Origin of the sequence: Alkalibacillus flavidus (assembly GCF_040545925.1) — a bacterium.
Taxonomy (GTDB): Bacteria; Bacillota; Bacilli; order Bacillales; family Alkalibacillaceae; genus Alkalibacillus; species Alkalibacillus flavidus.
On the sequence record NZ_JBEPMX010000006.1, the window covers coordinates 57,672 to 114,508 of the forward strand.

General features: G+C 42.3%; 69 protein-coding genes, 1 riboswitch and 1 other annotated feature (2 of these 71 cut by a window edge). Of the genes, 30 read left to right on the forward strand and 39 right to left on the reverse strand.

Annotation, left to right across the window (positions count from 1 at the left end; translation table 11 throughout):
- Positions 1–752 carry the 5' portion of a cytochrome ubiquinol oxidase subunit I gene (locus ABID56_RS07015; RefSeq protein WP_354219913.1) on the reverse strand. The gene continues 589 nt to the left of window position 1, outside the view, so 752 of the gene's 1,341 nt are visible here — the first part of the coding sequence; the start codon lies at positions 750–752; its stop codon lies off the left edge, out of view.
- Positions 753–1,061: 309 nt separating this feature from the next.
- On the opposite strand from ABID56_RS07015, the gene ABID56_RS07020 reads away from it, so the two are divergent.
- Both ABID56_RS07020 and ABID56_RS07025 read left to right on the forward strand, forming a co-directional pair.
- The gene (locus ABID56_RS07020; protein ID WP_354219914.1) at positions 1,062–1,943 is read left to right on the forward strand and encodes an SH3 domain-containing protein; all 882 of its coding nucleotides are present in this window, start codon (positions 1,062–1,064) and stop codon (positions 1,941–1,943) included.
- Positions 1,944–2,000: 57 nt separating this feature from the next.
- Entirely contained in the window at positions 2,001–2,384 is a 384-nt protein-coding gene (locus ABID56_RS07025) for a carbonic anhydrase (RefSeq protein ID WP_354219915.1), read from the forward strand.
- 200 nt (positions 2,385–2,584) lie between these two features.
- On the opposite strand, the gene ABID56_RS07030 is transcribed toward ABID56_RS07025, so the two are convergent.
- The 8 genes from ABID56_RS07030 to ABID56_RS07065 all read right to left on the reverse strand — a co-directional run bounded on the left by ABID56_RS07030 (position 2,585) and on the right by ABID56_RS07065 (position 9,670).
- Positions 2,585–2,830 carry a phage holin family protein gene (locus ABID56_RS07030; RefSeq protein ID WP_354219916.1) on the reverse strand — a complete coding sequence of 82 codons (246 nt, stop codon included), beginning with the start codon at positions 2,828–2,830 and terminating at the stop codon, positions 2,585–2,587.
- A 100-nt stretch (positions 2,831–2,930) separates the two neighbouring features.
- Complete coding sequence (locus ABID56_RS07035) at positions 2,931–4,061, reverse strand: glycerate kinase (RefSeq protein ID WP_354219917.1); 1,131 nt, start codon at positions 4,059–4,061, stop codon at positions 2,931–2,933.
- Positions 4,062–4,222: 161 nt separating this feature from the next.
- Positions 4,223–4,657, reverse strand: a complete 435-nt coding sequence (locus ABID56_RS07040) for a DUF3221 domain-containing protein (protein WP_354219918.1) — start codon at positions 4,655–4,657, stop codon at positions 4,223–4,225.
- Between the two features lie 92 nt (positions 4,658–4,749).
- The gene (locus ABID56_RS07045; RefSeq protein WP_354219919.1) at positions 4,750–5,745 is read right to left on the reverse strand and encodes a zinc-binding dehydrogenase; all 996 of its coding nucleotides are present in this window, start codon (positions 5,743–5,745) and stop codon (positions 4,750–4,752) included.
- Positions 5,726–7,363 carry a zinc ribbon domain-containing protein gene (locus tag ABID56_RS07050; RefSeq protein ID WP_354219920.1) on the reverse strand — a complete coding sequence of 546 codons (1,638 nt, stop codon included), beginning with the start codon at positions 7,361–7,363 and terminating at the stop codon, positions 5,726–5,728. Before ABID56_RS07050 ends, ABID56_RS07045 begins: the two co-directional genes overlap by 20 nt.
- Positions 7,360–7,737, reverse strand: a complete 378-nt coding sequence (locus tag ABID56_RS07055) for a double zinc ribbon domain-containing protein (RefSeq protein ID WP_354219921.1) — start codon at positions 7,735–7,737, stop codon at positions 7,360–7,362. Before ABID56_RS07055 ends, ABID56_RS07050 begins: the two co-directional genes overlap by 4 nt.
- Before the next feature lie 69 nt (positions 7,738–7,806).
- The gene (locus tag ABID56_RS07060) at positions 7,807–7,956 is read right to left on the reverse strand and encodes a hypothetical protein (RefSeq protein WP_354219922.1); all 150 of its coding nucleotides are present in this window, start codon (positions 7,954–7,956) and stop codon (positions 7,807–7,809) included.
- A gap of 121 nt (positions 7,957–8,077) precedes the next feature.
- The gene (locus tag ABID56_RS07065) at positions 8,078–9,670 is read right to left on the reverse strand and encodes an acyl-CoA synthetase (RefSeq protein ID WP_354220017.1); all 1,593 of its coding nucleotides are present in this window, start codon (positions 9,668–9,670) and stop codon (positions 8,078–8,080) included.
- 304 nt (positions 9,671–9,974) lie between these two features.
- A riboswitch (TPP riboswitch) is annotated at positions 9,975–10,084 on the forward strand.
- 98 nt (positions 10,085–10,182) lie between these two features.
- Here ABID56_RS07065 and ABID56_RS07070 point away from each other — a divergent pair.
- The 4 genes from ABID56_RS07070 to ABID56_RS07085 are packed head-to-tail and all read left to right on the forward strand — an operon-like array spanning position 10,183 to position 12,977.
- Positions 10,183–11,175, forward strand: a complete 993-nt coding sequence (locus ABID56_RS07070; protein ID WP_354219923.1) for an ABC transporter substrate-binding protein — start codon at positions 10,183–10,185, stop codon at positions 11,173–11,175.
- Between the two features lie 3 nt (positions 11,176–11,178).
- Positions 11,179–11,478 (forward strand): thiamine-binding protein, encoded by a 300-nt coding sequence (locus ABID56_RS07075; RefSeq protein WP_354219924.1) that lies wholly within the window; start codon positions 11,179–11,181, stop codon positions 11,476–11,478.
- Positions 11,471–12,250: an ABC transporter permease gene (locus tag ABID56_RS07080; RefSeq protein ID WP_354219925.1), complete on the forward strand. Its 780-nt coding sequence runs from the start codon at positions 11,471–11,473 to the stop codon at positions 12,248–12,250. Before ABID56_RS07075 ends, ABID56_RS07080 begins: the two co-directional genes overlap by 8 nt.
- The gene (locus ABID56_RS07085) at positions 12,237–12,977 is read left to right on the forward strand and encodes an ABC transporter ATP-binding protein (RefSeq protein ID WP_354219926.1); all 741 of its coding nucleotides are present in this window, start codon (positions 12,237–12,239) and stop codon (positions 12,975–12,977) included. Before ABID56_RS07080 ends, ABID56_RS07085 begins: the two co-directional genes overlap by 14 nt.
- Before the next feature lie 207 nt (positions 12,978–13,184).
- On the opposite strand, the gene ABID56_RS07090 is transcribed toward ABID56_RS07085, so the two are convergent.
- From ABID56_RS07090 to ABID56_RS07100, 3 genes are read right to left on the reverse strand one after another with little or no spacing between them, the layout of a single operon-like run.
- Entirely contained in the window at positions 13,185–14,366 is a 1,182-nt protein-coding gene (locus ABID56_RS07090; protein ID WP_354219927.1) for an acetyl-CoA C-acetyltransferase, read from the reverse strand.
- A gap of 18 nt (positions 14,367–14,384) precedes the next feature.
- Positions 14,385–15,212: an aldo/keto reductase gene (locus ABID56_RS07095; RefSeq protein ID WP_354219928.1), complete on the reverse strand. Its 828-nt coding sequence runs from the start codon at positions 15,210–15,212 to the stop codon at positions 14,385–14,387.
- Positions 15,213–15,224: 12 nt separating this feature from the next.
- Positions 15,225–15,785 carry a phosphatidylglycerophosphatase A family protein gene (locus ABID56_RS07100; RefSeq protein ID WP_354219929.1) on the reverse strand — a complete coding sequence of 187 codons (561 nt, stop codon included), beginning with the start codon at positions 15,783–15,785 and terminating at the stop codon, positions 15,225–15,227.
- A 146-nt stretch (positions 15,786–15,931) separates the two neighbouring features.
- Here ABID56_RS07100 and ABID56_RS07105 point away from each other — a divergent pair, with 146 nt between their 5' ends.
- The 4 genes from ABID56_RS07105 to ABID56_RS07120 all read left to right on the forward strand — a co-directional run bounded on the left by ABID56_RS07105 (position 15,932) and on the right by ABID56_RS07120 (position 18,701).
- The gene (locus tag ABID56_RS07105) at positions 15,932–16,657 is read left to right on the forward strand and encodes an alpha/beta hydrolase (RefSeq protein WP_354219930.1); all 726 of its coding nucleotides are present in this window, start codon (positions 15,932–15,934) and stop codon (positions 16,655–16,657) included.
- Positions 16,658–16,769: 112 nt separating this feature from the next.
- The gene (locus ABID56_RS07110) at positions 16,770–17,291 is read left to right on the forward strand and encodes a 2'-5' RNA ligase family protein (protein ID WP_354219931.1); all 522 of its coding nucleotides are present in this window, start codon (positions 16,770–16,772) and stop codon (positions 17,289–17,291) included.
- 8 nt (positions 17,292–17,299) lie between these two features.
- Positions 17,300–17,728 (forward strand): GNAT family N-acetyltransferase, encoded by a 429-nt coding sequence (locus tag ABID56_RS07115; protein ID WP_354219932.1) that lies wholly within the window; start codon positions 17,300–17,302, stop codon positions 17,726–17,728.
- Between the two features lie 301 nt (positions 17,729–18,029).
- Entirely contained in the window at positions 18,030–18,701 is a 672-nt protein-coding gene (locus tag ABID56_RS07120; RefSeq protein ID WP_354219933.1) for a DUF421 domain-containing protein, read from the forward strand.
- 13 nt (positions 18,702–18,714) lie between these two features.
- Here ABID56_RS07120 and ABID56_RS07125 read toward each other — a convergent pair whose 3' ends face one another.
- From ABID56_RS07125 to ABID56_RS07135, 3 genes are all read right to left on the reverse strand, one after another.
- Complete coding sequence (locus ABID56_RS07125) at positions 18,715–19,611, reverse strand: MBL fold metallo-hydrolase (RefSeq protein ID WP_354219934.1); 897 nt, start codon at positions 19,609–19,611, stop codon at positions 18,715–18,717.
- A 33-nt stretch (positions 19,612–19,644) separates the two neighbouring features.
- Entirely contained in the window at positions 19,645–19,974 is a 330-nt protein-coding gene (locus ABID56_RS07130; RefSeq protein ID WP_354219935.1) for a hypothetical protein, read from the reverse strand.
- A 322-nt stretch (positions 19,975–20,296) separates the two neighbouring features.
- Positions 20,297–20,503 (reverse strand): hypothetical protein, encoded by a 207-nt coding sequence (locus tag ABID56_RS07135; RefSeq protein ID WP_354219936.1) that lies wholly within the window; start codon positions 20,501–20,503, stop codon positions 20,297–20,299.
- A gap of 195 nt (positions 20,504–20,698) precedes the next feature.
- Between ABID56_RS07135 and ABID56_RS07140 the strand changes: the two genes are divergently transcribed.
- Positions 20,699–21,166 (forward strand): CotY/CotZ family spore coat protein, encoded by a 468-nt coding sequence (locus ABID56_RS07140; RefSeq protein ID WP_354219937.1) that lies wholly within the window; start codon positions 20,699–20,701, stop codon positions 21,164–21,166.
- 522 nt (positions 21,167–21,688) lie between these two features.
- On the opposite strand, the gene ABID56_RS07145 is transcribed toward ABID56_RS07140, so the two are convergent.
- From ABID56_RS07145 to fabI, 3 genes are all read right to left on the reverse strand, one after another.
- Complete coding sequence (locus tag ABID56_RS07145) at positions 21,689–22,294, reverse strand: hypothetical protein (RefSeq protein WP_354219938.1); 606 nt, start codon at positions 22,292–22,294, stop codon at positions 21,689–21,691.
- Between the two features lie 224 nt (positions 22,295–22,518).
- The gene (locus tag ABID56_RS07150) at positions 22,519–22,896 is read right to left on the reverse strand and encodes a CotO family spore coat protein (protein WP_354219939.1); all 378 of its coding nucleotides are present in this window, start codon (positions 22,894–22,896) and stop codon (positions 22,519–22,521) included.
- A 314-nt stretch (positions 22,897–23,210) separates the two neighbouring features.
- On the reverse strand, positions 23,211–23,987 hold the full coding sequence (fabI, locus tag ABID56_RS07155; protein WP_167263908.1) for an enoyl-ACP reductase FabI: 777 nt from the start codon (positions 23,985–23,987) through the stop codon (positions 23,211–23,213).
- 197 nt (positions 23,988–24,184) lie between these two features.
- Here fabI and ABID56_RS07160 point away from each other — a divergent pair, with 197 nt between their 5' ends.
- On the forward strand, positions 24,185–25,351 hold the full coding sequence (locus ABID56_RS07160; RefSeq protein WP_354219940.1) for an FtsW/RodA/SpoVE family cell cycle protein: 1,167 nt from the start codon (positions 24,185–24,187) through the stop codon (positions 25,349–25,351).
- A gap of 118 nt (positions 25,352–25,469) precedes the next feature.
- Positions 25,470–26,039, forward strand: a complete 570-nt coding sequence (locus tag ABID56_RS07165) for a hypothetical protein (protein WP_354219941.1) — start codon at positions 25,470–25,472, stop codon at positions 26,037–26,039.
- 69 nt (positions 26,040–26,108) lie between these two features.
- Here the strand turns inward: ABID56_RS07165 and ABID56_RS07170 are convergent, their stop codons facing one another.
- Genes ABID56_RS07170 through yjbM form a run of 3 tightly spaced genes read right to left on the reverse strand, consistent with a single transcriptional unit; the run spans position 26,109 to position 28,440 of the window.
- Positions 26,109–26,978, reverse strand: coding sequence for an RluA family pseudouridine synthase (locus tag ABID56_RS07170; protein ID WP_354219942.1), 870 nt, complete (start codon positions 26,976–26,978; stop codon positions 26,109–26,111).
- Positions 26,979–26,981: 3 nt separating this feature from the next.
- Positions 26,982–27,791 carry an NAD kinase gene (locus ABID56_RS07175; protein WP_354219943.1) on the reverse strand — a complete coding sequence of 270 codons (810 nt, stop codon included), beginning with the start codon at positions 27,789–27,791 and terminating at the stop codon, positions 26,982–26,984.
- 34 nt (positions 27,792–27,825) lie between these two features.
- On the reverse strand, positions 27,826–28,440 hold the full coding sequence (gene yjbM, locus ABID56_RS07180) for a GTP diphosphokinase (protein WP_354219944.1): 615 nt from the start codon (positions 28,438–28,440) through the stop codon (positions 27,826–27,828).
- Positions 28,441–28,570: 130 nt separating this feature from the next.
- Here yjbM and ABID56_RS07185 point away from each other — a divergent pair, with 130 nt between their 5' ends.
- The 4 genes from ABID56_RS07185 (at position 28,571) to ABID56_RS13010 (ending at position 30,733) form a co-directional block, all read left to right on the forward strand.
- Positions 28,571–29,137 carry a CYTH domain-containing protein gene (locus tag ABID56_RS07185; RefSeq protein WP_354219945.1) on the forward strand — a complete coding sequence of 189 codons (567 nt, stop codon included), beginning with the start codon at positions 28,571–28,573 and terminating at the stop codon, positions 29,135–29,137.
- 62 nt (positions 29,138–29,199) lie between these two features.
- Positions 29,200–29,583 carry a globin domain-containing protein gene (locus ABID56_RS07190; protein WP_354219946.1) on the forward strand — a complete coding sequence of 128 codons (384 nt, stop codon included), beginning with the start codon at positions 29,200–29,202 and terminating at the stop codon, positions 29,581–29,583.
- A 25-nt stretch (positions 29,584–29,608) separates the two neighbouring features.
- Entirely contained in the window at positions 29,609–30,511 is a 903-nt protein-coding gene (locus ABID56_RS07195) for a ClpXP adapter SpxH family protein (RefSeq protein ID WP_354219947.1), read from the forward strand.
- 48 nt (positions 30,512–30,559) lie between these two features.
- Positions 30,560–30,733: a hypothetical protein gene (locus ABID56_RS13010; RefSeq protein ID WP_494337576.1), complete on the forward strand. Its 174-nt coding sequence runs from the start codon at positions 30,560–30,562 to the stop codon at positions 30,731–30,733.
- A gap of 131 nt (positions 30,734–30,864) precedes the next feature.
- On the opposite strand, the gene pepF is transcribed toward ABID56_RS13010, so the two are convergent.
- From pepF to mecA, 4 genes are all read right to left on the reverse strand, one after another.
- Positions 30,865–32,664 (reverse strand): oligoendopeptidase F, encoded by a 1,800-nt coding sequence (gene pepF / locus ABID56_RS07200; RefSeq protein ID WP_354219948.1) that lies wholly within the window; start codon positions 32,662–32,664, stop codon positions 30,865–30,867.
- A gap of 77 nt (positions 32,665–32,741) precedes the next feature.
- Positions 32,742–33,926, reverse strand: coding sequence for a competence protein CoiA (locus ABID56_RS07205; protein WP_354219949.1), 1,185 nt, complete (start codon positions 33,924–33,926; stop codon positions 32,742–32,744).
- A 47-nt stretch (positions 33,927–33,973) separates the two neighbouring features.
- Positions 33,974–35,488: a cardiolipin synthase gene (cls, locus tag ABID56_RS07210; protein WP_354219950.1), complete on the reverse strand. Its 1,515-nt coding sequence runs from the start codon at positions 35,486–35,488 to the stop codon at positions 33,974–33,976.
- 358 nt (positions 35,489–35,846) lie between these two features.
- Positions 35,847–36,539: an adaptor protein MecA gene (mecA, locus tag ABID56_RS07215; RefSeq protein ID WP_354219951.1), complete on the reverse strand. Its 693-nt coding sequence runs from the start codon at positions 36,537–36,539 to the stop codon at positions 35,847–35,849.
- A 300-nt stretch (positions 36,540–36,839) separates the two neighbouring features.
- Here mecA and ABID56_RS07220 point away from each other — a divergent pair, with 300 nt between their 5' ends.
- The gene (locus ABID56_RS07220; RefSeq protein ID WP_354219952.1) at positions 36,840–37,517 is read left to right on the forward strand and encodes a TerC family protein; all 678 of its coding nucleotides are present in this window, start codon (positions 36,840–36,842) and stop codon (positions 37,515–37,517) included.
- A 62-nt stretch (positions 37,518–37,579) separates the two neighbouring features.
- On the opposite strand, the gene spxA is transcribed toward ABID56_RS07220, so the two are convergent.
- From spxA to ABID56_RS07235, 3 genes are all read right to left on the reverse strand, one after another.
- Positions 37,580–37,975, reverse strand: coding sequence for a transcriptional regulator SpxA (gene spxA, locus ABID56_RS07225; protein WP_354219953.1), 396 nt, complete (start codon positions 37,973–37,975; stop codon positions 37,580–37,582).
- A gap of 450 nt (positions 37,976–38,425) precedes the next feature.
- A complete protein-coding gene (locus ABID56_RS07230; protein WP_354219954.1) occupies positions 38,426–39,016 on the reverse strand; it encodes a GNAT family N-acetyltransferase in 591 nt (196 codons plus the stop codon).
- A gap of 429 nt (positions 39,017–39,445) precedes the next feature.
- Positions 39,446–40,669 (reverse strand): putative glycoside hydrolase, encoded by a 1,224-nt coding sequence (locus ABID56_RS07235; RefSeq protein WP_354219955.1) that lies wholly within the window; start codon positions 40,667–40,669, stop codon positions 39,446–39,448.
- Between the two features lie 168 nt (positions 40,670–40,837).
- Positions 40,838–41,034, forward strand: a binding site (T-box leader).
- Positions 41,035–41,085: 51 nt separating this feature from the next.
- Here ABID56_RS07235 and trpS point away from each other — a divergent pair.
- Entirely contained in the window at positions 41,086–42,081 is a 996-nt protein-coding gene (gene trpS / locus ABID56_RS07240; RefSeq protein ID WP_354219956.1) for a tryptophan--tRNA ligase, read from the forward strand.
- 160 nt (positions 42,082–42,241) lie between these two features.
- On the opposite strand, the gene ABID56_RS07245 is transcribed toward trpS, so the two are convergent.
- From ABID56_RS07245 to ABID56_RS07260, 5 genes are all read right to left on the reverse strand, one after another.
- The gene (locus ABID56_RS07245; protein ID WP_354219957.1) at positions 42,242–42,997 is read right to left on the reverse strand and encodes a DUF3603 family protein; all 756 of its coding nucleotides are present in this window, start codon (positions 42,995–42,997) and stop codon (positions 42,242–42,244) included.
- Between the two features lie 71 nt (positions 42,998–43,068).
- Entirely contained in the window at positions 43,069–43,275 is a 207-nt protein-coding gene (locus ABID56_RS13015) for a YuzI family membrane protein (RefSeq protein ID WP_494337577.1), read from the reverse strand.
- A 328-nt stretch (positions 43,276–43,603) separates the two neighbouring features.
- Positions 43,604–44,845: a beta-ketoacyl-ACP synthase II gene (gene fabF / locus ABID56_RS07250; RefSeq protein ID WP_354219958.1), complete on the reverse strand. Its 1,242-nt coding sequence runs from the start codon at positions 44,843–44,845 to the stop codon at positions 43,604–43,606.
- 38 nt (positions 44,846–44,883) lie between these two features.
- Positions 44,884–45,822 (reverse strand): beta-ketoacyl-ACP synthase III, encoded by a 939-nt coding sequence (locus ABID56_RS07255; protein WP_354219959.1) that lies wholly within the window; start codon positions 45,820–45,822, stop codon positions 44,884–44,886.
- 120 nt (positions 45,823–45,942) lie between these two features.
- The gene (locus tag ABID56_RS07260) at positions 45,943–46,215 is read right to left on the reverse strand and encodes a hypothetical protein (RefSeq protein ID WP_354219960.1); all 273 of its coding nucleotides are present in this window, start codon (positions 46,213–46,215) and stop codon (positions 45,943–45,945) included.
- A 102-nt stretch (positions 46,216–46,317) separates the two neighbouring features.
- Between ABID56_RS07260 and ABID56_RS07265 the strand changes: the two genes are divergently transcribed.
- Positions 46,318–46,491: a DUF2929 family protein gene (locus tag ABID56_RS07265; protein WP_354219961.1), complete on the forward strand. Its 174-nt coding sequence runs from the start codon at positions 46,318–46,320 to the stop codon at positions 46,489–46,491.
- A gap of 87 nt (positions 46,492–46,578) precedes the next feature.
- Here ABID56_RS07265 and ABID56_RS07270 read toward each other — a convergent pair whose 3' ends face one another.
- Positions 46,579–46,887: a hypothetical protein gene (locus ABID56_RS07270; protein WP_354219962.1), complete on the reverse strand. Its 309-nt coding sequence runs from the start codon at positions 46,885–46,887 to the stop codon at positions 46,579–46,581.
- An 83-nt stretch (positions 46,888–46,970) separates the two neighbouring features.
- On the opposite strand from ABID56_RS07270, the gene ABID56_RS07275 reads away from it, so the two are divergent.
- Positions 46,971–47,783, forward strand: coding sequence for an undecaprenyl-diphosphate phosphatase (locus tag ABID56_RS07275; protein ID WP_377946569.1), 813 nt, complete (start codon positions 46,971–46,973; stop codon positions 47,781–47,783).
- A 61-nt stretch (positions 47,784–47,844) separates the two neighbouring features.
- On the opposite strand, the gene ABID56_RS07280 is transcribed toward ABID56_RS07275, so the two are convergent.
- From ABID56_RS07280 to ABID56_RS07290, 3 genes are all read right to left on the reverse strand, one after another.
- Positions 47,845–48,090 (reverse strand): hypothetical protein, encoded by a 246-nt coding sequence (locus ABID56_RS07280; RefSeq protein WP_354219963.1) that lies wholly within the window; start codon positions 48,088–48,090, stop codon positions 47,845–47,847.
- 63 nt (positions 48,091–48,153) lie between these two features.
- Positions 48,154–48,465 carry a metal-sulfur cluster assembly factor gene (locus tag ABID56_RS07285; protein ID WP_354219964.1) on the reverse strand — a complete coding sequence of 104 codons (312 nt, stop codon included), beginning with the start codon at positions 48,463–48,465 and terminating at the stop codon, positions 48,154–48,156.
- Positions 48,466–48,540: 75 nt separating this feature from the next.
- Positions 48,541–49,302 carry an alpha/beta fold hydrolase gene (locus tag ABID56_RS07290; RefSeq protein WP_354219965.1) on the reverse strand — a complete coding sequence of 254 codons (762 nt, stop codon included), beginning with the start codon at positions 49,300–49,302 and terminating at the stop codon, positions 48,541–48,543.
- 158 nt (positions 49,303–49,460) lie between these two features.
- Here ABID56_RS07290 and ABID56_RS07295 point away from each other — a divergent pair, with 158 nt between their 5' ends.
- From ABID56_RS07295 to dat, 8 genes are all read left to right on the forward strand, one after another.
- Positions 49,461–50,294 carry a Cof-type HAD-IIB family hydrolase gene (locus ABID56_RS07295; RefSeq protein WP_354219966.1) on the forward strand — a complete coding sequence of 278 codons (834 nt, stop codon included), beginning with the start codon at positions 49,461–49,463 and terminating at the stop codon, positions 50,292–50,294.
- 173 nt (positions 50,295–50,467) lie between these two features.
- Entirely contained in the window at positions 50,468–50,593 is a 126-nt protein-coding gene (locus ABID56_RS07300) for a hypothetical protein (RefSeq protein ID WP_354219967.1), read from the forward strand.
- On the forward strand, positions 50,593–50,790 hold the full coding sequence (locus tag ABID56_RS07305; RefSeq protein ID WP_354219968.1) for a DUF3813 family protein: 198 nt from the start codon (positions 50,593–50,595) through the stop codon (positions 50,788–50,790). Before ABID56_RS07300 ends, ABID56_RS07305 begins: the two co-directional genes overlap by 1 nt.
- A 350-nt stretch (positions 50,791–51,140) precedes the next feature.
- The gene (locus ABID56_RS07310) at positions 51,141–52,037 is read left to right on the forward strand and encodes a phosphate/phosphite/phosphonate ABC transporter substrate-binding protein (RefSeq protein WP_354219969.1); all 897 of its coding nucleotides are present in this window, start codon (positions 51,141–51,143) and stop codon (positions 52,035–52,037) included.
- A gap of 106 nt (positions 52,038–52,143) precedes the next feature.
- Positions 52,144–52,932, forward strand: coding sequence for a phosphonate ABC transporter ATP-binding protein (gene phnC, locus ABID56_RS07315; protein WP_354219970.1), 789 nt, complete (start codon positions 52,144–52,146; stop codon positions 52,930–52,932).
- A complete protein-coding gene (phnE, locus tag ABID56_RS07320) occupies positions 52,913–53,734 on the forward strand; it encodes a phosphonate ABC transporter, permease protein PhnE (protein WP_354219971.1) in 822 nt (273 codons plus the stop codon). Before phnC ends, phnE (ABID56_RS07320) begins: the two co-directional genes overlap by 20 nt.
- Positions 53,734–54,531, forward strand: a complete 798-nt coding sequence (gene phnE, locus ABID56_RS07325; protein ID WP_354219972.1) for a phosphonate ABC transporter, permease protein PhnE — start codon at positions 53,734–53,736, stop codon at positions 54,529–54,531. Before phnE (ABID56_RS07320) ends, phnE (ABID56_RS07325) begins: the two co-directional genes overlap by 1 nt.
- Before the next feature lie 325 nt (positions 54,532–54,856).
- Positions 54,857–55,714 carry a D-amino-acid transaminase gene (dat, locus tag ABID56_RS07330; RefSeq protein ID WP_354219973.1) on the forward strand — a complete coding sequence of 286 codons (858 nt, stop codon included), beginning with the start codon at positions 54,857–54,859 and terminating at the stop codon, positions 55,712–55,714.
- Here dat and ABID56_RS07335 read toward each other — a convergent pair.
- Entirely contained in the window at positions 55,711–56,175 is a 465-nt protein-coding gene (locus ABID56_RS07335; protein ID WP_354219974.1) for a hypothetical protein, read from the reverse strand. The genes dat and ABID56_RS07335 overlap by 4 nt on opposite strands.
- A 101-nt stretch (positions 56,176–56,276) precedes the next feature.
- On the opposite strand from ABID56_RS07335, the gene ABID56_RS07340 reads away from it, so the two are divergent.
- Positions 56,277–56,540: a NifU N-terminal domain-containing protein gene (locus ABID56_RS07340; RefSeq protein ID WP_354219975.1), complete on the forward strand. Its 264-nt coding sequence runs from the start codon at positions 56,277–56,279 to the stop codon at positions 56,538–56,540.
- A gap of 38 nt (positions 56,541–56,578) precedes the next feature.
- On the opposite strand, the gene ABID56_RS07345 is transcribed toward ABID56_RS07340, so the two are convergent.
- A protein-coding gene (locus ABID56_RS07345) for a BsuPI-related putative proteinase inhibitor (RefSeq protein ID WP_354219976.1) crosses the window boundary here: on the reverse strand, positions 56,579–56,837 show its 3' portion. 677 nt of this gene lie beyond the right edge of the window; 259 of the gene's 936 nt are visible here — the last part of the coding sequence; the start codon falls outside the window, past its right edge; its stop codon occupies positions 56,579–56,581.

The window sequence follows — 56,837 nt, forward strand, 5'->3', positions numbered from 1 at the left end:
GGCTGATGCTCGGCTAAATATTTACCCGAAAAATCACCGATAATCGCGGTCGCAACCGCAAAGACGAGACCAATTTTCATCGTTAAATGTAATGCTTTTTTATGGTACTCGTGATTCGAGCTACGCAACAATTTATACGCAGCGACAGCAGCTAACACAAATGCTGACGTCATAAAGGCTGTCGAAATGACGTGTGTTACTTTCGTCGGCGTCGCAGTGTTAAACATCGCCTCAATCGGGTTCACGCCTGTCATTTGCCCATCTATAATACTAAATCCTTCTGGCGAATTCATAAAACCGTTCACCGTTGTGATGAAAAACGCTGACATGGCCGCACCAATCGCAACAGGAACCAATAACAGTAAATGTTTCTTTTGATTTTCAAACCGGTCCCATGTGTATAAATAAATCCCGAGGAAAATGGCTTCAAAGAAAAACGCAAATACTTCCATAAAGAGCGGTAGCGCGATAACGTGACCTGCCAGTTGCATAAATTCAGGCCATAAAAGCGACAGTTGCAATCCAATCGCTGTACCTGTCACAACACCGACAGCGACTAAGACGACAAATCCGCGCGCCCACCGTCTCGCTAACATAATATAATGCAAATCATTTCGTTTAATGCCGACCCACTGCGCGATCATGATCATCAGTGGGACACCCACTCCCAACGTCGCAAATATAATGTGGAATGTTAACGTGAGTAGTGTTAACATCCGGCTTCCGAACACCGGATCTTCAAATAAAAGCATGACTCTCCCTCCTTAACAAGGGGCCTAATTTATAAATCACTTATAATCTTATTGTACCCGATTCAGCGACTATCAAAGCCATTATTTCGTGATAAATTTTTGGCGAGCGTGTGATGATTTTGTGAAATCCATCACATTTGACTTTTGACCTATTGTTTCGACAAAATAACATATCGTTCGACAATCGGAATCCACACCTTTTGACTATTTTTTGATTATCCGTGCTATTTTAATAGAATCATAGATTATTTTGTCTTATAATAACGATACACCATTCACATAATTCTTGCCAAATGAGGAGGCATTGCTGTGTTTCGAATATGGTTCAGCATAACCTTAATGACTGCGCTCTTAATCGGCGCCTTCACAGTCCCTACCAACTCCTCAGAAACGACAAAAGCATCGGGAGATCTCCACACAATCTCCAGCTATGACTTACAACATAAATCCTACATGACGATTATACCTAAACAGAATCGCGTTACTTTTGAAACTAAAGCCCACGAAGGCACATACGTCGCGACAACCGAGCTTAATTTACGGACAGGTCCAGCTACATCATTTGAAGCGAAAACGACGTTAACACCAAACGTTAGCGTCACCGCAAACGCGAAAGCCATAGTCGATGACAAGACGTGGTACCGTATCACACATCACGATAACGACTATTGGGCGTCAGCTGCTTATTTAACAACGCCGTCATTACAAAAGCAAAAATCACAACAGTCCCCATCAACTAAAACTCAATCCAGGACAGCAAATGAAACAACATTCAATCCTATGACCATTTATGTAAACGGCCAACAAATTCCTTATGAAAACGGCGGGCGAGCGAACGGTCAAGCGATCATTGACAGTCGTCAAGTTGCGTCCACATGGGGTGGTGCGGAAACATTTAGCGGAACAGATGGCTTAAACACGCACTTTATCGGACATAACCCCGGTGTGTTTAACGGTATTTGGCATGCGACATCGTTTATCATTACCGATCAAAACGGACATGCTTATCAATACGACGTGAACCGTGTCTATCAAGTAGATGAACATGCTATCGGCATGGAAAACGGCACCGATTATTGGGACCGGATCACGGGTACGTCAGGTGGTGAGCGCGTGATCTTTCAAGCGTGTACAACAGATGACAACACAATCAATTGGATTATTGAAGCTGATTTTGTTCAATCGATGTGACAGCCCAACCATTTCCCTATATAATAGAGATAGATATTTGAAATGAGGAGGATTTGTATGGCTGAAGGCACATTTGCAACAGCGATTAACTGCATGGACGGGCGTACGCAAGAGCCAGTCATTCAGTGGATGAAACAACAATATAACGTCGACTACGTGGATCAAATTAACGAAGCCGGCCCGAACAAAGCATTGCTTCAAGGTGATGCGAAAATGATCGAATCGATTAAACAAAAACTATCGATCTCAAATCAAGGACATGGCTCACAAGCACTTGCCATTGTCGGGCACCACGACTGCGCCGGTAACCCGGTCGACAAACCTGAAAAAGTTGAACAAATTAAACAAGGCGTCGCCCTCGTACGTAGCTGGGGATATGACATGGATATCGTCGGGTTGTACGTAAACGACGATTGGGAAGTCGAACATATTACCACCTAAAATAAAACGGAGCGGAAGCCACGACTTATGCAGTCTGGCTTCCGCTCCGTTTTTCCTTACCACTTGTCAGTTATTAAATAACTGCTCCAACTTATGAAATAACTACACCCATTTTTGAAATAAATCCACTAACTTTTAAAATAACTCAGCTAATTTATTTCAAAAATACCTTCTCTTTCTTTTAACGAGAGGCCTCTTGTTTATTGCCGGAACTGTTTCACGATTTGATGCCCAAACACGGCTGCACCTGTTACAAGGATTGCTTGAATGATTGATTCAACTGATAGCCCCATCATGACTGTCGTAAACACAACACTAATCGCTAATAACGTCACTGGAATAAAACGATTTGGCACGAGCGCCATTTGCTTAATCATTTTCCCTAAAATCCACAGCACAGGAATTAATATCAACGCTTGGTCCATCACGAAATTCAATAGATCCACCGTCCACCCTCCTCTTCTTGTCACCGTTTGTCCCATTCTATGATGGTTTTCTTTCTACCATCACTATATGAACCGAAAAAGAGGTCGAGACGGTGTGAGTCTAGCTTTGATTACTCAAATAAGATTTGAACGCATCAATTGTTTGATTAAACAATAATTGAGAAGCATTAGCCATCTGGTCGGCAATCGGCATCGATTCGTCCGTTGTCGAAAAAACATCCGTAAACAATTTCCGCAAATCACCATCCGGGTCATCGAGCGCTCCTGCCATCAATAAACACGGCGTATGATAATTTTGACACAACCTCGCAATATAACCAGGAGCTTTCCCGTAAAACGTTTGATCATCACTTTTCCCTTCACCTGTGATGACTAAATCGCCCGCCTGGATTGCTTCTTCTAATTTAACGGCATCAGCAATTAAATACGCGCCAGATTTAATGTCACCACCAATCACCATCAAAGCAAAACCGAGCCCACCAGCAGCCCCGGCACCAGGCCTGTAAACAAACGACTTTCCAATCTCGTTTTCGACAAGCTCACTATATAATTGCATCGCTTCATCCAATTGCTGAATCATCAATTCCGATGCCCCTTTTTGCGGACCAAACACATACGTCGCCCCTTTGACCCCTGTCAGTGGATTATCAACATCTGATGCGACTCGAATCGTACATGTATTCAATCGTTCATCAAGCCCACTTAAATCAACTGAAGATAAGCTCAACAAATCACGCCCATAAACGTCTAACACCATACCATATTCATCATAAAAACGAGCCCCTAAGGCATTCAGCATGCCAATGCCACCATCATTCACAATGCTTCCACCAAGACCGATTAAAATTTGCTCATAACCGTGATCAAGTACCTTAAGTAACAATTCACCCAAGCCATAAGACGTCGTCATCATTGGGTTTCGCTCCGACTCTGGCACTTGTTCCATTCCACAAACACTAGACGACTCAATCATCGCTTCACCCGTGATTCCGTTAATACCAACGACAGAAGTAATTGTATCTCCGAGCGGTCCTGTCACATCAAAGTATAATCGCCTCCCTTCAGTCGCATACACTAACGCATCAATCGTCCCTTCGCCACCATCAGCCATCGGGCGTTGCACACACTGAACCGTATCATCCAACGATCGAATCGCGTTCGCCATCACCTGACTTGCTTCCTCAGCAGTCAAACTTCCTTTAAATGAATCTGGTGCAATTGTTATTTTCATACATAAACCCTCCATTTTAACCATTTTTGACCATATTATAACACGATTCGACATCAGTTATTGAATAATTGCTTGAATTTTTGAAATAATTGACTTGGGTTTTCAAATAAATTAGCTCGTAAAAAATTAAACACGACGAGTTATCCCCGCCGTGTCTAGCTTTATTCGTCTATTACCTCTAAACGTTTCGCCACGCTTTGACCAGGAAATGACATCCCCACTGGTCCGTGTTCAATTGCGACGTGGTCACCTATCTCTAACGAATCAACAAGTTCATCATCTAAATCTTGTAGGTCAAAAAAGATCATCTGGCCAGCTTCTTCTGCTACCTCGTTAAACTCATCTGGTTTTAACTCGCGGCCGACATCATTCTCTGTCACAAGGATACGCCCATCTTCAAACAGACCTATGTAACCTTTAAAGGTCATGTCATTTTCCTTTTCATTGTCAACGTCTTGATTGGTGTCGCGTTCTTCTTCATCCTTCGACACACTGTCAGCATTCACACTGTTACCATCCGAATTATTGACCGTGCCACATGCTGCTAGACTTACCACAGTCATTAATCCCAACAGAATCAAACTCCATTTTTTCATGATGTTATACCTCCTTTATAGGATGAGACGCCATTATTTATCATTTGTGTCACTCAAAAAAATAAACGCCCGAGCCATTACTCGGACGTTCATCACACATCTATTCGAAATCCAATTTTGCCGAAGTTTTTCGATTCACGTAAATAACGAAACGCCTCATCAAACTGATCGAGCGAAAACATACGATCAATTTCAGGCTTAATGCCATTTTTCTCGACAAACGACAGCATCTCTCGCAATTCTTCAGCACTTCCCATCGTCGTCCCTAACAAATTGTATTGACCATAGAAAAACTGACGCAAATCGAACTCAACTGTATCTTCCGTCGTCGCACCAAACATGACGATCGTCCCGCCACGACGCACCGCTTCAACCGACTTTTGAAACGTCGCACGCCCAATACTTTCAACGACAACATCAATCGTTTCATCAGCTAATTCTGCATTCCAATCAGTCGTCGTCAACACACCACGATCCGCCCCGAGCGCCCGAGCTGTCTCTAACTTCGCTTCAGAACGAGACGTGACAATGACTCGCGCTCCGACTGCTTTGAGAAACTTAAGCGCATACGTGAGCACACCACTTCCGATGCCAGGAAGTAACACCGTATCGCCGGCTTTTACATTCGCGCGTGTAAACACAGCACGGTAAGCCGTTAAACCTGCAAGCGCAATAACCCCTGCTTCATCCCAAGACAATGACGCCGGTTTCGCTTCAACGTAACGCGCATCAACAACATAATGTGTCGCAAACGTACCATCCTCAGGTAAACCGACAATTTGAAAGCCTTCTGGTGGCGCGTCCGCATTATCCGTCCAACCAATACCTGGATTAATAATCACCTCATCACCGACTTGCCAACCCGTGACAGCCGATCCGACATCCGTAATCACACCAGCGCCATCTGACCCTAAGACGAGCGATGAAGCGCCATCCTCTCTGCGCCCAGTCACGGAAACATCACGCCGATTAAGTCCTGCCGTTTTTAAGGCTACCTTCACATCTGCCTCACCTACGCTTGGTTCAGAATGGTCGACTAATGCCAACCCGTCCAAACCCGATTTATCTTTATGAACGATTGCTTTCATATCGTTCATCTCCTTTCCATAATCGTTTAATCACAACGCCCATCATCACAAAGACGAAAACAAAACTAAACGTCACACCCACTGTCGTCAACCACTCAAACATCACAATTCTCACGTGCTCATTCTCATTATAAAACGTCATCATTTTATGGTTCATCACTTGAACGAACAAACTATTTAAAACGGTGAAAGTTAATGCGATCCCCACAGCTAACGACAATGTTACACGCCACGATGATGACTGTAGGCCGAAGCCGATTAACACACATAGTAAGATGAGCATTAAAAAACTGAACCAATACCACGGCCCTAAATCAACAATTGGCTCTAAAAATCGCTGAGCCTCTTCTTCCGACTGACTAAACTCACCGACCATCGACTCAACCGATTGATTAAACAAATGGAAACGATAACTGTCAACACCACCTTCTTGAACGATAAACGGATGCTGCAGCGTCAATGGATTCAACAAACCGATATTGATGAGTAACATCGACATCGCAACGACGACGATCCCAACCCCAAATATCGTATACGATTGCATCTCGACCATTAAAAAGGATTCGTCACCCATCGATAAACCGATAATGATAAGACCACCAATAACGAACAGTCCAACGATTAAAGCAAACCACCGACCACCGTGTTTAACCCCTTCAAGCCAATAAGGTAACGCCCGTTTTTCCTGCCATAACTGACCTAAGAAAAACATAACGCCTAGCAATAACATCAAACTGACAAACGATGAATCGACTGAAAAACTAAACGCCATTTCACCTACTCTTCGGGACTCTTCTTGATTCTCAAACGAGCCTGATGTTAGCGAAATTAAAACGATTAATGGCACGGCATACCAAGCGATAAAACTCACCGCGCTCATCGCCATCGATGTTAAACTGATAGACGACCGCATCCGACGATAGATCCAACCACTAACACCTGCTAGCACCATTAGTAATATCGTATAATGTGGCATCGCCACGGTCCCTGTTGTCTCCATTCTATCCTCAGTCGTTTCATCACTATGCGGTTGCGGAACATATGACAGACGACTTTGTTCGAAGTTAAGGCCGTGACTAATCAACACCTTTTCTCGCCACGTTAAAAACGAGTCGGAATCCATAATCGTCATACTATCGACGTTTTCTCTATTGACTAACGTTTCTTCACGTCGAAATTGCTGAAGATTCCCTTCAGCTTGTGCGGCGGTTTGTCCATATTCATACAATACGTTGTGTCCACTCGTCAGCACATTCGATTGGTCGTCCTCGTATGTAGGAACAAATTCACTGACTGCAATCATTATGGCAAACAACATAACTACAAACGGTAAAGTCATCAAAAGCGATTTTATTAACGCTCGTTTCGGTTCTTGTTGCCAACTTAATGCCGCCCGCTTCGCTGTAAATGTCGGTGTTCTAAACCGTGCGAACGACTCACCACACACATGGCAATATGAGCTGTCTCCTTCACGCCACGCACCACAATAATGACATGATTCACGCATCGAATCATCTACATAAGGCGGGTGTACAACTGGCTCGAGAGGGTGGCCATCGACGTGACAATAATTCGCATCAGACGGATTTTCTGCCCCGCACTGTCTGCAATAAATCACGATGAAACCTCCTCATGCCGCATTCCACACACGTGACAAAACGTCGCACCTACAAGCAAATACGTACCACAATTAATGCACGCGTCATCTTGATGATCTTGTTTTAAAAACGACAGCGTTTGACCACACGCATGACAATATGTATCTGATTCACCGACGACAGCCCCACACGTGCACGTTTTATGTAACTCGTCTTGCTCGCGTAAACGATGCAATAAATCGTCTATTTTTTGCAACCGCTTCGCATAATCTTCGAGCTCTTCGCTATACAATTGGCCTAATCGATATTGATGATAAATCGATGCTCCAAGTTCAGCAAGAAGCGTTGATTTATCAGCTTGCAACCGAGCCTTTTCTGTTGCTTGATCCGTCATTAGCCTTCCCCTTTATTCGTAGAAATCAATATTTTCTTAATTGTATCATAATTTATCCGAAAACAAATGCTATGACGATTTCTCGTGCTTCATATCTAGCAATAATCCGACAATTCCTCCTAATAGCACGTTCGTGATAATAAGTGGATTAACTTGCCCCGCAAAAACAAACGTCAACACACCGCCAATAAGCGCCATTAACCAAGTATTGTAACTCATAAACACACTCCATTATATCCATTTTTTCTATATTATAGCATATCCTCCTATATCACCGAATGCCTTCTCACCCTGCTAAGCCATTAAAAAGACCGGCATCGACGCCGGCCTTTTCACACCCTTATTGATTCGTCACCGATTCGTATTGATCACGCAACGCGCGTTTTAACACTTTTCCGCTCGGATTCTTCGGTAGTTGATCGGTGACCTCCACATATTTCGGGACTTTAAATTTAGTCAGCTTTTCAGCACAAAACTGCACGACGTCATCTTTAGACAACTCATAGCCTTCTTTCGGCACGACAATCGCTGTCACCGCTTCAATCCAATACGCATCAGGCAGACCGACCACCGCGACCTCTGACACACCCTCTAACTCATAAATCGCTTCTTCCACTTCCCGACTCGAAACATTAACGCCACCTGTATTAATCATATCCTTTTTGCGGTCCACAATCGTAATATACCCTTCGTCATCCATCATGCCTAAGTCCCCGCTATGGAACCAACCATTTTGGAACACTTCCGCCGTTTTATCCGGGTCATTTAAATATCCTTTCATCGCATGAGGTGTGCGATGAACAATTTCTCCAACTTCACCACGAGGCACTTCCTCGCCTTGATCATCGACGAGTTTCGTTTGCACATTTAATGACGGTTTCCCTGCCGAACCGAGTTTTCGCAATTGATCTTCTGGCTGGAGCGCTGTCGCAAGCGGGGCGACTTCTGTTTGTCCGTAAAAATTCCAAAACTTCGCATTTGGCAATCGTTCCGCTAATTCCTTTAATATTTCCCGGGGCATAATCGCTGCACCGTAATAACATTTTTCAAGCGTCGATAAATCCCGCTTATCAAAATCAGGATGACGCAAGAGGGCAATCCACACAGTCGGTGGTGCGAACAATTGCGTAGCCCCTTCACGCTCGATCGTTTCTAAAATTCCTTCAGGTGTAGCATTCGGTAAAATCACTCCACTCGCCCCTAAGTAAATGCTTGGCCCTAAAAATACGTGGAGTTGCGCACTATGGTACATCGGAAGCGCATGTACCATCACATCACGGCTTTCCATCTTACCATCGACGACACAACTGACGTACTCACTCACCAAACTTTTATGCGATAACATAACGCCTTTCGGTCGCGATTCTGTCCCACTCGTGTATAACACATGCGCTAAGTCTTCATCTGCTAAATCTTCATCCACGAGCGTCGTCGGCTGATCCGAACGCACCGCTTGAAGGGATTGCCAATCCGCCAGATCACTTGAAACCGCTTCGCCATCAGCTAAATCCATGACAAACTTAAAATGGATTGAATCTCGTTTCACCGCTTCTTCCAATACAGGCGCAAAATCGGTTGACGCCACCAGCCCCGTTGCTTGCGAATGTTCTAAAATATACGCCACATCATCGTGTGACAACATATAGTTGATTGGAATCATCACAGCTCCAAGTCGTGCGAGCGCAAATTTTAACACGACGAAATCGAGACTGTTTTTCGACATCACCGTAATCATATCGCCTTTCACCATGCCTTGCTCGCGAAACGCATGCGCTGTTTGATTCACTAAATCGTCCAACTCAGCATACGTAACACGCCGTCCTTCATACGCTAGCGCAAACTTGTCCGGCATCCGCTCGCGCGTCCGTAACAATAAGTCACCTAATGTGTTTCGTCTCGTACGTTCCAACATTTGATTCAAATCGTTCGACATCACGTGAAACACTCCCCCAAATTTGTTCTGATGACTTACAAATCTGAAAATTCTAATTATTATTATAAAATAGTATATGGCCCAATTCAAGTGAAGATGCTTTTTCGGAAAATCGCCGAAAAATCCCGAGATTTCGCCGTATATTTTCGTAAAATCGCCGTATAATCTGAAAAAATCGCCGTATCCCTCCTGAAAATCGCCGTATCAATCGGTCGTGCGGATCACGTGATAAACAAATACGAAGTAATCGTTGCAATTGTTACAAGATTGTGGCACACTGAAATGGAATAAAAATCAAAATAGACATAAGTTGTAGGGGGACCAGTGTTGCTGGTTGAGATTGTATCCGTAAGATACTGACTCTTAGAACCTGAACTGGCTAAGACCAGCGTAGGGAACACATCGACTCGACGTAATTAATCAACGTTTGTGTGCCCTAGGCGAACTATTCCTAGGGCTTTTTTAATACCTCCAACTTATGGCTAAACACAATTTGGGGAGGTTTTTCTAAGATGAAAAAATGGATTTTGATCATGGTAGTAAGTTTGTTACTCGTCGCATGCGGCGGGGAAAGTGAAGACAACACAGAAAACAGTGACAACGAAAGCGTGAAAGTCGTCCTCGATTGGACGCCTAACACAAATCATACTGGCCTATATGTCGCACAAGCGGAAGGGTATTTTGAAGAACACGGTTTAAATGTTGAGATAATGCTTCCAGGTGAATCGTCAGCCGATCAGCTCATCGCATCAGGCCAGGCCGATTTTGGGGTCAGTTTTCAAGAAAGCATTACGGAAGCACGCGCCCAAGACGTGCCGGTCGTTTCCATCGCAGCGGTCATTCAGCACAATACATCAGGTTTCGCTTCTTTAGAAGAAAAAGGCATAACATCTCCTGAAGATTTTGAAGGTAAAACGTACGGCGGATGGGGTGCCCCACTCGAAAAAGCGGTCATTTCATCTGTGATGCAACAGGAAAATGCCGACGTTGAAAAAGTCGATATCGTCAATATGGGAGACACAGACTTTTTTACAGCCGTTGAGCGCCAAGACATCGATTTCGGCTGGATTTATTACGGTTGGGATGGCATTGAAGCTGAACTTCGTGGCACTGATCTGAACATGATTTATTTAACTGAATATAGTGACAAACTAGATTACTACACACCAGTACTCGCGACAAACGAAACGATGATTGATGAACAACCTGAAGTCGTCGAAAGCTTCGTCGCAGCAGCGTCAGAAGGCTATCAATTTGCGATCGACAACCCTGAACAAGCAGCGGATATATTAATCGAAGCCGAACCTGATTTAGACGAAGAACTCGTGCGCGAAAGCCAAAAATGGTTATCGCCGCGCTATCAAGATGACGCACCACAATGGGGTCATCAAAAACTGGACGTCTGGGAAAATTACGCCGAATGGATGAACGAACACGACCTTCTTGAAGGCGAATTTGACGCAGAATCAGCCTTTACGAACGACTTTTTACCCAAGGAGGAGTAACACATGGCTAATACATTATTAAGCATTCAAGTCATCCCGAAAACACCCGGGCCAAACGACGACGTCATTCCATACGTCGATGAAGCGATTCACGTCATCGCTTCATCGGGCGTCAAATACGAAGTCGGGCCGCTTGAGACGACGATGGAAGGCGAACTGTCTGAATTACTTGCCATTGTCGAACAAATTAACCGAAAAATGATCGACATCGGCTGTCCGAACGTGATCGCCCAGGTGAAAATTGCGCATTATCCAGAAGGGGCGTCAATGGATGCGTTAACGGAGAAGCATCGCGATGCGTAACCTAATCATACAAGGGTGGCGGCCGGCGCTCGTTTTAATTGTTTTATTCGCCGGTTGGGAATTAAGTACGGTCGTGTTTAACATCGAAAAGTGGTTTTTACCCCCACCGAGCGATATTATCACAGTCGGCGTCACCGAATGGACCGATTATAACCAGCACGTATTCGCGACGTTAAAACTGATCGTGATCGGTTTCGTGATCGGAAGTGCAAGCGGTGTCGGCATTGCAATCGCACTTCATTTAGTGCCGTTTTTACGCCAATCGATGTATCCGCTTATTATTTTATCGCAAAACATTCCAATCATCGTCTTGGCTCCACTTCTCGTCGGCTGGTTCGGTTTCGGCATGTTCCCTAAATTAATCGTGATCACACTTGTGTGCTTTTTCCCGATTGCGATTTCATTATTAAGTGGCTTCCAGCAAGCTGACCGCGATCTAAGCCATTACATGCAAATGGCTGGCGCGACCAAACGGCAAATCTTTCGTAAATTAGAGTGGCCAAATGCGTTGCCGTCTTTATTTTCTGGTTTGAAAATTTCGGCCACATACAGCGTGATGGGGGCTGTCATCTCTGAATGGTTAGGCGCCAACAACGGACTCGGTGTCTATATGACGCTTGCTTCGTCCTCATTCCGACCCGACCGTATCTTCGTCGCGATTTTCATCATCGTCGCGATTAGTTTATTATTCTTTTTACTCATCGTCTGGCTCGAAAAGCGCGTCATCCACTGGCAAACAGCAGAAAAGAGGGATTCCCATGACACACCTTGATGTAAAACACATTCAGCAATCATTCGGCGATCAACACGTTTTAGACGATATCCAATTTTCAGTGGATGAAGGCGAATTCGTCTCGATTTTAGGTCCATCAGGTAGCGGTAAGAGTACGTTGTTTCGCTTGATCGGTGGAATTGAAACGCCAACATCAGGCGATATTCACTTAAACGGTCGTAGTATTACGGGGAAACCTGGCTCGGTTAGCTACACCCCACAATCGCCATCGCTCTTTCCGTGGCGTACTGTGCTCGAGAATGTCTTACTCGGACAAGAAATCCAAGGGGAAAAAGATTATGACAAAGCCTTAGATATGATTGAGCGTGCCGGATTAGCATCGTACGAACATGCCTATCCGCATGAATTGTCAGGTGGGATGAAACAACGCGCGTCATTTATTCGAAGCATTTTAAGTCCTCAATCGCTCATCCTACTCGACGAACCGTTTTCAGCACTCGACGAATTCACCCGCATCGACATGCAACAATGGTTGTTATCAATGTGGGAAAACCATAAACGCACGATCGTGTTCGTCACGCACAATATCGAAGAAGCGATGTTTTTATCCGACCGCGTGATCATCTTGTCGCACCGCCCAGCGACGATCCAAAGCACGTTCGATATCCCGTTCTCAAGGCCAAGGCATGAAGATTTATTATTGTCACAAGACTTCTTAACATTAAAAAAAGATATCTATCACGACATGAGGCAGTCGCATACGTAATGCGGGTGCTTTTTAATTAGGATGAGGCGAGGTTCTCCGTATTGAAGCAAGATTTCGCCGAATAATTCCGCTATTTCGCCGTATCATTCAAAAATTCCGCCGTATCATCACAAAAAATCGCCGTATCACCGCCATATTTCGCCGTATCCGCCTCATCAAAACGAAAAAATCCGCACCTAAGTGCGGATTTTCCCTCTTCTCTTGATTCTATTGATTTTCAATCACCATCGCGATGCCTTGTCCACCACCGATACATAAACTAACAACGGCATATTGGCCGCCGCGTCGCTTTAATTCATACGCCGCAGTTAGCAACACGCGCGTTCCACTCACGCCAACGGGATGACCTAATGCAATCGCACCTCCGTTCACATTCGTTTTCGCACGGTCTAAACCTAACGCTTCTTCAACGGCTAAATACTGTGCGGCAAACGCTTCGTTCACTTCGACGAGATCCATATCATCCAGCGTTAACCCCGCTTTTTCAAGGGCGCCATTAATCGCTGGCACAGGGCCAATCCCCATAATAGTCGGATCAACTCCCGCGACATGCCACGCCTTCACTTCCGCAATCGGCGCTAAATCATGGTCACGCACCGCATCTTCTCCAGCAACGACGACGCTCGCTGCTCCATCATTAATACCCGATGAGTTCGCTGCTGTGACCGTACCATCTTGCTTGAACACCGGTTTTAATCCAGCAAGAACATCCGCCGATGAGTCAGGTTTAATATGTTCATCTTTCGCGACTTCTATCTCACCTTTACGCGTCTGTAACGTCACGGGCGCAATCTCTTCTGCTAAATAGCCTTGCGAGACCGCATTCGCCGCGCGCTTATGCGACTCGACCGCATACGCATCTTGCGCTTCACGCGAAATATCATATTGCTCAGATAATTTTTCAGCCGTCATGCCCATGCCATTGCCTGTATACTCATCCGTGAGCGTAGCCGATAACATGTCGGTAAACGTTAAATCACCCATTTTTACGCCTTTAAACCGTTGTTTAAAATTAGATAGCGGCGACTGCGACATATTTTCGGCGCCACCAGCTAACACAACGTCTGATTCTTGTAAGGCAATTTGTTGCGCGGCCGAAACAACAGATTGTAGTCCAGAGCCACACAACCGATTCAACGTAAGCGCCGGCACCCGTTCAGGAATGCCCGATTTAAGCCCTATATGCCGTGCTAAATAGGCCGCATTCTTGCCTGTATGAATCACGTTGCCATAAATGACATGATCAACGATATCTGCTGACACATTCGCACGTTCAAGCGCCGCTTCAGCCGTTACGACACCTAAATCAACCGCATTCGTATCAACAAATGATCCACCAAATGCCGTAAACGGTGTACGCGCGCCATCGAGAATATAAATTGATTTCATTACGTGCATCACCCTTTCTTATCCGAATTGATCTGGATCTGGACCGACACGTTCATCACGGTTCAACGCCTTAATCGCCGCGAGATCGTCTTGGTCTAATTGAAAATCAAAAATATCGCTATTCTCAATAATGCGATGCTCTTTCACGGATTTTGGAATCGTGACGACATTCATATCGACATCCCAACGCAAAATGATTTGCGCCGGTTTTTTGCCGTGCTTATCAGCAATTTTTTTGATCGTCTCATCCTCTAACAATTGCCCTTGCTTAAGCGGTGACCACGCTTCAAGTTGGATATTTTCCTGCTCACAAAATGCCTTTACATCTTGTTGTTGTAAATGCGGATGATATTCCACTTGGTTTACGACTGGCTTCACATTCGCCCCCGCCATTAAATGCTCTAAATGACGCTGTTTAAAATTACTAACCCCGATCGAGCGAATGAGCCCTTCATCGACGAGGCGCTCCATCGCTTTCCACGTGTCACGGTAATAATCTTTCACTGGCCAGTGCACGAGATATAAATCTAAGTACTCTAACCCTAAACGATTCATGCTCGCTTCGAATGCGCGCAACGTATTATCGTAGCCTTGTTCTTCATTCCACACTTTCGTCGTCACGAACAACTCGTCACGACTAACACCACTATCTTTAATCCCTTGGCCGACGCCAACTTCATTATCATAAAACGACGCCGTATCAATGAGACGATACCCGTTTTCGATCGCTTTTTGCACACTAAAACGTGCCTCATCGTCTTCCCATACTTTAAACACACCAAGCCCAAAGCCTGGCATTTCCACACCATTATTTAATGTCTTCGTATCTTGTAATGACTTAACCATGAAATATCCTCCTTAAAACCGCTCTTCTTGGTCTCGTTTTTCGATTTCATCTTCTGTTAACCCATCGACCGAATCGCGCAAACGGTGAGCAATTCGACTCGACGCATTCGCCGCAATACTCCCGACCATATCATCTAAAAACGTGTGACATTGACCACCGACTTTACTATCAAGGTCCTTAATGACACCGATTTTTTCTTTGTCTAAATGACCAAACGTCGTCACGGAAATACTGCCGTAACCGAGCGCGGCACCGAATGCAATCGTTTCATCGACACCAAACAGCCCTTCATCTTGTGCGATAAGCGACTGTAACGGTTCCGATAACTGCTCTTGTTCGGCAAGTTTATCGAGCTCAACCCCGACTAATAACGCATGCTGGATCTCTCGCTTTTCCAACACACGATTCACACTGTCGACGCAATACTCAAAAGAAAGCGTCGGATTATAAGGTTTTTGCATTTGATAGACAATTTCTGCAATACTATGGATAGTGACCCCGCGATTTTCTAGCGCTTCTCGCGCGGCTTGTTCAATTTGATCACTTGGAATATGACTGGAATGTGCTGCCATAATTGTTAACCTCCTTTACTTTATTATATCAGAACCAAGGATTTGGACAAATCAAAAAAGTTCGCGAATTTAGATGATTATGGTAAAATATAGACTATACAGCATCATCACATAAACCAACACACAATAGACTGGAGGACATCATAATGGGTAGAGACGGTTCTATGGTCGAACGCGTTATCGAAAGCGAGTACATGAATGAAACGTTTACGATTAACATTTACCGACCTGAAAATTATTCCCCCTTATATAAATATCATTTATGCATCGTGCAAGACGGTGATGATTATTATCAGCTTGGACGCCTAGCACGCGTTAGCGATAAACTGCACGGAGAAGGCAAAATCGAAAACACGATTTTCTGTGGCATCCACTACCAAGACCGTGATGATCGTTGGCACAAATATCACCCTGATAGCGATATGCAGGAGAATTACATGAAGTTTTTGCGCTTTGAAGTCGTGCCCGTTTTAGACAAAGAATTGCCGAGTTATCACGTCAAATCGTGCCGCGTCTTAATGGGCGACTCACTCGGAGGTACAGTTTCCCTCATGACGGCGCTAAAATATCCGAACACATTCGGTAAAGTGATCATGCAGTCACCCTATACCGATGAGCGTGTGGAATCGTTAGTGAAAGAAAGTGACGAAATTGATACGATGTCGATCTATCATACAATCGGCCTTGATGAAGAAGAGGTAGAGACAACTTACGGGGATATCGAAGACTTCTTAAATCCGAATCGCAGTTTACAACAACTATTAACGGAGAGCGTTTCAGATTATACGTACAAAGAATTAGAAGGCAAACATACGTGGAAACAGTGGCAAAAAGACTTGCCGAACGCCCTTGAACATATTTTCGGAAAATAAGCACAATCTAGGGGCGATTTTTTTACCCGTTTTCTGTTATAATATAAAATACAGTTAAAAAATTCATTTGACGGAGTTTTAAACGAGATTATTTATTTGGAGGGATTTAATCATGACACCAGTTACTTATGGTATAGCCATTTTTCCATCGAAAGAAATACAAGACGAAGCAAACTCCTACCGAAAGCGTTACGATCCACGCTATTCGTTAGTACCACCGCATATTACATTAAAAGAACGCTTTGAAGCATCAGCCGATGACATTAAAGAAATCGAACAAGCGTGTAGTGAATTAGCAAAAAATCTTGATCCGTTCGATATTCATATTGGACGTGTCAGCTCGTTCAGCCCGACGACACATACGATTTATTTACGGGTCGATGACCATGAGAAATTAACCTATCTAAATGAAAAAATGCATGAAGAACCATTCCCTGATAATAGAGAATTCAAATTCGTGCCACACATTACGATTAGTCAGGAATTATCTGAAGAAGAACACTCAGATGTTTACGGAAGCTTGCGCCTACTATCGTTCGACTTACACGATACAGTCGACCGCTTCCAGCTCCTTTATCAATTAGAAGATGGTTCATGGACTGTTCATGAAACATTTAAGCTTGGCGAGGGGTAATACAGACGATGTTGAACGTAAAACCGATTGAAACGATAAGACAAAAAGACGAAGCATTCGATATTCGCAAAATCGTCTTTGTAGAAGAACAAAACGTCCCTTTTGAAGAAGAAATGGACGAACATGATGACCATGCGATCCATTTCGTCGGATATAGCCTCGAACGCCGTCCAATTGCGGCAAGTCGCCTTCGTTTTACCGATGAATACGGCAAACTCGAGCGCATCGCCGTGCTAAAAGAAGAACGTGGCAACGGCTACGGACGCGACATCATTTTAGCGATGGAAGAGGTTATTCGTGATAAAGGCTATCCGAAAGCAAAACTCAACGCGCAAACGTACGCGATCAAGTTTTACGAAAAGCTTGGTTACGAAATCATTTCCGACGAATTCATGGACGCAGGCATCCCGCATGTGACGATGGTGAAAGATTTATAGAGAATGGAAAAGCTGGCACAACGCCAGCTTTTTTATTGCTTTCAACTTGACTAATCCCCTTATAGCGATTGCGTCTATCCTTTCCTCCACTCCAACCTACAATTAAATCAACCAATGATACATCAACCAGCCGATTAACAACGCAATGCCTACCACCACTAACCCGAGCGTCATTTTCCCTTGCACGTTAACTCATCCTTTCATACCACATTTGCGATTAGTTTGTGCCTGCATCATCGATTCATGCATGAAAGCTAACACACGTCCCATAATAAGATTGACGTTTGACGGAGGTGTTGTCGTGGATTTTGTAAGAATTTTTTTAGAATCATGCGTCGGTTTTTCCGCGCTATTCGTCTTAACGAAAGTGTTAGGTAAATCGCAAATCACGCAAATTACCGCGTTCGACTTCATCGCAGCCCTCGTGTTAGGCGAATTAGTTGGTAACGCGTTGTTTGACAAAGAGGTCGGCATTCCGATGATTTTATTTGCTGTGACGCTATGGGGCGTGTTGATTTATACTACCGAGTGGGTGACGAATAAGTTTAGACGGACGCGCAAAATATTGGAAGGCGCGCCGTCCCTCGTGATTCGTCGGGGGCAAATTCAAAAAGACGTCTTAAAAAAAGCGAAACTCGACATGAACCAATTGATGCACTTATTACGAGATGAGGGTGTTTTTTCTATCCAAGAAGTGGAGTACGCCGTGTTTGAAACGAACGGCAGTATCAACGTCCTTCCGAAATATAGATACCAAACACCGAAAAATGAAGATTTAGGATTCACCCCGCAAGCTGTCGAAATGCCGATTGCGATCATTACAGACGGCGAAATTATCGGGGAAAATGTAGACGAAATCACTTGGGGATATGACGACTTATACGATGAGTTAAACCGACAACAATTAACCGTCGAGGATGTTATGTATGCCGAATGGACACAAAAATCCGGCTTGTATGTAATGCCATACTAGCCGGATTGAGTCATTAAGACGCTTGGACCATAATACGATAATTATCAATTACACAATGTAGATCACCATCATCGATTAACGCTTTGACGTAACCCGAAACAGCTGTGCGGAATAATAAATATTGTGATAATTGTTCGGCATTGACGTCATACCGCGCGCACATATACGCCACGATATCTTCTAAAGACAAACCGTGTGGCGAGATCCGCACCATCTCATATAGCGCTTTCAAAACCGAGCGATGATAATCAATATTAATTTGTAACGTATCATGGTAATTTTCCTCAAACTTACCGTGACCTGGAAGCGCGCCGTCATAATTTGTATCCATTAATTTTTCAATACTTTTGATCGTATCATTCGCACACGTTAAAAACGGAATTTTATGTTTATATAATTCTTTCTCACCGAAATAACTATCAGCTGCAAACAAAATGCCGTGCATCGCAATCGCTAATTGATGATAACTATGCCCCGGCGTTAACAGACATTCAAATTCGAACCCGTCCACTTGATGCTGCCCCTCATCGATAACAATATCAACATCAATCGGTGGTCCTTCTAAAAATTTATTTCGAAGCTCATCAGGCGGTGTCGTCCCTTGGAACAAATACGTCGGCTCCAACACCGGATACTTCATAATGACCGCTTCTAATGGTGGTGCGATAATTTTGACATCATAATGCTTTTTCAAATAGCTAGCCCCGCCAAAATGATCGGCGTGTGCATGTGTGACAAACAAGTGCGTGATCGGCAAATCTTTTTCCTCTAATTGCCTCACCACTTTGCGAATCGATGAGGCATCAATACCCGCATCAATTAGTAACCCTTGATCACCTTCATGCACATAACCGACATTGACGGAGCTATGAAAGTAGTAACAGTAGTCATTGAGTTGCTTCATCTTCATGTTATTAACCCTTCCTTTAGCAAAAACTCTCACCTAGACACTTTCGCTAAAGAAGCGGCCTTTTCCTGTTAGTTCTTTGAAATTTTTGATATTAGTTGGATGTTGCACATTCTCTGGCATATATAACTGCATCGTTTCAGCTTGTTCAGCACTTTGTTGTTGCTCTTGATCCTGTTCCGGTTTGTTTTGATAACGTTTACTCATCTGTTTACGGTCTTCCGCATACTCGAACGATTGCTTCCGCTGCGTGTCTAACTCCGCCCCAAACGGACGCTCCACCATATACGGAACACGATTTTCACTCGTCACTCGCTGTTGATAACGCTGATATTGGTGTTGATCAACCGGTAAAATATAACCCATACGATCAACTCCTTTCCTTAGTTATCCTATACCCGTTTTTATACATAATTATTCGTACCACAGTCTCATTTTATGACCGCATCCCCATTTTAGTTTTGAAATAATTCCGCTTACTTTTGAAATAACTCCCCTGATTTATGAGATAAGTCGAGTCATTTTTTAAATAAATTAAACGACCTCGCCAAGTTTTTAAATAAATTCGCCCATTTATTTCAAAAATCACCTCAGTTATTAAATAACTAACCTCAATTATTTAAAAAAACAAAATCGCTAACGTCAAAAACAGAGGAACTCACCCTAGTAAGGCAAGTTCCTCAAATCGCTAAATCCAAGAAAACGGCGGTCGCTTGTCGTGATCATCATCCATCTCATCGTCCGACTTCGTAAACTCTTCGGCATCGTGATGATGGTCACTCGCCACATCACGTTTCACCCATGGTTGCGATTCTTTTTCCGCCTGTTCAACCATGACATTATCCGCTCGTATAATTAAATCATTCACGTGCACTTCTTTTTTAGAACGAGACATAGAAACACTCCTTTCGATCTGCCTTCCTTAATTAGTCTATTCAACTCGTTCGTTTTAGCTTAGGTAAACGCCCCACTCAGCATAAAAATCTTTTTTACCCGAACATCATGTCAAATGCCCACACTAGTGTTTCTCCTAGGCATACATTATTAGCGTAACCATGGTCAAAAGACTATCTCAGAAAGGAGCTTGTTTATGTCTTGCTGCGAAGAACAGCACCATCATAAAAAAGACGACACGAATTGCGTCGCAGATATTTTAAACCAAATCGTCGATGCTCAAGATGACATTGTCGATGACGATTGTGATATCGGTTGTGAGCAATCGATTCAAGATTTGCGCGGTGACACGACGGCACCAAACAACCTTGATACCGTGCCCGTATTACTGTACTGCAAATGCGAACCATTCCGAGGATTTGGGGTGCGCAATGACCAAAATCATACCGTCCTCGATAGTTTCTTTTTCCGCGTCAATGACGTCGGTCGTGACAACTGCGCCACACTCGAATTACTACGCGACCCATCCGATACACAACCCGGCTGCGTCGACCCAACGAAGCAAAAAACAGCTAACTTACGCGCCACAGGCATTTGCATCACCGTCAACCTAGACTGCTTCTGCCACGTTACATGCTTACCAGCTATGAATACGTTAGGGTAATAGATAATTTCGAGACCAATTAAATTGAAGATATAACAAGACAAAGACGCTGAGGCAAAAATTAATAATGCAAAGTGAACCCCGAACGATTTAATGAAAATAAATTGTTCGGGGTTCTGCTTGCATGACGCTCCATCAAAACACTTCGCTTGGGTCTCCGTGACATAAGCTCAACATCGGCTCTGCTGGCGCAATCGCCGTGTTTCCTATACCGGGGCACGGCTCGAGCCAGGCAACATCATCGAAAAATCCTCCGTGCAACTTGCACCGAGGAAGCCTACTTCGAAGCACTGCTAGTAGACGCAGGTGCATCACTCGGCCGGAAAGCATGGCCTGTGGGGTCTCGAGACGCGTGCGGTTCCCACAGGCGTCTACGTGTTTTGATTCCGCTTCATTAGTGCTTAACTATTATAATTTTAAACATTCGTCTTTTGCACAAATGAACACCTTTTTATCCCATCCTCTTTGTGCATGTTTAATTCACATTTCTAAAATCGAATAAACCTAACATACTCTTTAATGTTAAATATGAAAAGTTACATAAAACATGATGACCGAGAAAAACAATAACGTTTCAAGGTTTATAAACAGCGTATTCGCTTTAACCTTTGAAAACAATTTTATTCGCCTTAATACACTGGTATCCAGCACAATAAATAAGTAATAAACAAACAATAAACTAAATACCAACATCAAAATGGACATGAGATATTCTCCGGCATTCCAAAAAGCTAACCCTAAAAACAACGCCCAAATACTTTTGAACACATTCGCTATGGTTTCAAACGGATTAGATAAGGTTCCCATCACATATGAAGCAATCTCATTTGAGATATTTTCTTCCTCATTACTTTTTGTAACAAATGTAATATGGCCAACTTGAAGCGCCATTGTTACCACTATCATGAATAAGTATGTAAAACCAAAAATTATCCCTACTTGTAACAAATGCGAATCAAGCAATTGATACAGAGTGATGGGCAAAGGAAGCCACATAGCATACATAAACACCATCAATAAGTGCAAAAAAGCAAACTCATTATGCTTGATCATTTTTTTGAATGTCGACATTATAATTAAATGGATTAAAACGCCTACCCATCCCATAACCAAAGCTGAAATTAACATATAAACTCCCCTAAATATAAGATGTTTTATAATGACATTATAATATAGCAACTGGTGTTTAACCTATTTTACCACGAAATGTAAATAAGTTGAATCAAGTATCTACTAACAAAATAAAGTAGTTCAGTTAAGTTTAACGATTAACTGAACCACTTTATAAAATTAATTAGAAGGTATTTTTAATTTTAGAATATTTTTCTTTATATATTCTTGACATACCTTGGTTAAAACCCAACCAACCGCACGTCTTCCACTTGGTCCCGCTTCATCTTAACCCGAAAGCCTTGGTCGGCGGTTCGAATGACGAGCTGGTTGTCATCACACTGTTCGACAGTTCCGATATACGTTTGCTGATCAGTTTTAACTTCGCATTTCATTTTCGGCATCACATCGGGCATATCGACCATGTAACGTAATTTTTCGTCAATCGTCATATCGTGAAATTTTCGCCGTTTATTCGGTGATTCATGTGCTTCGTCTTCTGCTGGCGCTAACGATTTTTCCTCTGAACTATAATATTGCGATTGTGCCTGCACGACCGGGTCTATCGCTGGCGGATTTGAAATGAATAACAACGGCGGCTTAGCTTGTTTTTCCGGCATAAAATCGACTCCTTCTTGATCAATTCTCACTCATAACCTATGCACAACAGCCCACAAGCGTTCGACGCAGTAACTTTTGAAATAAATCGACGGATTTATTTCAAAACTCCACCGACTTATCTCATAAATTCCTCTAGTTATCTAATAAGTTCACCGCACCCTTCAACTTATTTAATAAATCCACTAAGTTATTTCAAAACCTCACGCACTTATCTCAAAACTAAGCGCAATTATTTAATAAACCCAACTCCACCACCCCCAACAAAAAAAGCTCAACCCGCTAAGGTTGAGCTTTTTCATCAATCACACTTCAATTATTTACCTAAAATGTTAAAACCAGAGTCAACGTGCAAGATCTCACCTGTCATACCGCGAGATAGATCGCTCATTAAGAAGTAAGCCACATCGCCGACTTCTTCTTGTGTAACAGGCTTACGTAAAGGCGCGCGTTCTTCGATTTCTTGTAAAATTGAATTAAAATCGCCAACACCTTTCGCTGACAACGTACGAATTGGACCTGCTGAAATCGCGTTCACACGAATGCCATGCTTACCTAAATCATTCGCGGTATACTTCATCGTCGCATCTAAGCTCGCTTTCGCAACACCCATCACATTGTAGTTTTGCACGACGCGCTCGCCACCAAGGTATGTGAGTGTTACAATGCTGCCGCCTTCAGTCATTAAGTCCTTCGATTCACGCGCAACCGCAGCCAACGAATACGCGCTAATGTTTTGGGATAATAAAAATCCATCGCGTGACGTGTCAACGAATTCACCGTTTAAATCATCACGGTTCGCAAACGCGATACAATGCGCTAAGCCGTGAATCACGCCCACATCCTCTTTAATACTCGTAAACGTCTGCTTGATCGCTTCATCATCTGTGACGTCACATTCATAAAACAACGAATCGTCACGGTCTAGCGAATCTGCCAATTCACGAACTGGTTTCTCAAAACGCTCATTCGCATACGTGAACACTAAGCGCGCTCCTGCATTGTGCAATGCTTGTGCAATACCCCATGCAATACTACGGCGGTTCGCAACTCCCATCACTACATACGTCTTACCTTCTAAAGAAAAATTCATTCAAATGACCTCCTGATCAGCCATAAAATTATGATTAATTATTAGTACCTGCTCTTATTTTATAAAAAAATCGCCCTACTTACAAACATTTTCTCACATAAGCGCAAACTTTCAAAAACTGTTAACGACTTCACATTGACGAACGCTCACAAATACTAGAAAATAGAAGAGATGAAAACATTAAAGGAGTCCCATCCATGGAGAACTACGGCAACGAAAAAAAACTCGATACCTTCCTACTATTTGTAATGGTGAGTCTCATTGCGATTGGAATTACAACGCTTTATTTATTACAACCCCATTTGCGAGGGGATTTATCTAACATCGATTTTTATATACAACAGATAACATGGTTCGTGATTGGCGGAATAGGGATTGCGGCGATTATGTTACTAGATTTTGACTTTTATCGCAAACTAACTTGGCCCCTTTATTTTTTAGGTATTGCTATGCTTGCCGGGTTGTTTGTTTTTGCTGTGGAAATCAACGGTTCTTATAGCTGGTATCAGTTACCAGTCGGTTCCCTACAACCTTCTGAATTTATGAAAGTTTTTCTAGTCATTACGTTAGCACATGTCATTACGTCACATAATGAACAATGGACTTACAAAAATTTAAAATATGATTCTGTTCTACTAATCAAGATTTTAGGTTTAACCATCCCACCTCTTGTTCTTATTGTTATGCAGCCTGACTTGGGATCAGGTATGGTTATCATCTCGATTGCAGGGTTTCTTATCTTAATATCTGGGATTCGCTGGCGCTTCATTTTTTCATTATTTGGGATAATAGCGGTGTTCAGTGGCTTTTTAGTCGTAATATACTTAATGTTTACAGAACAATTCGTCAACTTTTGGATGGATACCCCATTCAGACACGCTGTATACCGTATACAAGCTTGGCAGAACCCCCACTTGTATGCAGACGGTTCAGGCATGCAGTCCATCCGCTCCATGCTTGCAATTGGTTCTGGCGAATTATTTGGTAAAGGACTGGGTAATTTTCAACTATCAATTCCTGAACAGCATTCAGACATGATTTTTACCGCCGTCGCCGAACAATTCGGTTTCATCGGTTCAAGTGTCGTGATTATTTTGTATTTCCTATTAATCTATCGGATTATTCAAATTGCGCTTGATTGTCGCGATCCATTCGGTACTTATTTAGCAGTCGGCTTTGTCGGCATGTTCTTTTATCAAATTTTCCAAAACATCGGTATGTCAATCCAGCTCTTACCACTGACTGGCTTGCCCTTGCCGTTTCTCAGTTACGGCGGGACGTCCTTGCTCGTCTACATGGCTGCGATCGGCATCGTCTTAAACATCCAATCACGCAAAAAAGAATATATGTTTGAAACAGATTAGCCAGGCGACTATCCTCGTCTGGCTTTTTATTAAAGACTTATATTTCTAATAATGGAAATAGATGATACACTTAACCTATCTTCACTTTAACCATTTACATTTAAAAAAGGGTGTTCATGTGTATAAAAAATTTATCATGATGATATTCATCTTACTTATGATGAGTGCATGCACGAACAATGAAACATTAGATACTGGCTATCTCGACGTCAGTCAAGAAGATATAAGCACGATTTATAAACCAGTAGACAAAACAACTGCTAAAAAAGCACTGCCTTATGACATAAAATCCCCTTCTTATTTCCCTTTTGAACATGAACAAACCAAGGTCGTTATATCAGGTTGGGAAAACAGCAAAGAAAACATTGTCTCATTCATTCAATATCCTTCGACAGAAGAAGATGCTAAATGGCAAGAAGGATCAATCTCGCAACCCGCCATCCCACATATCAGCTATACGATAGCCAATTTTGATCGATATTACAGCAGATATTCTAATACAGGCGATTACATCGACGTCGACATTAACGATGACATAACAGGGTTATTTAAGATGAACAAAGCCATCAAAGGCGCAGAATTACATTGGTTTAATGGAGAAATGGAATACAATTTACAATTAATCTATTTTAGCGATGACCGCGACAAATTAAAAACAGAGTTACTTAAAATCGCGAATTCCATCTAACGATATGTTTCCCATCGTCAAACCCGTTACAAAAAACAAAATCCCGAACGACCTAACAACTGCCTTTCCCTACAAGAGTGCTTGGATCGCAGCCGGCAACCGAGCATACGCCGTCACGCGCTTCAATGTAAACGGATGGACAAAGCTGAGCCACTGAGCGTGCAGTGCTTGACCGGTTATATCAATAGACGAACGCCCGTATAAATCATCCCCAACTAACGGATAGCCAAAATGAGCAAAATGAACACGGATTTGATGCGTCCGCCCTGTTTCTAATTCAAGCTGAACGCACGTGCGCCCACGTCCGACCGCTTTAGACCAATAATGCGTGACCGCTTCTTTACCGTCGCTACTAACCGTCCGCTCGATGATCGACGGCAAATGTCGCGCAATCGGCCACGATAATGTGCCTGACCCGTACAATTCGCCCTCGACAACGGCTGTATACCACCGCTTCACATCCGTCATTTGCAATAAATGATGCGCGTAGCTATGTTTGGCAATTAAGACAAGCCCTGACGTATACCGATCGAGTCGCGTCACGATATGAGGCGTCGTTCTTATACCACGCTCGTTAAAGTAATGAAGCACACCATTAGCTAATGTCGCCTGATCCCGGTCGTTCATGTTCGGCGTGACGGCCATCCCCCGCGGTTTATTCACGATCAAGACATGATTATCTACATAAACAATCTCAAGCGACATTCGATAAGGCGTAACCGCATCACTTCGCGGTTCTTCTGGCATGGTCACCTGGATCACATCGCCCGAACGCAACCGCTCTCTCACCGTGACAGCACGACCACCAACGTCAATCTTCCCATCTTGTTTCACCCGTTTTAACAATCGACTTGAAAAAGCTCGCACGTCGAGTAAATACTCACGTACGAGCCATTGGTCATATTTCCGTTCAACCGTCCACGACAACACAATACTCATCAGTTAAACACCTTGTTCGTCGTCGGCGATAAACGAATCGTGCACCCGCTTCCAAAACGGGAATGGACGGAAGCGCGCAAACCGCACCTTCTCTTTCGCCACACGACACTGAATGCTATGGACTTTATTGAATGTCATCGTTAAATGATCAATCGTAATTAAAAAGTTACGTTCACTTTTCGGCTTCATCACAGCCGTATGATGTTTCGGCAAAATAAGCGGTGAGCCAACCGTACGGAAGACGCGGTTGTTAATCGACGCCATTTCCGTAATTTGAAACGCTTCAAGTGATGGGTGAATAATCGCCCCGCCTAACGCCTTGTTATAAGCCGTTGAACCAGACGGTGTCGAAATACACAAACCGTCACCTCGAAACGTTTCAAACTGCTCCCCTTTAATTTCAACATCTAAGACGACAGAGCCTTCAGCCGTTTTGACCGACACTTCATTTAAGGCTAAATAACAATGTTCCGCGTCATAATCCGTCGGGCGAATCGTCAGTTCTAACAACGGATATTCGACGACTTGAAACGGTGTGCGCGCAATTTCAATTATCAATTTCTCTAATTCATCTGGTACCCAATCGGCATAAAACCCTAAATGCCCCGTGTGCACCCCGATAAACGCCGTTTTATCCAAACGATGAATGTAGCGATGAAACGCTTCTAAAAGCGTCCCGTCACCACCGATCGAAATGACTAAATCCGGCTCTTCTTCGTTATACTCTAAATTAAACTCTGATAAATAACTTTTGAACTTTGATTCAATTTCTTTCGACGTTTGATCGCCACGACTTTGTACGGCAAATTTCACAACAACCCCACCTTTTCAATGGATAGCTACTCGATTATTCTTTCGTTCGTCTGAAATATTCTTGTGCTTCTCGTATTTCCTGTCTGATTTTCGACATTTCTTCATCGAGACGAAACGCTGCTTCAGCTGCATTTCTTAGTCGCTCCGTTACGTCAGACGGCATCTGACCAGAGTATTTGTAATTAAGCGAGTGTTCATTAATCGCCCAAAAATTCATCGCAAGCGTGCGAATTTGAATTTCTGCCAAAATATGGCGTTCCCCGTGAATCGTCTCGACCGGATAACGGATAATGACGTGATAAGAACGGTATCCGCTTTCTTTATTTTTCTCTATGTAGTCTTTCTCTTCGACAATATCAAAATCATGACGCGCCCTAATAATATCGACCACTTCATAAATATCATCGACAAACGGGCAGACGACACGTAACCCGGCAATGTCTTGGACTTCCTCTTCAATTTTCGGTATCGGGATCTCACGCCGCTTCGCTTTATCGACGATACTCGTAATCGGCTTCACCCGACCTGTCACAAACTCAATGGGAGAATGTCTTGATTCATAATCGAATTGTTTACGCATGCCTTTTAACTTAATCTTTAGTTCATCGACGGCTTGGCTGTATGGTGCTAAAAATATATCCCATTTCAACGCGTTTCCCCCGCTTTCCAAGATGTCATAATCTATGATTATTGTATCATAATTTGGCAAAAGCCATAATCATTGAATCGTACAAATTTATCCGTCATAATGAAAAATAGCGTGAAGCGAGGTGAACATCATGCAAGAAATTGAAATTGAATTTAAAAACTTACTAACTGAAGAAGAATACAAACAGCTTGTGGCTGATTATATGACTAACATCGAAGCAGCCAAGCAAGTTAATATCTATTTTGAAACTGACGATTTTCAACTAAAAAACGCTGGCGCTGCATTACGCATTCGCGAAAAAGCAAATGCATACATCGCCACGTTAAAGCAACCAGCTGAAAACGGATTGTTAGAAACACACGACACATTAAACGACGAGTCATTCCAATCATGGTGTCGAAATGAGATCTCTCTTGGTGAGAACATTCAAAGACAACTAGACGCACTCGGCATTAAAGCGAGTGACCTTCGCCACAAAGGCCAATTAACGACGTACCGTTATGAATGCCACGACGGTGATATGATCGTCGTTCTCGATAAGAGCGACTACAATGGTGTGAGCGATTATGAACTGGAGATCGAAGCGCCCGAAGTTGACCGAGGCAAGGCATATTATCACAATGTTCTAGCGCACTATAACATCCCTGAACGAACAACACCGAATAAAATTGAGAGATTTTTCCGAAGCGTACACTAGTCATATTAATTGATACAACGAGCAACCGTTGCTACAATATTGAAAAAGAGAGGGATTTCACATTGGCACATCAACAAGGGAACATCTATGAAGCCATCGGAGGGGAAGAAGCAGTCCAGCGTTTAGTCGATGCGTTTTACAAACGAGTCGCTGAACACCCTGACTTAACACCTATTTTTCCAGATGATTTAACCGAAACGAAGCGAAAACAAAAACAATTTCTAACCCAATTTTTCGGTGGTCCTCAATTATACATTCAAGAACACGGTCACCCGATGCTACGCGCACGTCATATGTACTTCACGATTACACCGACGAGACGCAACGCATGGTTAAGCTGCATGGAAGAAGCGCTTGAAGAAGCTGAAATCGAAGAACCGTATCGTAGTTCGATTTTTGAGCGTTTAACGATGACGGCTAATCATATGATGAATACACCGGAATAGAGAGAGTGAAAGGGGAATCGATGTGGTGGATCAAACAGCGAATGTCATGAACAATCTTGCATCGAATGACAATTCCCAAATTGACTTCTGTAACTTACTTAATAAACCTGTCGAAATATATTTTTTCGTCGACCCATTGTGTCCAGAATGTTGGTCGTTCGAGCCCTACATCAAAAAATTAGCGATGGAATACGGTTGCTATTTTAAACTGCGAACGATTATTACAGGAAAATCGACGGATATGAACATTTCATCGTTCAACCGATCGGATAACTTACAATATTCTTGGCGTAAATTGTCGCGGCGAACAGGGATGAATTGTGATGATGCGATTTCCGAAAACAATCCCGTTTCATCTCCCCTCTTAACGTCGCTTGCTATTAAAGCAGCTGAATTACAAGGTCACCGTTTAAGTACTGACTTTTTACGGAAGCTGCGCGAATACTTATTTCTCGATCAACAGAACATCTCAGATGAATCGGTTTTATTAGAAGTGGCTGACAAAGTCAATTTGGACGTTGATGAATTTTATCACGATTTATATTCACACACGGCAAAGAAGGCACTACAATGTGACATTCACGTTGCGCAAGAGATGGGGGTTGAACAAACACCATCCATCGTCTTATTTAATAGACAAGAAGCAGAAGACGGCCTTAAAGTATCCGGCCTTTACGATTACGACTCATACGTTAAAGCATTATTCGAAGTGATGGGGCGCGCTGCTCGTCCTACAGTGAAACCTGAATTAATTGATTTCTTATCCCATTTTAAATTTGTGGCTTCAAAAGAAATCGAAGTCGTCTTTGACTGGAGCGAAGAAAAAACGGAGCGCGAGTTGAAAAAACTTCAACTGACCCGCAAAGTTGAACGGATTCCGGTTAAATACGGTACGTTTTGGAAATATATCGAAAACGAACAAGCATAATAGACGGAAAAGCACCATATGATGAGTATCAAAAAGGAAGCGATAATAATGATTCGACTTCTATTTTGGTTGATACTGATTATAGGTGCTTTTTTATTGCATACACTCGGGATGATGCAGCTCATCCCCCGTCTCATTACGATGCCTTTTTTATTTATCATTCTGTTTTTATGTATTGCCTCCATCACCCAAAAACATTCCCCCCGCCAATTTTTGAAATAACTCGGGGAACTTATTAAATAATTGATGAAACTTATCTCATAAGTCTAGCGACTTATGAGATAAGTTCCTCTACTTTTGAAATAAATCCAAAGCGAATGAAAAAGCAGGTGGCTAACGCCACCTGCTTTTCTCTATTCCTCTAACAACGCTTCAAATTCGTCTAATTTCGCCTCAAACACATCGAGTGCTTCTAAAATCGGTGCTTTCGTCGTCATGTCGACGCCTGCTTTTTTCAGCACGTCAATTGGATCCTCACTGCTTCCTGCTTTTAAGAAATCTTTGAATTTCTCAACGGCAGGCTCGCCTTCGTCTAAAATCTTAGCCGCAAGCGCCGTCGCAGCTGAATAGCCTGTTGCATATTGATAGACGTAATACCCCATATAAAAATGCGGAATACGCGCCCACTCTAAACCAATTTTCTCATCAACATGAACATTGTCACCGAAATATTGTTTATTCAAATCATAATAAAGCTCCGTTAACTTCTCAGCTGTTAGGGCTTCCCCACGCTGATCACGTTGGTGAATCTCATGCTCAAATTCAGCAAACATCGTCTGACGGAATACCGTCGCACGGAACCCTTCTAAGAAATTATTCAATAAATAAAGTCGTTTCTGCTTACTATCGAGCGTTTTCAATAAATAATCATTTAACAGCGCTTCATTCGCTGTCGACGCCACTTCAGCCACAAAAATCGAATAATTGCCGTAACGCGGTGCCTGATTTTGATGCGTGTAATAACTATGCAACGAGTGGCCAAGCTCATGCGCTAACGTAAACAAGTTATCGACATTATCTTGCCAGTTCATTAAAATATACGGATTCGTCAAATAACCACCCGATGAATAAGCGCCGCTCCGTTTACCTTTCGTCTCTAACCAATCAATCCAACGCTCGTCATACCCTTTTTGCACGATCGACGTATACTCTTCACCTAGAGGGGCTAAACCTTTCAACACCCAATCCTTCGCTTCGTCAATCGTAACATCCATCTTTTCATCAACGAGTGGCGCATAAATATCATACATATGCAGCTCATCGACATTTAACATTTTCTTCTTAAGCGCCATGTAACGGTGCAGCGAAGGCAGACGATCATGAATCGCTTCTAATAAGTTATCATACACGTCTTCTGGGATATTGTTCTTATCAAGCGCTGCTTCACGCGCAGAATTGTAATTTCGCGTTTTCGCAAAAAAGTTCGCCTTCTTCACCTGACCGCTAATTGTCGCTGAAAATGTGTTTTGATACTGGCCGAACGTATCGTACATCGCATCAAACGCCTGCTTTCGCACATTTCGATCTTTTGAATCTAGAAAATCACGGAAACGCCCGTGCGATAATTGCGTCTCCTCCCCATTTTCATCCGTAATCGTCGGAAATTGAATGTCCGCATTATTCAGCATGCCAAACGCATTGCCTGGCGTTTGCGTTACTTCGGATGCTTCAGCTAACAACGCCTCTTCTTTTTCCGATAACACATGTGGACGCGACTTCATAATATCGCGTAGCGTTTTCTCATAATGTTTTAATGCATCATTCTCGGCAATATATTGTTCAATCGTCGCGTCGTCCATCGCCAAAATCTCTGGTGTCACATAACTAAACGCACTCATCATCTGCGTCACGAGCATTTTGGCACGTGCGTCTTGGTCCTGATACTGACTATTCGCCGTATCTTGGTCTGAACGCATATGCGAATAAACGAACACTTTTTGCATCCGGATTTGAAAGTCGTCTTCTAATTGTAAAACCGCTAACAAGTTGTCCGATGAGTCCGCAATTTTGCCCTTATATTCTGTAATCTTTGGCAATTCATCGTGCAAAGCTTGTAATGCTTCTTCCCATTCTTCATCTGTTTTAAAAATAGCTTCTAAATCCCACGTTAACTCTGTCGGGACTTCTTCACGTGTTTTTAATTCTGTTGCCATGATGCAACCTCCTCGTTAACCCCTATTTTTCTTACAATTCACTATTTTATAAAAGTTAATGCAGAATGTAAAATAAATTACTTCACATTTTCAGTTTGAGGTACATGGAACATCGTTTCAATCGCCTTCTCATCTAAGGCCAAAGCTTCATCCAATGTTTTTGGAAAGACAACGTCACTGACCTTTTCAAACTCTTTTGGCGAGGTCTTCGTCAACAATCCGAGTGTTTCAAGCGTATTCATATAATCATAAAGTGGGTGAATTGGTTGTCCAGGATAAGCTGACGTTAAACGATCGTGAAAGAAGACATCCATCATCCCAACAATATCTTGCCAATCGAATCGTTCACCAACTTCTAATTCATTAAAACAGTCAATAATGAACGACGTTTGCCATATATACACAGGTGTCTGATACACATGATAGTTAGCTGCAGGTAAGTAAATAGAGGAAGGTAAAAATTGCGGATGCAACGACTGACTGTACAAATAATTCATGTAGTCTCGTTCGACATCTGAATGAAATTGCCGCTGTTTCGAACGAAAGCGTTGTTTTTGTTTTAACCATTGTCGTCCCGCTGTTTGATTTGATTGTGGAGCACGGTGAGCAAATAAATGTGGAAGTGACCAATTTGAAATCGGTTCATGCGAAGTTGTCGTAAATGCATTGTGTTGGTGTATAAAATCCGTTTCGTGAATGTGTAGTGAATAATCGGCAGGATCGTAAGTGAAAAAACGAGGGGTTTTAGCATACGGTTCACTTAATATTGCCGTACGCATCGATGGGGTGACACGGTAAAATGACAGTTGATACGGTTTGCGGAAATTCGGCCCGAAAATCCAAATCGGTATAATCCCTTGTGACATATAGCCTTCAGTACGCGCTAACAATTCATCAGCATCAATGGATGAGCATTGATATTCGAACGCGACATACGTATCTTTTACTTTCGTTAACACATCAGCGCGTTGGTCAATCGCCTTAATATATTGTTCGAGGTATACTGGATATTGTTGGCGAAATAACCACGTAGCTAAATGCATTTTCCCAGTCAAATGGGTTTCTGATTCGCCTGCACCATAATCACAAGATGCATCACGTTCATGAGCAAAATGAGGAATATTGATCGTGCCTGCCTTAAGCAATACAGGTGCCTCGCAAGCAGGACAAGTTAAACGTTCTTGCCTTAATGCGTCTAGTTTTTCTTTAGGTTGACTAAACGCGATCACAGCCTGTCCCTGTTCATTTAATGCTTTCAACAATAGACACCACTCCGTTTCATCATCTGATATAACTTGTCACCGCTGTCTTATAACAACGGTGACAATAAGCGAAATAGCGACTCCATCACACGTATGAAAATCGATCGTTGATTAAATTGAGCTGGATCGATTTCATGTGATTCATTCAAATCACGCTGAAAATCTTCAACGAGTTTCACGGTGCTATCGGTACGGAATAAAAACGCATTCACTTCAAAATTCAAATGAAAACTGCGCATATCCATGTTAGACGTGCCGATTGATGCTAATTCTTCATCGACAATCATAATCTTACTGTGCAAGAAACCACGGCCGTACTCATACACCGTCACACCCGCTTCCATCAATTCAGGATAATACGAGCGAGACGCGTAAAAGACAATTCGTTTATCCGGCACACTCGGCATGATTAAGCGCACGTCCACACCGCTTAAGCTCGCGACCTTCAACGCTGTCAAAATATCATCATCTGGAATAAAGTATGGTGACGCGATCCAGATTGATTTTTTAGCCGAAATAATCATTGAGAAGTACAGTTTCTTAATGTTTTCCCACTGCGTATCAGGACCGTCAGCAATCATTTGCACACCGCCTGCCTGATTGTTCGTCACAACCATTTCAGGTGACAAGTAATTTTGCGTTAACAGCGATTCATTCGTTTCATAATACCAATCTTGCAAAAAGATTAATTGAAGCGTTCGTACTGCCTCACCTCGAACGTATAAATGTGTGTCACGCCATTCGCCAAATTGCGCGGTACGGCCTAAATATTCATCACCAATATTTAAGCCACCCATAAACCCTTGTTCACCATCGACGACGACAATTTTACGATGGTTACGGAAATTAATTCGGTTTCCGATAAACGGGAGCTTAACTGGCGCAAACGCTTTAAGATGGACACCAGCTTCACGTAAATCATGTTTATACCCTTCTGATAATTGCCAACTTCCGACCGCATCGTAAAGAAAACGAACTTCGACCCCTTCTTTCGCCTTCTCAATTAAGATGTCTTTTATCTCTTGGCCGATCTCGTCATGCCTTACGATATAATACTCTAAATGGATATGATGGCGTGCCTCTTTTAACGCCTCAAGCAATTTCGAAAATTTTTCGGAACCATTCGTCAACACCCACGTATCAGATCCGAAAGATACCGGAGAGCTTCCTAAATGATGAGCCAAACGGAAGAACATCTTTTGGTGGTCCCCCATTTGATTAAGCTCTTCTTCTTGAATCGGTCGCTTCCCTTCAATTTTACTAAACGCTTCTTCGTCCTGTTCTTGTTTTTCATCGTAACGTTTTCGTTTTTGATAGTTACGTCCAAAAATTAAATAGAAGAAGAAGCCTAACACCGGAAACGCTGCGAATACTAAAATCCAATTAAGTGTTTGCGATGGATCGCGGTTTTCAATAAAAATAATAAAACCAATTAAAACAGCTGATATCGTCACAAAAAGAGAGAACGTCGTAATAATCCGACCTTCCCAAATGACGTACGAAAAATACCCGATTGCTACGACAATCGCGGTAAATACCAGCACCTGAATCCACTTCAGCATAATGTCAAAGCCTCTCTTCCCCTCACGTTCACCCTTTTAAAACACGTGATAATGTTAGCGTAAAGAATTTGTCACATATTTGCAACCAAACAAAAATCATGTCGATTGCGACTTATTCACAATATTTCCCTTTATTTTGATTGGTTAAACGATTTTTCAGTTTTAAACAGTTAATCGCTCCGCTAACTAATTTTTTGCCTTCTTTATTTATTAAATAACTCCCTTCAGTTTTGAAATAAATGCATTCACTTATTTCAAAACTGTCCGCATTTATTTCATAAATACGTTTACTTATTTAATAAGTGACAAACACGCACAAAAAAAGCAAGCTTGCTAACTTAACAAGCTTGCTTACACTTTAATCGAAATGCGTTCTCAACTGTTTCATCGCGTCTTCTTCAAAGACTTCGATGCCGTATTCAGTTAGGTAGTGCTTCGTCATCGCAGACTCTTCGCCGAATTCAAGCAGGCGACTGATGTAATCTTCCTGCTCGTCTTCGCTTAAGAAACCATTCGGGAATCCGATATGAATGAAATATTGTCCGTCAAAAGCATACATACGGTCTGTAATAAAACGAGTATCAATGACCGATTGACTTAACGAAATCGCATCTTCTATATCATCAAACACGACCGTCAATGTTAAATCGTCATCCAAGTGCTTCTTTTTTTTCTTCTTCGTCTTAGCTTCATTTGAATCATTTGATTCTTTCGAGAAGCTTTGATCCATAAAGTTTTCTAGCTCATGTGTGACGCTCTGGCTATTTGGATCATCAGCATCAGGTAACTCTAACTTATTACCGTCTTTTGAAATTTGTGCTTTTGTCACAACAATTTCTAATCCTTTATCCATCGCTTGAACTTGAATCCATAACGGACCATCAACGCTAAAGTCTTCATGGTCATTCACTTCATCCATCATTTCCCAAAAGAGTTCTTCGCCTTTTTCACGATTATACCAAATATCTTCACGTGTAAACCCACGTTCTTCAATATCCTGATAAGATATATAAAATTTTAATGTGTTTTCATTAATTCTTTCTATTTCCATTGTTTTTCCTCTCCCTTCTAACCTTTAATACATTTTGGGAAGGACTTACCCGTTTCGTCTTACTATAACCATACCCGAACATCGTCTTATTCAATCATGTCATAAAGCATTTGTCTTAATCATAGTTTATGTTAAGTCCAATTCATTCGAAAATGCTTTCGAATGGCTTTTTCAAATTCCATGTTTGCCCGAATCTGAAACAAGCTGTGCGACAATTCTTACAACGATGAATTCGTGTATTTAGTCCACTATTTTAAAACATATATCGCCATTTGTCACGTCATAAAAGGAGGTTTTTTCATGGAATTTTTATTAGAATTCAATTGGGATCTCATAAAAGCCATTATTATCATTATTGGAATCGATTTAATACTAGGTAGTGATAATGCAATCGTCATTGCCATGGCTAGTCGTAAACTCCCAGCAAACCTGCAACAGAAAGCCATTTTTCTTGGAACTGTCTTAGCGATTGCCTCCCGATTTATCCTCGCAACTATAGCGTTATTTTTATTAACCATGCCTTATGTTCAATTAATAGGCGGTCTATTGTTATTTTACATCGCCATTCAGTTATTACGCGAACAAGATGCTCACGATCCAACAGTCCAAAGCTCATCGACGTTACTCGGTGCTGTGAAAACGATCATTATCGCCGATGTCGTGATGAGTTTTGACAATGTGCTCGCTATTTCAGCTGCTGCAAATAATAACATGTATCTCATATTATTCGGTTTAATCGTATCAGTCCCACTAATCATATTCGGGAGTAAACTCATTTTACGTGCCATGCAACGTTTTCCAAGCATAATCTATATAGGGGCAATGCTACTGGCGTATACGAGTGCAGAACTGATGCTTAAAGAAGACAAGCTTCAAACCATTTGGACAAACGTGCCTTACAATAGTCTTATTTGGCCCGCTTTTATTATGCTTGTCACATTAATGATAGGCTTTGTGTCAAGACATCGCCACATTTAAAAAACGACAAAAGCCGAACCAATCATCGCTGGTCCGGCTTTTCATTATATAACGCATAAATCTTAATTAACTAATCGTTTCGCTTCTTCTAATTGGAATGAACGTACATTACGTGGTAAGAAACGACGAATTTCATCTTCGTTATACCCGACTTGTAGACGTTTATCATCCATAATAATCGGACGACGTAATAAGCCTGGGTTTTCTTGAATTAGGTCAATCAAATCTTTAAGTGGCATTTGATCTAACCCTACATCTAATGTTTGGAACACTTTAGAACGTTTCGAGACAATCTCATCTGTTCCATCCTCTGTCATACGTAAAATCTCTTTGATTTCATCTTTTGACAATGTATCTGAGAAAATATTACGCTCTTCAAATGGAATCTCATGTTCCTCTAACCACGCTCTCGCTTTACGGCAAGACGTACAACTTGGTGATGTAAATAACGTTACCATGCCATTCACTCTCCTTTTATCGGCTTAAGACATGAAACAAATCAATTAAAATTGATATTAATTTAGAATCAATCTAATCTAACTTAATTTGATTATACAACAAAAGTATGTAATTGAAAAGAGGTCTCAATTAGTTTTTCAAGAAATAGGCACATTTTAACTTTTGTCTTATTCATGGTTTTCCCGTTCAGGAAAAATTTAAACATGTATTTCCGACATTTTTTATTTTAAATTCAAAAGAACATCCGAAAATACGTTCGCTTTTAATTCATTTTAACACAGAAAAGCATGTATTTATAGTCCTTTTTAATTACAATTTGATTACAAGCTACCTCGAATCGGAATAACTTTAGTCGTAGTATGGCATGGTATAAGATGAGTGTCTGTTAAACACATCACAAAATCGACATTCTAACAAAAAACAGGCCACGCCTTGTGACCTGTTCTCACCTATACCCCTTTAGGTTCTTTTAATGCATCAAATAAATCTTCTTTCTCCTCTTGGTCAATCGTCAATACTTCTTCAACTGGCTGATACGATTCGCCGTATAGTTCTTCATCTTTGTACGTATGAATTTCTTCATATAATGTACGCATCTGTTCATAAATCATATCTTCTGACGCTTCGTTTGGCGACCAATATAAAATTTCTAACGTATTCAATTCATTTGTCGCAAGTGAGCGGCGCGTATAACCGATTGATTGCGCGTGCTCGAACCCTTCACGTTGATAGAAGCGTAACCGTTTCGCTGTGTCTGTGTCGTCATAATCGACCGGTTCCACTTCTAAAATAATTGGCTTACCGCTTTCTTTTAATTGATCTAGCAATTTCTGGCCCATTCCTTGCCCGCGCGCTTTCGGCGAGACGTACACATAATCAATAAAAATAAACGCATCAAATTCTGCATACATCATGACGTGGTGTTCGCCTTCGTCTTTATAATAAACGTCGCTTCGTTCTTTTAATAACCGTTCCATATGTTCCTTTGATTTCATTTCTTCGACCGGAAAGTATTCATTTAACTTTTCATACCAGTTCATACATCTGCTCCTTCTTTGGTTTGGTTTAAATTTTCCTCGTTCGTTCATATCCACTCTTCATTATAAAGTTTTCGGAAAAAGCTGTTAAATGCCATTAATGCGGAATGATCAGCGTTAATGGCCATTTGCCGTAACTAGATGACCTTGACCTTATAATCCCTCAAATATTCATTTATAAACGGACGTATTCAACCACATAGCCAAAATTTGCGAAGGAATTTATCTTGAATACAAACTATACGACAGGCGAAGCAATACTGCATTTGAGTTTTGAAATAAATCGCTTTATTTTTGAAATAACTCTCGCTATTTTTGAGATAAATCCACTTACTTATGAAATAACTAAACCGAATTATTTAATAAGTATATAGATTTCTTATCATGGCATAGAAAAAGCCTCGGCGAACACCGAGGCTTTCCTCCTTCATCTTATTGCGGGTCGAAATTCGCATCACGGGAATAGTTGTTGCTCGCATCCCACAATAAATATTCATATATACCATTGTCATAAAGGGCTTGAATTTGAGCTGTCACTTCATCTCCACCATAAGTAAACACATTACCAGGTGAATAAAGCCATGATGCCGTAAAGTCTTGCAACCAAGGTCGTGACGTTGGAGCATCGTCAAGTTGACTGAGCAACTCGTTTTCTGCCTTCGAATATTCACTCACTAACTTATACGGTTCACGGTCTGGTTCACTGATTCCGAAATACGGCGTCCAGTGACTCGGATAAATCATCGACGAAATAACATCCACATTGTCTGAGATACCGAGGAAGTTTTGACCGATTCCTGGTGCGTCCTCGATCGTCGCTGTATAACCGAAAATATCAACTGACACATCAATATCATACTGTTCTAATTCTTGATAAGCATACTCTACAAATTCATTCACCGCTGTCACACGCTCACGCACGTTATCTAAGCTCGCATCGTCATATTCACCGCGCGAATACTCTAACTCCTCATCGCGATGCTCAAAGCCTTCAGGGAAACGAACGTAATCGAATTGAATCTCTTGAAAGCCTAATTCCGCAGCATCTTTCGCAATCTCTAAATTATACTCCCACACATCTTTCACAAACGGATTGACAAAGGCTTCATCACGCCCGTTTTTCCAAACACTACCACCGTCTCTAAACGACCATTCAGGGCGCTTTTCAGCCAGCTTCGTATCTTTAAACACGACGACACGTGCAATCGGGTAAATCTCTTCTTTTTCTAAACGCTCTAACATCGCACGTGGCTCATCAATAATACTGTTTGACACGTCATGTGCCACATGATCTTCATCTAACTCATATGTCACATTACCATAGTCATCTTTCACATCAATGACCATTGAGTTAAGCGGCGTATCATTCACAAACGACACTAAATCTTCAAACCGCGATCCACCAGCGGAATGGCCCGTTAAATAAATACCACGTACCGCTTCAGGATACTCAAAATCTAACCCTGCGTCATAAATAAAACGCGGAATTGGGTCTGGTAGCGTTTTATTTTCTAAAGCATGACTATATGTAGAATGAAATGCAACACTAGACATTTCTGACTCAGTCTCTTCATCCGCAAAGGCTGGACTACTTAAGCCAAACGACAAGACCCCCAAACATAACATAATCGATAGCACTAATTGATACTTTCTCATTGTATCATTCCCCCAAAGTTGTTTTTCTCTACTTCTATTATAATCTGTTTTAAAGCAGTTTTGTTGAAAAAATTGATAATTTATTTTATAAAATTTTTGTGACAGGTAATCCTAACTTAAACCTTGCACTTGAACGAAAACTTCCATATAATATAATCAACTGCATAAACGGAAGCATCGATTGAGGATAAGTACCTCTTAACCACTAACAACAGTGAGTCTGGCTAGTGAAAACAGACGTTATGTTAAGTCGGAAATTGGGCCTCATGAGCTGATAAGATCCGTCTAGCGAACGTTACATCGCTAACTTGAGTGACCTTATAGTAGGTAACAAGGGTGGCACCGCGATTCCATTCGTCCCTTTTTATTGGGAGAGTGGATTTTTTTATGACAACTAATTCGTAGAGGTGATACATATGAGTACGATTTTTTCAGGCATTCAACCGAGTGGATCATTAACCATCGGCAACTATTTAGGGGCGTTAAGTCGTTTCCCGAAAATGCAAGACGACAATCAGTGTTATTTTTGTATCGTAGATGAACACGCAATCACAGTACCGCAAGACCGACTAAAACTACGTAATGAAATTCGTTCACTCGCAGCGCTTTATTTATCCGTCGGCATTGACCCAGAACGATCGACGTTATTCATTCAATCCGAAGTGCCAGCGCATACGCAAATGGCATGGATTTTACAATGTGTCGCTTACGTCGGCGAACTCGAGCGTATGACACAGTATAAAGACAAATCAGCTGGAAAAGACGGCGTCTCAGCTGGCCTGTTAACTTACCCACCACTCATGGCGGCGGATATTTTGCTTTATTCGACGACGATGGTGCCTGTCGGCGAAGACCAAAAACAGCATATTGAGTTAACGCGTAATTTAGCCGAACGTTTTAACCGTCAGCACAACGATATTTTAACCGTGCCGGAACCGCACATCCCAGAACAAGGCGCACGCATTATGTCGTTGCAAGACCCAACGAGTAAGATGAGTAAATCAGATGACAACCATAAAGCAACGATCTTCATGCTCGATGAACCGAAACAAATCGAGAAGAAAATTAAAAGCGCTGTAACCGATTCTGAAGGTGTCGTCGAATACAAACCAGATGACAAACCCGGCATCTCGAATTTACTCAATATTTATGCTGGCTTTTCAGGTGAATCTGTCGCAGACATTTCCGAAAAATATGCCGGCAAAGGCTACGGCGAATTCAAGCAAGACCTCGCCCAAGTCGTGATCGACGGCTTAGAACCGATTCAAAAACGATACTACGAACTGTACGAATCTGAGGAATTAGATGATATTTTAGACCAAGGTGCTGATCACGCTAATCGCGTCGCCAACAAAATGCTTATGAAAGCGAAAAAAGCAATGGGCATCGGACGCGTGCATTTGAAGCGCTAAACACGAAAAAACCCGCGGGTCCACCGCGGGTTTTTAAATAAATCACTTTATTTATTAAATAAGTTTGTTAATTTATGAAATAACTATTATCTTTTATTTCATAAAATCAATAAGTTATTCGATAAATTCTGCTGAAAAAGTGATAAGCACACACCGCTCATCACTTTTTTAACACATTCTTCTTCTGCTGTTCCATTTCCCACAATCGCTCAAAAAACGGCTGTCCTTTCGCCATTTTTTCACAAATCTCATCATGCTTCACGCTCCAACCTTGCTTCGCCTCATCTAGCAAACATGCATACCCTTCATCAAACGTCATCCCTTGAATCGCATCATACTCTTCGGGGCGCCATTCGGTTAACCAGTATCGCAGTTCATCGAGTCGTTTAGCCTGCCCGAGCTGATCAATCATTAACATTAATAAATGCTTCAACTGCCGTTCTTTTCGCGTCAGGCCCGTCATATACTTCGGGTGTAATGACAATATATGCCGCGCACCCGTTTGTTTCTTCGGCTTATAAGCAAAATCTTGCGCCTGTTTATGCGAAATTAAGTCCAAAATCAATCGCTCTTGTCTCGGAATCACCCGACTTTTTCGAACCGGAATTTGATAACCTAACGTATCCACAGCCAGGACATGCTCGCCATCCGTCACAATAAAACAATAATCTAAAGCGAGACGTTTATGTTTTTTCTTCAAGTAAGCCCGTTTATAAACCGCTTCCAATAACATCGGCGGTAAATCAGCCATATCATTTTCTATGTAATCAAACAACGGGCGCGTCACATACACGACGGGGACCTGGTCTAATAGCTCAATCGAATCTTGTTTACGCCACTCGAAAAATTGACAGACGTTATAACCGTTTTCTTCACCTTCGAACCAGTTCACCCAAATATCATGAACATAGATCATCGTCATCCCTCACTTCTGACGTTTTTCTGTTTATGCTCATTATCACCAAGTGACATATTTTTATTCCTAATTTATGAGATAAATGGGTTTTTATACATCGAAAAAATGATCAATACAAACCCAACTGGCAACAAATAGCACTCTGGCCGCTTATAAATAAACACGATGAAATCTCCCCATCCCATCCCAACCGGCAGAAAGTTTAAATAGCCGATAATCGAAACAGCCCCAACGCAAGTAAACCCAAAACCTAGAAAAAATATGAACAACGCCCACATACGTGCATCCCCTATTCCATCGATGCCCGTCCAATGCTGCTACGTCTAAGTATTCGTAATATAGTTTATGTGTGAGATGTTAGAAACATACGGACTACTACCACAAAAAGATTAGCGAATTATGTCCCGGGAAATAGTGTTTTCCTATCTAGTTTTGAAATAAATCACCGAATTTATTTCAAAACTCCCCTTATTTATTTCATAATTCAAGGTACTTATTCAATAACTCAAGGGAGTTATTGAATAAGTTCAAAAGCAGACAACCCCAAACATAAAAAACCTGCATCACGACAACTGTCGCGATGCAGGGCATTCAATTCTATTCTCATTATCCTTCAAACGTTTTAAACACGAGTGACGCGTTGTGGCCGCCGAAGCCGAGTGAGTTCGTCATCACAGTACTCAATTCAGCTTCACGCTTCTCATTCGGCACATAATCCAAATCACAGTCTGGATCAGGCGTTTCATAGTTCACTGTCGGAGGCATCACTTGATCTTGTAATGCTAACACCGAAATGATCGCTTCCAAACCGCCAGCAGCACCTAATAAGTGACCAGTCATTGATTTCGTTGAGCTCATCGCTAAATCGTAAGCATGATCGCCAAACACCGTCTTCACTGCTTGCGTCTCAAACTGATCATTATACGCCGTACTCGTGCCGTGCGCGTTAATATATTGCACAGCGTCACCGCTCATCTCAGCATCATCTAGCGCTTGCTGCATCGCGCGAGCTGCCCCTTCACCTTCTGGGGCTGGTGCCGTAATATGATACGCATCCCCTGTTGAGCCGTAACCGACGATCTCCGCGTAAATTTTCGCGCCACGCGCTTGGGCCGATTCGAGTGATTCTAAAATCAACACGCCTGCCCCTTCACCCATGACAAAACCGTCACGATCGTTGTCAAACGGACGGCTCGCTGTTTTCGGATCTTGATTCGTCGTCAATGCTTTAGAACTGGAGAAACCAGCAAATGACATATTATTAATCGGTGATTCCGCACCACCTGTAATCATCGTATCCGCATCACCACGCTCGATCACCTTAAACGCATCGCCGATCGAGTTCGTCCCAGATGCACACGCTGTCACTGTACACGAATTAATCCCTTTCGCTCCAAACATAATCGACACTTGGCCCGCTGCCATATCCGGAATCATCATCGGCACGAAAAATGGACTGACGCGACGTTGACCTTTGTCTAAAAACTTACGAAACTGCTCTTCATATGTCGTCATACCACCAATACCAGAGCCAATCCAAACCCCCGTTCGGTCAGCGTTGCTCTCATCAATTGTTAAATCGGCATCGTCAATCGCCATTTTCGACGCTGCCACCGCGTATTGCGTAAACAAGTCCATCTTCTTCGCATCACGTTTGTCCATATAGTTCCCAGGATCAAAATCTTTCAATTCTGCTGCGATTTTCGCCGGAAATTCATCAGCATCCACTTTCGTCACACCGTCAATGCCAACATAACCGTCTAAAACATTTTGCCACATCGTTTCAACATCATTACCGACAGGTGAGACTGTGCCTAAGCCTGTCACGACTACACGTCTCTTTGACATGATATTCATCCTCCTTTAAAAATACGATTCTTCAGACATTATTTACCCCATTTTATAGCGACAGCACCCCATGTGAGGCCACCGCCAAATCCAACGAGTACGACAACATCATCTTCTTTTATTCTACCCGCTTTAACATCTTCTGACAATGCAATCGGAATCGACGCCGCCGATGTATTACCATAACGATCTACCGATTTCGACATTTTTTCAACCGGAATCTCTAAATTCTGTCTAGCCGCTTCCATAATTCGAATATTCGCTTGGTGTGGGATCAAGTAGTCAACATCATCCTTTGTTAAACCTGCTTGATGGACCACATTTAATGAAGAATCAGCCATCTTACGGACCGCGAATTTAAACACTTCACGCCCATTCATATAAATCACATCTTCATCGGTTTGATGTAAATATGGAATGCCTGTCCCATCACTACCTAATTCATGCGCTAAAATACCGCGCTCTTCTGAAACATTCGAAACAATCGCTGCGCCTGCACCATCACCGAATAAAACCGCTGTATTACGATCTTCCCAGTTCGTGATTTTCGACAATTTCTCAACGCCAATCACCAAAATATTTTGGTGCACGCCCGCTTCAACAAACTGCTTCGCCGTAATAACACCATACATAAACCCTGCACAAGCCGCACTAACATCCATCGCTGGAATTTGCCGTGCGCCTAGTCGGTTTTGCAACTGACACGCCACAGACGGAAAGCCCATATCCGATGTCACCGTTGCCACTAAAATCATATCTAAATCTTCGCCGCTAAGACCCGCTTCATCTAAAGCCCCAACCGCTGCTTCATACGCTAAATCAGACGTGTCCATATCATCCGTTGCAATCCGACGCTCTTCAATCCCCGTTCGCGTACGAATCCACTCATCGGACGTATCGACGATCTTCTCCATATCGAAATTCGTTAAAACCTTCTCAGGCACATAATGGCCCGTTCCGATTAAACCCGCTTTCATATCGCGTCATCTCCTAACGATTAACTTCTATCATCATATATTATGACCTGGTTCTAATTTTATCAAATTATCCACCGATTTCAACGATTTTATTTTAAACAAAATCGCGAACCCCCGAATTCACTGCTCTAAATCAAGCGTGATAACAGACACACGGTCGGCTTCCACAGGACACGTCTCGCCAATACAAATCGCTTCATGAAACGGTTCATAATCACGTCCATCATCTTCAACGAACGTAAATTTAGCATGGCGTGCCACCATCGCATAATAATGCCACGCTTCATCTGTTTCTAATTCGTCATGACCCACAACATCGTGACCGGCATACAAATAATATTCCATCACTTGAAAACCAAATGGATGAAAACACGGATAGACAAATACTTTCATACCAGGATCTCCTCACTCAACCGTCACAATTTTTTTATTTATTTTTTAGCCAAGCTTTGATACACTAAGGTGTGGAATGTATAGATAAATGAGGTGAACTATATGCGTTTAATTTCAACAGCAGTTTGGAGCTTTTTATTAAGTGCCATGATCGTATATGTAATCGGAAGTATGGCAGGCATTAGCTTTAATTTATCAGCCGCTATTGGCATTGCCGTCGTCTTCACACTTGCCACCGTCATTCTAGGTGAAACGGTTATTACGGACGAAGAATGACGCTCATTCGTCCTGACTATGAATGATACAATGCAACAACTGAGGTTGACTTCCAATCGGTAAGTCAACCTCCTTTTTTATGTTGAACTACCACGGTAATAAACTCAATGCCGCCACAAATGTAAGTGGAATAATTAAACGGCTTAATCCATATTGAAACGGCGGATAACCATACCCTTGTGGACCGTAACCACCATAGCTATGTGGGCCATATCCGTACGGGCGAACAGGGAATTGCGGGACGTGTTGCGATGGGACGACTAAATGAACATGCTCATCATCTAAACCACAGACGTAACCTTCAATTTGATCGCCTGTTGTCGTTTCTAATAAAACATGTTGATCCATATGTTGCTGACACCAATCATACGCAGGCTGTTTCGTTTCATGTACCATAATTACCTCCCCTTTCACGTACAATGTATTCAAGACAGTCGGGTTATGTGCACATTCTATTATTGTTGAGGAGGTTTCATGCATTGAACGATTTTGTTGAACTGATGCAATACATATTTTTAGGGTTATTCCAAGGCTTCACCGAACCGATTCCGATTTCATCGAGCGGGCATTTAGTCATGCTCAGATCGTTATTTGATATAGGGAACACTGGCATTACCTTTGAAGCCTTTATTAACTTCGGCTCATTAATCGCTGTCGTAACTATATATAGACGAGATATATGGCAGCTTATCGTCGGAAGTAGTCGGTTTTTATTTAACCGAGACGAAGCATCACGGGCTGATTTTCGCTACGCCTTTCTCTTAATCATCGCGACGATTCCAGCTGGATTGTTAGGCGTCTTATTAGAGGATTCGATCGGAGAAATTTCTGACCGTGTTAAACTCGTCGGCGTAACGCTTATTTTAACCGCCATCGCTTTGTGGATTATCCGCAACTTTCACGGCCATAAAGACGATGAGCAATTGACGATAAAAGATGCCGTCATCGTCGGGTTTGCCCAAGCCGTTGCCCTTGTACCAGGTATTAGCCGTTCAGGCGCAACGATTGTCGCTTCGATGCTTGTTGGGATGAAACGCCGTAGTGCATTACGGTTTTCCTTTTTAATGTACATCCCTGTCAGTGTCGGGACGATGATTTTCGCTGTCAGTGATGTATTAGGCAACCCAGAAGTGTCGAGTCAGTTTATGCTCTATCTGATTGCTCTGATTGCTGCGATCTTCTCATCTTACATCGCGCTACTCTTATTCATTAACATTATGACAGCCGGCAAATTAAAATACTTCGCTTACTACTGCCTCATCGTCGGTATTTTGGCGTTGGTGTTTTTATAAGTCATTAAACCAAAAAACAACTTCCTACATCTATCTAGGAAGTTGTTTTTTATGTATACTCTTATTTTTCACGCACATAAATTTTATAACTCGCAACAACGCCACCGATGATCAACACGCCTGAGATTAAATTGACGATATTAAAATTCATCTGATATTCATGAGGCGAATAACTCCCTGCCATCGATGCTTGAAAGGCTGCGCGACCTAGCATGGGCATGACTTCATTTAAAATATTCGTCACAAACAACACACATAAGCCAATGACAACGAGCAAATTACTAAAGAAAAATAAAATTTTGTTCAAAACACCTTCCCCCCTTAACATCATTAAAAAACAGCCCAAGCAAATTGGACTGTTTCATAACAATTAATCTGGAATGCCGAGTGCGATTTTCGCATAACGTGACATACGTTCTTTCGTCCATGGTGGATTCCAAACGATATTCACTTCGACTTCGTTAACTTCTGGAAGATCGATTAATGCTTGTTTCACATCCATCTCGATCGTCGCAGCAAGTGGGCACCCCATTGCTGTCAGTGTCATTGTGACAGTCGCTAGCCCTTCTTCGTCTAAGTCGATATTATATACGAGACCTAAATTGACAATATCAATACCAAGTTCTGGGTCAATAACATTTTCAAGTGATCCCCATAAATTTTCTTCCAAGGCTTGATCCATGTTCGAGTCCTCCTTCAAACATTCTCTACTCTATTATAAACACGTTTGCACTCATTTTTAAAGTAAAATTATTTATTATAAATATGTCTGCATCCAATCACGTAACGCCATCATCGCTTCTCGACTCACTTTATGATCGCGCCCAGGCTCTGAAACAAATTTGACGTGCTTAGCCCCCGCTTCTTGCAGTTGTTGGTAAAATTCGACGGCGTGATCATACGGAACGACGGCATCTTGTTCCCCGTGCCAAATAAACAGTGGTCGGTCGTTCAGTACGTCAATTTGTTGTGATAAGTCGATTGGATTTAATGCTTCTAGCTGTGCTTGCAATTCGTCATCACTAAACGGCAACTCAATCCCTTGCGCCTCAATACCTTTTAATAAATAATTCGCCATCGCTTGCATATTCGCCGAGCCCATCATGATACCAGCTGCTCGAATATGACTATATTGCGTTAACGCAGCTGCTGTCGAAATGCCACCCATACTTGTCCCTGCGACACCGATTCGTCCAGCCTCTAACAACGCTTGATTCGTCAGCCACGTTTCTATATTAGAAAAATCTTTTATATTTTGCTCAACAACCCGCCAAAATTCAAACTGAATCGCTTCATCCGATATATCACCTTGGCGTTCGCCGTGATGCAATGCTTCTGGTAATACGACACGATAGCCAGCTTCAGCTAATAAATAGGCGACTGGTAAGTTTTGTTCTTTCGCACTTGTAAACCCGTGAAAGTAGACTATAACCGGAAGTGGTGCCACTTGTTGCGTTTGTTCGTGGATAATTAATGCAGGTATATCGTTAATGGTTTGTTCGTCAATAACAATAGCCATGGTCGTCCCCTCCTCGAAATCATTTTATGACTATAATAATAAAGTAATTTAAGCTGTGAGACAACTAGAACAATTAATAAGCCGAGGTGACAAACGACACAAAATATGGTATGATACTTTAATTAGAAAAACGCAAAAAGGTAATTGAGGTGAAACCCATGAAGCAACATCTTATTGCATTAGATTTAGATGGGACTTTATTAAATAACGATAAAATCATTTCCGATAGAACGTTAAAAACAATCGAAGCAGCTCGTAAAGCCGGTCACATCGTTGCGATTGCAACCGGCAGGCCGTACCGCGTGAGCCGTCAATTTTATCAACAACTCGGACTCGACACGCCGATTGTCAATATGAACGGCGCTCTCGTCCACCACCCGAAACAGCCGAACTGGGATCATTTACATTCCCCGCTTCCAAGAGAGGTTGCGTTTGATATCGTCGACACGTGTTACGATTTCGGTGTGCAAAATATTTTGGCGGAAATTATGGACCAAGTGTACATTGAATTTCAAAACAATCACGAGATCACGCAATTTTTCCAAGCAGGCACGGAATCACCGGCGATTTTCGGGAACATGAAACAAAACTTAGCCACAGACCCGTCATCTGTATTAATCCACCCTTTCGACGACCGTATCGATTCCATCCGAAACACGTTAACCGAACGTCACGCATCGATTGTCGATCACCGTAAATGGGGTGCACCATTCCATGTCATCGAAGTCATTCGCTCTGACTTACACAAAGCAGTCGGCGTCCAAAAAATTGCCAAAGAATACGACATTCCACAAGAACGGATTATTGCTTTTGGCGATGAAGACAACGATTTTGAAATGATCGATTATGCCGGCGTCGGTGTTGCAATGGATAACGGGATTGGCGAACTGAAATCGATGGCCAACGAAATTACCCATTCGAACCACGATGACGGCGTTGCACGCTTTTTAGAAACGTATTTAGGCTTACCGCAAACAATTTTAACCAAATAGTTTCTCCAAGTGACCATGTTTTATCTGGTCACTTTTTTTATTTTCATTCCATCATTACCAACAATCGTATAACATATTGTGACCGTGCTGAGCCATACTAATCGTGAACGCGACATATCGTGTTCGATTTCGACGACTTGGCCACTCGTCACACATCATGAGGAGGTCCATTCATGCGCGAGAAAAAACCACATCCCGGTCGCAAAGTGAATCCACAAGCGAAACACGGTCGCCGTGCGTTTTCTGATCAAGACCGTAAACGCAAAGAGCAAAACGTCTACAATCGAGGAGGGTTTTAATGGCACATTTAATGAACCAAGCTCGACAAGCGATGCAAAACTTAACGAATAAGCGTGACCAACATCAATCACACGAAGCAAACCAAGAAGATATCCAAGCCGTTCAACAATGCATTCAATCCGCCTATGAACAATGCTCACCAGAAGAAGAACAAGAATTGAAGCAACTCGAACAACAATTAAATCAATATCAATAACGTCACAAAACGCCACAAGACGATTGAACTTGTGGCGTTTTGTCATGTTCGCCGTATGTACACGCTATTTCGCCGTATATTTTCCGATTTTCGCCGTATCCGCACCAAATTTCGCCGTATCACATCAAAAAATCGCCGTATCCTCACAAATTTTCGCCGTATAAGGACATATTTCCGCCGTAAACAACTTCATTTCTACAACAAATCCGTCCAAATCGCCCTCTCATTACATACCGTTTGTAAAGATTTCGTAAAATTGTATCAAAATTTTAAAATTGTGTTGTACTAATGTCACACATTATTTATAATTAAGGTGATTTCAATAATACATGGTCAAGGGGGAGCATATTGTGAAAAAGTTACTTGGATTGATGGCTTTAGCAGTTGTGGCATTTTTAGCGGCGTGTGGAAGTAGCGCAGATGAGGGTGATCCTGACACATTGGTGATGGGCTTCGTTCCATCGCAAGATTCTGAAACGATTGCTGACACAGTAGAACCGCTAGCAGAAGAATTAGGTAACATTTTGGACAAAGAAGTCGAACCTCGTACGATGACAAGTTACAACGGAGTAATTGAAGGTATGGGCTCTGGTCAAATACATATCGGCTTAATCCCAGCATTCGGTTACGTCATGGCCCACCAAGATTATGACGTCGAAGTTATTTTAAAATCCGTACGCCACGGATCGGAAACCTACAAAGCACAATACCTCGTACAAGAAGATTCCGATATTGAATCACTCGAAGATTTAGAAGGCAAATCATGGGTATATGGTGATGCCGCTTCAACTTCAGGCTTTTTATTCCCAGCATCTCAGTTAATGGACAAATTTGATTTAGAATCTCAAGCAGAATTAACAAGTGAATTCTTCAGCGAAGCAAATGCCGTTGGTGCACATGACACAGCAGCACTCGAAGTCTATGAAGGTGGTGCAGATGTCGCAACCACATTCGATGACGTTCGCGATAACTTAGAAGAAGACTACCCAGATATCAAAGATAAGACTCGCGTCATCGCACACACTGAAGAAATTCCTAACGACACCGTATCCGTCATTCCAGAACTTGATGAAGAACTTGTCACAGAGATTCGCGAAGCATTCCTCTCGTTTAACGAAGATGACGAAATGCTTCAAGTCATGAACGATGTCTACACGTGGGATGCGATTGTCGAAGCTGAACACGAAGATTATAAAGTCGTTGAAGACACATACGAACGTTTCCAAGATAACATTAGCCTTGAATAGTAACACCTTGTTATGGAAAGGGAGGGTCACACCTCCCTTTCCAATTACTATTTAACACTTTTTTATCATTTATACATACTTTTTGGCTGACATGAGGTGAAAGAACATGATCGAATTCAATGATGTATCCCTTGTCTATCCTAACGGGCACCAGGGACTTAAAGACGTCAATGTAACAATTGAAGATGGTGAATTTGTCGTGATCGTCGGCTTATCCGGCGCAGGTAAATCGACATTCATCCGAAGCATCAACCGACTCGTCACACCGACTGCTGGTGAATTAAAAGTCGGCGGCGACAATATTTTAGATTATAAAAGCAAAGGATTGCGCGACTTGCGGACAAAAGTCGGCATGATTTTCCAAAGCTATAATTTAGTGAAACGGAATAGCGTTTTTCGTAACGTATTAGCAGGGCGATTAGGCCACACTGGCACATTGCGCTCGGTGTTCAATTTATTTAGCAAAGACGACAAAGCGCTCGCATACGAAAGCTTAAAGCGCGTCAATATTGATGACAAAATCTATAGCCGTGCCGACCAGTTATCAGGTGGTCAACAACAACGTGTCAGTATCGCTCGTGTATTAACCCAAAAACCTGATTATATTTTAGCGGACGAGCCTGTCGCTTCACTCGACCCGCCTACATCACACCAAGTGATGAAGTATTTACGTAAAGTCAATAAAGAAGACAATATTACGACGATTGTCAACTTGCACTTTATTGATATGGCGATGGAGTACGCTGATCGTATTATCGGCATGAGATCAGGTGAAGTCGTCTTTGACGGACCTGTTTCAGAAGTGTCTGAAGCCACATTTGAAGAAATTTATGGTCGTTCAATCCGTGAAGATGATTTGCGCGGAGGTGCAAAAGATGGCGAACAAGATCAATAAACCAGGCCTTAACGACGACGTTTATGCACCAATGCTGTCACCGTGGCGAGCTAAAGCGAAAATTTCACTCGTCTTTTTCATCATCTTATTTTTCCTATGGTACAGTTCCCGGACGACAGGTGTTGATTTCGGCGATTTGATTATGGGCTTTACGAATATGGGGCAAATCATCGACAAATTATTTCCTATTAATATGGACGTGTTAGGCCCGGCGTTTGACCGGTTGATTGAAACGATCCACATGGCGATCATCGCCTCGACATTTTCAACAATTATCGTCATTCCGGTCAGTTTACTAGCGGCCAATAACATTACACAAAATTGGTTTATTTACAATGCGACACGCCTCATCATGAATATTTTACGGACGATTCCTGATGTTGTATTAGCGGTTATTTTCGTCGGTATTTTCGGAACAGGCCCAATCGGCGGTATTGTTGCCTTGTTCATATTCTCACTCGGCATTTTAGCTAAATTAATTAGTGAGACAGTCGAAGCGATTGATATGCAACCAATCGAAGCGATGCGTGCCTCAGGTGCAAACACGATTCAATCCATCGCATATGGCGTCATGCCTCAAGTTGCACCACAGTTCACGTCATTTGCGCTGTACGTGTTTGAAATCAATATTCGTGCATCTGTCGTCATCGGCTTAGTCGGTGCAGGTGGTATCGGCCAACTCTTAATGAGTCAGTTTAGCTTCAACAATTACGGTGCTGTGATGACGATTATTTTAGTGATATTCGTTGTTGTCGTCATCATTGAATACATCAGCACGAAGATTAGGGAGGCGATTATCTAATGGCTAACGAACAACCTCCAAAAAAACATATACCAACTGAAAAGAAAATCAAACGCGTCTCCATTGCCGCTGCTGTTCTTGTTATGTATATCTGGACATTTATGTCGATCGATATTGATTGGAAGGAAGCATTCAACCGCTTTGCTTCTAACTATAATGTCGTCGTTCCCCAGTTATTCTCACCTAACTGGGCACGCGCTGGTGAAGTCATCGAAAAAATGATCGAAACAGTCTTCATCGCTTACGTCGGCTCTTTAGCTGCGGCCATCTTAGCGGTTCCGCTCGGTTTTTTAGCTGCAATTAATATGACGAACAATCGCTTTTTATCTACGGTCGGTAAGTGGATTTTAAGTGCGGTTCGTGCCTTTCCAGAAATCATTTTGGCAATCATGTTCGTCGTTGTCGTCGGGCCCAATCCATTCGCAGGTATTTTGGCGATTGCGATCGGGTCAACCGGCATGCTCGGTAAATTGTACGCCGAAGTGCTCGAGTCAATTGACATGAATGTCGTTGAAGCGATGCAAGCAAACGGCGCGAATAAAATTCAAATTATGTTTCACGGGATTATTCCGCAAGTTATCCCTGAATTTTTATCCTATGCGATCTACCGTTTCGAAATTGACGTGCGTGCCTCGACGATTCTCGGTTACGTCGGCGCAGGTGGTATCGGTACGATGATCTTCTTCGCCTATAGTAACCGTAACTGGAGCGATATGGGCATGATCCTGCTCGTCATTATCGTCGTCGTTACCCTGATTGACTATGGCAGTACTTACATCCGAAAACGAATCGTATAATTGAGATGAAACGCCACACTATTAATCCGTGTGGCGTTTTTAATTCTCCGAGATTCCGGTTTTCGCCGTATCGAACCATGATTTCGCCGTATAATTTCCGAATTTCGCCGTATCCTCTCGGTAAATCGCTGTATCATCATGATATAGCGCCGTATCATATCAAAAAATCGCCGTATACCGGAAAAATGTCGCCGTATCACATCAAAATCCAACATCCACCGCCATCATGTGCCGCTAAAATCTAAGCCAACAGCCATATTTACATCGCCCCTATTTTCCTCTAGGATTAGATTAAACAGTGAAGACGAATAAGGAGATGACAAACATGTTAGTGCTACATAATCAAACATTTATCGACCGGGATGAAGCGGTTGTCGATATTGAAGACCGTGGTTATCAATTTGGCGATGGTGTCTATGAAGTGATCCGCTATTATGACGGACAGTGGTTTTTACTTGATGATCATTTAGACCGTTTACAATACAGTTTAAATGAAGCAGAAATCGACTTTGATGTCCAAGTGAATAACGTCAAAGCGCGGCTTAACGACTTAATCGAACACAATCATATCCAAGATGGTGGCGTCTATTTGCAAATCACACGCGGCGTCGCACCGCGAAATCACCCGTATCCTGACAAACAAGCGCCTACCCTTATCGCGTACCCGCTTAACCTAAAGCGGCCTTTAGACGATCAACAAAACGGCATTCACACGATCACCGCGAAAGATTTCCGGTGGCTACGTTGCGACATTAAAAGTTTAAACTTACTCGGCAACGTGATGACAAAACAAAAAGCGCTCAACGCCGGGGCGAGTGAAGCAATTTTTTACCGTGATGAAATCCATGTGACAGAAGGATCATCGACGAATGTGTTCATCGTACGAGATGGCACACTTGTCACTCATCCAGCCGATCATTATATTTTAAACGGCATTACGCGTCGATATTTACTGAATTTGGCAGACAAACTAAACATTCCATACCAAATCGAAGTATTCAGTCTCAACACGTTGAAACAAGCTGATGAAGTTTTCGTCACGTCCACATCCGCTGAAATCAAACCTGTCGTGTCCATTGACGACAAAAAAATAGGTGACGGCACACCAGGTACCATCACCAACACATTGCTCGAGCACTATTTTGACGATATCAATATAACAAAACTGCCAGAAGACGTTTAACGATCATGCTTCGGCGTACGTCGGACGAGCAACCAGTCGCTCACATACACCATGATAAAAAAGAAAATCACGTGAGCGACAAACCAATCAAAAATCGCCATAATATCATCAACAGCTGGCGTCTCTGTTTTCGCAAGTATGGTTAACGGAAAATACGTTAAAAACGCGAAAAATGACAACAAGCCAGCGATCTCTACCCGACGATTCCAAAACGATTCTCGCTTCGTCACGATATACAAATAAAACGTGACGATAATCGTCGCGACTAACACGTGAAGCGCGTATTCAAAGGCGGCAAAAAAATTATCCGGAATCGTCTCACTCGGTATATAAATAAAATCAATATTCAATAATAGCGTATATAAGGCCTTATCCGTAAAGGACTGAATCATAAATAAATACAAACTCATCGCTGTAGATGACAATAATCCTACAACGAGTGCAATCGATAAATATCGCAATAAAATTGCCTCGCTTTCATTATAGTTTTGTAGAGCTGTTACTTTTGCTAACGCTTAATTCGTGCTAATATAAAAGAGAGAAATTCAGGGAGGGATTGACAATGGCTGTAATTGCAGAGCCTACACCGAATCCAAATGCGATGAAATTCACAGTTGATAACGTTATTTTTGAAGGTGACGACAGTATTTCAGTGATGCAAGGTGAAACGAGTGACTTCGACATTTTAAACAACCTTATGAATTTAGACGGTGTCGACAACGTATTTGGATATTATAATTTTATTACCGTTAATAAACAATTTGATGCCGACTGGGATACCTTATCACCAAAAGTCGAACAATTAATTGAGAGCTACGGATACTAAATCAGTTGGCTTAGTTGCATAAACTAAGCCAACTTTTTTTATTCAATCGTCTCAAGCGTTTCAAAAAACTCGCGCGAAGGGTTACCCGATTCATCCGTCTCAAACAAATATAGGGTTATCGCGCCATATTCAGGCATCTCCTCGATCGTCACATCCATACTAAATGATTGCCAACCGTCAACCTCTTCCAATTCCAACGTTTCATTCACTAACACGTAATGCCCGTCTTCCACATAGTACTGAAGTGTATCAGACTGAGCATTGACCTCACCTGAAATCGAATACGTGCCATCAGAT

Bases quoted from the DNA above. Each gene is read 5' to 3' on its own strand.
- ABID56_RS07115 (WP_354219932.1), top strand. From the start codon at position 17,300: ATGTTGAACGTAAAACCGATTGAAACGATAAGACAAAAAGACGAAGCA.
- ABID56_RS07285 (WP_354219964.1), bottom strand. From the start codon at position 48,465: ATGGATCAAGCCTTGGAAGAAAATTTATGGGGATCACTTGAAAATGTT.
- fabF (WP_354219958.1), bottom strand. From the start codon at position 44,845: ATGTCAAAGAGACGTGTAGTCGTGACAGGCTTAGGCACAGTCTCACCT.
- mecA (WP_354219951.1), bottom strand. From the start codon at position 36,539: ATGGAAATAGAAAGAATTAATGAAAACACATTAAAATTTTATATATCT.
- phnE (WP_354219972.1), top strand. From the start codon at position 53,734: ATGGCTAACGAACAACCTCCAAAAAAACATATACCAACTGAAAAGAAA.
- ABID56_RS07100 (WP_354219929.1), bottom strand. From the start codon at position 15,785: ATGGCAGCACATTCCAGTCATATTCCAAGTGATCAAATTGAACAAGCC.
- ABID56_RS07150 (WP_354219939.1), bottom strand. From the start codon at position 22,896: ATGCCGGAAAAACAAGCTAAGCCGCCGTTGTTATTCATTTCAAATCCG.
- phnE (WP_354219971.1), top strand. From the start codon at position 52,913: ATGGCGAACAAGATCAATAAACCAGGCCTTAACGACGACGTTTATGCA.
- ABID56_RS07135 (WP_354219936.1), bottom strand. From the start codon at position 20,503: ATGTCTCGTTCTAAAAAAGAAGTGCACGTGAATGATTTAATTATACGA.
- ABID56_RS13015 (WP_494337577.1), bottom strand. From the start codon at position 43,275: ATGTGGGCGTTGTTCATATTTTTTCTAGGTTTTGGGTTTACTTGCGTT.
- ABID56_RS07140 (WP_354219937.1), top strand. From the start codon at position 20,699: ATGTCTTGCTGCGAAGAACAGCACCATCATAAAAAAGACGACACGAAT.
- ABID56_RS07270 (WP_354219962.1), bottom strand. From the start codon at position 46,887: ATGGTACATGAAACGAAACAGCCTGCGTATGATTGGTGTCAGCAACAT.
- fabI (WP_167263908.1), bottom strand. From the start codon at position 23,987: ATGAATTTTTCTTTAGAAGGTAAGACGTATGTAGTGATGGGAGTTGCG.
- ABID56_RS07065 (WP_354220017.1), bottom strand. From the start codon at position 9,670: ATGTCGAACGATTTGAATCAAATGTTGGAACGTACGAGACGAAACACA.
- ABID56_RS07095 (WP_354219928.1), bottom strand. From the start codon at position 15,212: ATGGTTAAGTCATTACAAGATACGAAGACATTAAATAATGGTGTGGAA.
- ABID56_RS07255 (WP_354219959.1), bottom strand. From the start codon at position 45,822: ATGAAAGCGGGTTTAATCGGAACGGGCCATTATGTGCCTGAGAAGGTT.
- phnC (WP_354219970.1), top strand. From the start codon at position 52,144: ATGATCGAATTCAATGATGTATCCCTTGTCTATCCTAACGGGCACCAG.
- ABID56_RS07055 (WP_354219921.1), bottom strand. From the start codon at position 7,737: ATGACGGATCAAGCAACAGAAAAGGCTCGGTTGCAAGCTGATAAATCA.
- ABID56_RS07340 (WP_354219975.1), top strand. From the start codon at position 56,277: ATGGCTGTAATTGCAGAGCCTACACCGAATCCAAATGCGATGAAATTC.
- pepF (WP_354219948.1), bottom strand. From the start codon at position 32,664: ATGGCAACAGAATTAAAAACACGTGAAGAAGTCCCGACAGAGTTAACG.
- spxA (WP_354219953.1), bottom strand. From the start codon at position 37,975: ATGGTAACGTTATTTACATCACCAAGTTGTACGTCTTGCCGTAAAGCG.
- ABID56_RS07060 (WP_354219922.1), bottom strand. From the start codon at position 7,956: ATGAGTTACAATACTTGGTTAATGGCGCTTATTGGCGGTGTGTTGACG.
- ABID56_RS07305 (WP_354219968.1), top strand. From the start codon at position 50,593: ATGGCACATTTAATGAACCAAGCTCGACAAGCGATGCAAAACTTAACG.
- ABID56_RS07235 (WP_354219955.1), bottom strand. From the start codon at position 40,669: ATGAGAAAGTATCAATTAGTGCTATCGATTATGTTATGTTTGGGGGTC.
- ABID56_RS07185 (WP_354219945.1), top strand. From the start codon at position 28,571: ATGCAAGAAATTGAAATTGAATTTAAAAACTTACTAACTGAAGAAGAA.
- ABID56_RS07105 (WP_354219930.1), top strand. From the start codon at position 15,932: ATGGGTAGAGACGGTTCTATGGTCGAACGCGTTATCGAAAGCGAGTAC.
- ABID56_RS07035 (WP_354219917.1), bottom strand. From the start codon at position 4,061: ATGAAAATAACAATTGCACCAGATTCATTTAAAGGAAGTTTGACTGCT.
- ABID56_RS07245 (WP_354219957.1), bottom strand. From the start codon at position 42,997: ATGATCTATGTTCATGATATTTGGGTGAACTGGTTCGAAGGTGAAGAA.
- ABID56_RS07295 (WP_354219966.1), top strand. From the start codon at position 49,461: ATGAAGCAACATCTTATTGCATTAGATTTAGATGGGACTTTATTAAAT.
- ABID56_RS07130 (WP_354219935.1), bottom strand. From the start codon at position 19,974: ATGGGTTATATTTTACCGGTTGATCAACACCAATATCAGCGTTATCAA.
- ABID56_RS13010 (WP_494337576.1), top strand. From the start codon at position 30,560: ATGATTCGACTTCTATTTTGGTTGATACTGATTATAGGTGCTTTTTTA.
- ABID56_RS07265 (WP_354219961.1), top strand. From the start codon at position 46,318: ATGCGTTTAATTTCAACAGCAGTTTGGAGCTTTTTATTAAGTGCCATG.
- ABID56_RS07070 (WP_354219923.1), top strand. From the start codon at position 10,183: ATGAAAAAATGGATTTTGATCATGGTAGTAAGTTTGTTACTCGTCGCA.
- ABID56_RS07085 (WP_354219926.1), top strand. From the start codon at position 12,237: ATGACACACCTTGATGTAAAACACATTCAGCAATCATTCGGCGATCAA.
- ABID56_RS07025 (WP_354219915.1), top strand. From the start codon at position 2,001: ATGGCTGAAGGCACATTTGCAACAGCGATTAACTGCATGGACGGGCGT.
- ABID56_RS07145 (WP_354219938.1), bottom strand. From the start codon at position 22,294: ATGTTAATTTCAGCTTTGGTTATGGGATGGGTAGGCGTTTTAATCCAT.
- ABID56_RS07160 (WP_354219940.1), top strand. From the start codon at position 24,185: ATGGAGAACTACGGCAACGAAAAAAAACTCGATACCTTCCTACTATTT.
- ABID56_RS07045 (WP_354219919.1), bottom strand. From the start codon at position 5,745: ATGAAAGCAATCGTTCATAAAGATAAATCGGGTTTGGACGGGTTGGCA.
- ABID56_RS07170 (WP_354219942.1), bottom strand. From the start codon at position 26,978: ATGAGTATTGTGTTGTCGTGGACGGTTGAACGGAAATATGACCAATGG.
- ABID56_RS07300 (WP_354219967.1), top strand. From the start codon at position 50,468: ATGCGCGAGAAAAAACCACATCCCGGTCGCAAAGTGAATCCACAAGCG.
- cls (WP_354219950.1), bottom strand. From the start codon at position 35,488: ATGCTGAAGTGGATTCAGGTGCTGGTATTTACCGCGATTGTCGTAGCA.
- ABID56_RS07125 (WP_354219934.1), bottom strand. From the start codon at position 19,611: ATGAAGATGAAGCAACTCAATGACTACTGTTACTACTTTCATAGCTCC.
- ABID56_RS07110 (WP_354219931.1), top strand. From the start codon at position 16,770: ATGACACCAGTTACTTATGGTATAGCCATTTTTCCATCGAAAGAAATA.
- trpS (WP_354219956.1), top strand. From the start codon at position 41,086: ATGAGTACGATTTTTTCAGGCATTCAACCGAGTGGATCATTAACCATC.
- ABID56_RS07075 (WP_354219924.1), top strand. From the start codon at position 11,179: ATGGCTAATACATTATTAAGCATTCAAGTCATCCCGAAAACACCCGGG.
- dat (WP_354219973.1), top strand. From the start codon at position 54,857: ATGTTAGTGCTACATAATCAAACATTTATCGACCGGGATGAAGCGGTT.
- ABID56_RS07260 (WP_354219960.1), bottom strand. From the start codon at position 46,215: ATGAAAGTATTTGTCTATCCGTGTTTTCATCCATTTGGTTTTCAAGTG.
- ABID56_RS07290 (WP_354219965.1), bottom strand. From the start codon at position 49,302: ATGGCTATTGTTATTGACGAACAAACCATTAACGATATACCTGCATTA.
- ABID56_RS07080 (WP_354219925.1), top strand. From the start codon at position 11,471: ATGCGTAACCTAATCATACAAGGGTGGCGGCCGGCGCTCGTTTTAATT.
- ABID56_RS07230 (WP_354219954.1), bottom strand. From the start codon at position 39,016: ATGAACTGGTATGAAAAGTTAAATGAATACTTTCCGGTCGAAGAAATG.
- ABID56_RS07040 (WP_354219918.1), bottom strand. From the start codon at position 4,657: ATGAAAAAATGGAGTTTGATTCTGTTGGGATTAATGACTGTGGTAAGT.
- ABID56_RS07090 (WP_354219927.1), bottom strand. From the start codon at position 14,366: ATGAAATCAATTTATATTCTCGATGGCGCGCGTACACCGTTTACGGCA.
- ABID56_RS07220 (WP_354219952.1), top strand. From the start codon at position 36,840: ATGGAATTTTTATTAGAATTCAATTGGGATCTCATAAAAGCCATTATT.